Below are 56596 nucleotides of genomic sequence, written 5' to 3' on the forward strand. Positions count from 1 at the left end.
TCACCGGCGCCGACCTGAGCCGTGCCGATTTCCATATGGCCGACCTGCGCGGCAGCGACCTCAGCGAGGCCAACCTGTCGGAGGCGCGCCTGGAAACGGCGGCCCTGGGCAGCAGCCCGGAATCGGGGCTGCCGACCACCATCGACACCCGGATTCTCGACCGCGTCATGGCCCGGCGCCGGCGCCACTAGGCCGGGGCGCCCGCGCCAAGGCGCGCCGGTCAATCGCCGGGCGGCCATGCCGCAATCCATCGCATTTAAGGAAAAGGCCCGGAAACACTCCGCATCTCCGGCCTGCGCGAGAGTCCCAGGCAATTCTGGGCGGTTTCTGGCGCAGGCCGGCGCGAAGAGGCGGATCGCTGGGACAGCATCCCAAGGTCCGCTCCAGGTGCCGGATTGGTCGGGGAGAGAGGATTCGAACCTCCGGCCCCTACGTCCCGAAGGTAGGTTGTCGGAAATGTAGAACGGCGGAAAACCTAGGTTTTCCGCCATTTCTTATCCAGATTGTCGGACATTGTCGGACATTATCCGACACTTTCTGCACCCATAATGGGCCTTTCACCCACAATTTGCGCCATAGAATAAAACAAGAACATATGTCATTGTAGGCTGCACTGTCTCCGAGCGGGCGGCTTCTCCATGAGCCCTTTAGTGTCGCAAATACGACGTTCGGTCGAAGAGAGTGTCTTGGAGGCAAGATGCTCTGTCGAGCTGACTGGATTTGCTGCTCAAAGTCGCGGAATGAACAGGCTTGACAACCTGACAGCAGGCATGCGCCCATTTTCCACTCAGGGGTGTTGTAGGTGGGGGAATTATGCAAGCTCAGGACGTTCTCTATCCAGAGCCCGTAATAATCAGATACGAGGGACTGGACGCGGAGCGGCACCAAGTGGACTTAGCGTTGTTGGGTCAATCCCTGCAAGGCGCGTCCAGGCTAATCGGCATCTCCGCGCACATCACGTTAACTGGCCAATATGTCAGGCGCTCGCCAGCCTTCTCCGTGCGTGTTCTGGCTGGTCAGCCAATCGACGGATGCTATCAGGTCCCGATCTACCTGGTCGGCGCTGTACCCCTTCTACCACTGCTAAGCTCGGCAGGCCGGGAGGCCGGAAAACGAGCGGTAGAAGCCACCGTGAACTTTATTCTGTCTAAGCTCGGCGGAAACGAGAGTGAGGCGGAGATGGCTATGGAAACGGCACAACTTGCCATCCGATCCAACACTGATGTCACGCTCAAGGCAATGGAACTAGCGCAGTCGCTTGCTAAAGCAGGTGAGGATCAGCTACCAGCCGCTAGGCAGTACGCCGCACCAATTGGGACGTCTGCCAAGACCGCAACTATTGGAGAGCCCAACAAGGCTTTTGTTGTTGATGAGGATGTGCGCAAGCGGCTGGACGAGAAGCCTGATGAGGTCATTGGCCCGACACAGACCTTTACTGTCCAAGTTTCCGAGCTAGACGTTGTATCTGGCTCTTGCAAGGTAGCACTGGAGCTCGAAGGGCCAGATTCGCGGCTGGACTGCGACATCGCTGACCCCGTGGTGAGGAGCCCACATAGCCCCTACTCAGAGGCCCTGGACTCGCAGGATTGGATCAAGGTCGTGGCCAAGCCCCACATAAAGGACGGCGAAGTCGTGAAACTGACCATCTCAGATACTTTGAGCGAGTAGCAGACGGCGCCCGGTCTGCGAACCCTACGATACATACCCTCAAGTTTTCAGAAGCCATGCATCACACCGGCAACCAAGTTGCCGGACAAGCCTGCCCGTCATGAGTATGGCGCACATTGACAAGGCGGATCGCACCGGCCCCTGTGCCGATGCTGCAAACATTTTTGGATCGCAGGACTAAAAGTGCAAACCGAGCCGAATTGCGCAAGGTTGCACCCACAAATCGCTTTTTGTTCTAGTTCCGACATGGTGTCGGAAGCGAAAAAAGACAAGCGCCGTAACCACTTAAGTGGTCGGGGAGAGAGGATTCGAACCTCCGGCCCCTACGTCCCGAACGTAGTGCTCTACCAGGCTGAGCTACTCCCCGGCGCGGCGGGTTATAGCGGCTCCCCTGGCGCATTGCAATCCCGCCGAACAGCCTCCGGCCAATTCGCCGGCGCGCGGCTCCTCCTCTCCCCCAAATGGTTAATCGCGGTTAGCCAAAACACCCCCGCTGCGGCGCCTCGTCTTTTCCACGCGCCCCGCACCACTGCCCTGTTGACCTGGGGGCGATAATCGGGCGGGATGCTGGCGGCTCCGGACCGCCTTGGCGGCCACTTCCAGACCTGGGCCGCATGCGTCGGGGGAAAATCAACTTCGCGAACGAGGGTCCGGTGCCAGACCGAAAATCTGCTCGTGAGGCCAAATGAAGGTGGGTCACTGGACGGCCGCCGCCCTGCTGGTCGCGGCGGCCTGCACGGCTGGCGCCTGGGGGCTCGGCGCCTTCGGGACGGCTGCGGCGCAGGAACTGACACTGTTCCGGATCGGCACCGGCAGCATCGGCGGCACGTATTATCCTATCGCCGGACTTGTGGCCCAGGCCATCAGCAACCCCTCGGGCAACTGCGAGAGGGGCGAGACCTGCGGCGTGCCGGGCCTCGTCGCGGTCGCCCAGTCATCCAGCGGTTCCGTCACCAACGTCAAGGACATCGCCGCCGGCCGGATCGAGTCGGGCTTCGTGCAATCCGATGTCGCCTTCTGGGCCTATAGCGGAACGGAGGCCTTCCGGGACGAAGGCCGTCAGGGCAATCTGCGCGCCATCGCCAATCTCTATCCCGAGTCCTTTCACATCGTCGTGCGCCGCGACAGCGGCATCGGCTCCGTCGCCGACCTGCTCGGCAAGCGCGTGGCCTTGGACGAGGTCGGCTCCGGCACCCTCGTCGGCGCTCAACTGGTGCTCAACGCCTTCGGCCTGACGGACGACACCATCCACGTCGCCTACCTGAAGTCCGACGACGCCATAGAGCGGCTTGTCGCCGGGGACCTCGACGCCTTCTTCCTCGTCGCCGGCTATCCGGCAAAGGTCATTCAATGGGCAAACGAGAACACGGAAATCGATCTGGTGCCGATTTCCGGGCCCGAGATCAGCACCCTGGTGGAGGGCAATCCCTTCCTGCACATCGATGAGATCCCCGCCGGCGTCTACGATGGCGTCAGCGGCGTAAAGACCGTGTCGGTCGCCGCGCAGTGGATCACCCGCGACGACGTCAGCGCCGAAACCGTCTACGGCATTCTCCAATCGTTATGGCGCGGCGACGCGCGGCGCCTGCTCGACCGCGGCCACGCCAAGGGCCGGGTCATTCGTCTGGAAACGGCTTTGGAAGGCATCGGAATTCCGCTGCACGACGGCGCCTTGCGCTTCTACCGGGAAATCGGTCTCACCCGGCGCAGCGACGCGAGCCGGTAGCCTATCTGAGGCCACCGCGCCCCGGTATACGGCGCGGAATCGACCACCTCTCCGCGACCCCGAAATCCCCTTTGAGTTGCTGTGCTTTGCACTTGTTCGGCGCGAAGCCATGGGCTAGCTTCGATGAGCTTTGGTGCAACTGCGAAATCGAACCCGGTTGTCCCAAAGGGGGAAACGAACAATGCCCGTCAAACAAAAATCATGGCGGGTGCGAAATGAACGGGAGGACTTATTCGAATGCGCATCCGCAGGACGATGAAGCTCGCCGTCTCGGCGCTGACGTTGGGGGCCGTCCTGGCCTTTGGCAGCGTCGGCGACGCCACGGCCCAGGACAAGCGTGTCCGCTGGAACATGGCGAGCGCTTACGGCAGCAAACTCACTCAGCTCGGCACCCTCGGCGTGCGGCTGTCCGAGCAGATGGAGGCCGTCTCCGGCGGCTCGCTGCGTTTCAAGTTCTTCGAGCCCGGCGCCCTGGTTCCGGCCCTCGAGATGTTCGATGCCATTTCGGCCGGTTCCATCGATGCCGGCTGGTCGACCCCGGGGTACTGGACCGGCAAGAACGAGGCCTTCGCCCTCTTCGCCGCCGTCCCCTTCGGACCGAGCGCCGGCGAATACCTGGGCTGGTACTATCATGGCGGCGGCAAGGAGCTTTTTGACGAGCTCTACGCCGAGTACGGCATCAAGTCCGTCATGTGCGGCGTCATCGCGCCGGAAGCTTCCGGCTGGTTCCGCAAGGAGATCAAGAGCACCGACGACCTCAAGGGCCTGAAGATGCGCTTCTTCGGCCTGGGCGCAAAGGTCATGGAAAAGATGGGCGTCTCCACGCAGCTGCTGGCCGGCGGCGACATCTTCCCGGCGCTGGAGCGCGGTTCGATCGACGCCACCGAGTTCTCCATGCCCGCCATCGACCTGAACCTCGGCTTCTATCAGGTCGCCAAGCACTACTACTTCCCGGGCTGGCACCAGCAGTCGACCCTGTTCGACCTGATGATGAACAAGGAGAAGTACGACGCGCTCTCCGACACGCAGAAGGCGCAGATCGAAGCCGTTTGCGGCGCCAACATCACCGCCGGCCTGGCCGAGGGTGAAGCCATCCAGGGCGCGGCTCTGGCGGAATTGAAAGAGAAGGGCGTCACCATCCACCGCTGGCCGCCGGAAATCCTGGACGAACTGCGGGTCGCCTGGAACGACGTCGCGGCCGAGCTGGCCGCCTCCAACCCCACCTTCAAAAAGGTCTGGGATTCGCTCTCTGCCTATCGTGAGCAGTACAAGATCTGGGGCGACCTGGGCTATCTGTGATCCGGACGCTTCAGCGTTCCGGATCGGCGATTAGGTCTTTGACCGGATAGATCCTGAATTGGTTAGCGCCGGAGGCTCTTCCACGAGACTCCGGCGTTTTCCATTTTCGGGGCGACCCCGCAAGACCCTGAAGTCCGCAAGATTGGGGAAAATGGCATGGAACTCCTGATACGCGTCAGCGATGCGCTGGACCGCGTCATCATCAAAGTCGGCAAGATCGCCGCCTGGGCGGGACTCTTCCTCATCCTGATGACCATCTTCGACGTGGTAACGCGGCGTTTCCTCGTATTGGGATCGACGAAACTGCAGGAGGCCGAGTGGCACCTGCACGTGATCCTTTTCGTTTTCTGCCTGGGTTACGCCTATCTGAAGGACGCCCACGTGCGCATCGACCTGCTGCGCGAGAACCTGAGCGAACGCACCCAATGGTGGATCGAGGTCGCCGGCTGCCTCCTGTTCCTGCTGCCCTACTGCGGGCTGGTCATCTGGTTCGGCATCGACTTCACCGCACGCTCCTACGCCACCAATGAGATTTCGGCCTCGGCCACCGGCCTGACCCACCGTTGGCTCATCAAGGCCGTCGTGCCTATCGGCTTCGGGTTTCTCGCCCTCAGCGGCATCACCGTGCTGCTGCGCAAACTCATCGAGCTTTTCGGCCCCGAAGATCTGCGCAAGAGGGTTCATGAGATCGAAGAAGCGGAAGTCGAACACCTGGACGACATCGTCCCGCCCGAACTGCGCAAGCATGACGGCCGGCACGACGGGGAGCGGAAGTGATGGACTTCTACATCGAGGATTACCTTCCGCTGTTCATGTTCGCGGCGCTGGGCATCCTGCTGTTCAGCGGCTACCCGGTGGCCTTCATCCTGGGCGGCGTCGGCCTGACCTTCGGCTTCATCGGCATGTACTTCGAGGTCTTCAGCTTCATCCAGTTCTTCAACCTGCTGCCGAGGATCTGGGGCGGCATCGCCGAGAACCTGGTACTGACCGCGATCCCCATGTTCATCTTCATGGGCACCATGCTGGAACGCTCCGGCGTGGCCAGCGATCTGCTGCACTGCCTGCAGGTGCTGCTGCGCCGCGTGCCCGGCGGCCTGGCGCTGTCGGTCACTCTGATGGGCACCATCATGGCCGCGACCACCGGCATCATCGGCGCCTCGGTGGTGATGATGACCTTGCTGGCCTTGCCGGTGATGGTTCAGCGCAGCTACAACCTGCCCCTGGCCACCGGCACCATCGCCGCCTCAGGCACTCTGGGAATCCTGATTCCGCCGTCGATCATGCTGGTGATCATGGCCGATCTGCTGGCCCGCTCGGTCGGCAACCTCTTCGTCGCGGCAATCATCCCCGGCTTCATGCTGGCCGTCTTCTACATGATCTACATTCTGGTGCTCTGCGGCTTCAAGCCGAAGCTGGCGCCGCCTCTGCCGAAGGACGAGGGACCGGACACCACCGTCGGCATCGTGATCATGGTGCTGCGCTCCTTCATCCCACCGCTCTTCCTGGTCTTCCTGGTGCTGGGCTCCATCCTCTTCGGCTGGGCCACGCCGACCGAGGCGGCAGGCGTCGGCGGCGCCGGCGCGATCCTGCTGGCTCTCCTGAACCGGCGGCTCAGCTTTTCGGTCATGAAGGACGTGCTGGAGCGTTCGGCGCTGACCGGCGGCATGCTGTTCGGCATCTTCCTCGGCGCGACCTGCTTCTCCTACGTCTTCCGGGCTCTGGGGGGCGACGACATCGTCATCGAGCTGGTGGAGAGCATGGGCTTCGGGCCCTGGGGCCTTCTGCTGATCCTCATGGCCATCGTCTTCTTCCTCGGCTTTTTCTTCGACTGGATCGAGATCACGCTGATCGTCCTACCGGTCTTCTCGCCGATCATCGCGGCGCTGGACTTCGGCAACCATGTCGAACCGCTGGAGGTCACCTACTGGTTCGCCATCCTGCTGGCGGTGAACCTGCAGACGTCCTTCCTCACGCCGCCTTTCGGCTTTGCGCTCTTCTATATGAAGGGGGTGGCGCCGCCGCAGGTGAAGATGCAGCAGATCTACAAGGGCATCATTCCCTTCGTCCTGCTTCAGCTTATCGGGCTGGGCCTGATCATGGCCTTCCCCGACATCGCGCTCTGGCTGCCCAGGGTTCTGCTGAACTAGAAGAGCCTCCCTCACGGGCAAAAAGAAACGGCGCCGGTCCCTTGAAGACCGGCGCCGTTTCGCATTCCCCTGCGAAGAGAGTTGCCGCGCGGCCTCAGGCGGCGAGCTGGCGCAGCTTGTTCATCAGATAGTCGATGTCGTCCTGGGACATCTTGGAAGCCGGGTCCTCGAACTGCGTGAGAAGCCGCTCGATGATACGGGCCACGAAGCGTTCGCGATCGTTGCGCCCGCCGTCGTAGTCCTCCTCTTCCAGGATCTGCACCGCGGCACGCACCGCGCTGAACAGCCGTTCCGGCATCTTGGCTTTCTCGTAGATCGAGGTCAGGCCGAGATCGCCGCCGTCATGGATCAGCTTCCGGGCGTTCATCAGCGGCACGTTGGCCAGGCGCGCCAGGGCCGCCTCGAAAAAGGCCATGTCGCCGACGCAAAGCGCGCGGATGATCAGCGAGGGGGTCAAACGGCCGTTGACATGGATCTGGTAGACCAGCTCCTCCAGATCGGCGCCCGAGGCGCCGCGGCTCAGCAGGCTCACGGTGGCCCGCTCGCGCGTCTGCAGGATCAGGTTGGCCGCCGCATCGGCCGGCAGGTCGTGCTTGCTGACCAGGTAGTTCTCCAGCTTCTGGGCCATGGCCGAGACAAGCTGCTCGGAGATGGCCGGCGGCAGCACCGGCCGACGCGAGATCGACTCGGCGACCTCTTCGCTGGCGTTGTAGTCGATGAGGACGCGCCCCAGGGCTTCCTCCGTCAACTCGGCGCCTTCGTTGGCGACCAGGCGGGCCACGGCGGTCTCGTTGCCGGTGTCGATCAGGGCGTCGGCAACGGCCGTGGAGACCGTGGCGCGCTGGGCGATGGCGACCTGCTTGGCGGCGGCATTTTCACCACGCACGATCTCGATCAGGTCGTCGTCGGTCAGCACTTCGGAGTACTTCAGTACCGGCAGCGACACACTGTCGACGTCCTTGGCCAGCGACAGGGCGAGGTCGTGCGGCAGGTCCGGAGTGCTCTTCAGGTTGGCGGCCAGCGCCTCGCGCACCAGCACCTCGGCATCGTGGGCCAGCTTGCGGAAGATCTCCTCCGCCAGGCGGCGCTCGGCCTCGGTCATGCGCGGGTATTTGCGGTCGTATTGCGCCGCGATCTTCGAAGTCGTCTCCGCCCGGACATCCGGCGACGGATCCGCCATCAGGCGGGCGACGTCTTCCTGGGAAAGGCTTCCTGTCATGTCTCTCTCGGTCAAGCCTCAACGAAGGCGGCACGCGGCGGGGAGCGGGCTAGCGCCCCCGTGAAGCGCCCCAACAGGGTGATTATCGGAGACCCGCGTTAATTCATGCTTAAAGCGTCACGGCGCCGGCATGAGCGTCCCGGCGGCCTGAAAACCGGCCGGCGGCAACGCGGCACAGGGTAAAGGCGGGGTTAACGGCAGCCTATTGCCGGGCCAGCAGGGCGCGGGCAACGCCTTGGATCTGCGTGTCCAAGGAAATATCCAGGAACGACGTCACTTCCAGGTCGCGGTCCTCGAAGACATCGCCGTCCGGCAGACCTTGCTGCCAGGCCTCGACCTTGCGGTCGCGGGCCAGCAGCAGTTCGGCGATCTGCGGCTTGTAAAGCCGGATCATGGCCGAGACCCAGCGGTTGACCGGCCACGACGGCTGGGCATGGTCGATCTTGAAGACGTCCAGCAAACGGATCACGTCCGCGGCCTTGTACCAGACCTCGCCGGTGACCCAGCGGTTCACGGTGAAGAGGCGGAACGGCAGGCCAGCCGGCGTCATGGCGATGGCGATCAGGTGGCTGAGCGCGTCGTTGGGATCCTCCGGCGCCTCGTAGCCGGGCACCTTCGCCGGCTTGATGCCGGCCGGCATGCCCTTGGGACGGACGAAGGTATGGAAGTGCCCGTGCTCGCCCTCGAAGCGCTGATCGGAGGCATGGGCGTGGTAGTAGTACTGGCCGTGGGTTTCGTGGTCGTAGACGTCGCCCGGCGGGTAGTGGTCCCACTCGTAGAAGGTGCCGTGGTTCTTCAGCAGCTCGCCGACGATGTTGTCGCCGGTCTTGGAGAGGATCCGAATAACCTCCATGGCCTCCGCTCCCGCCTCGGCCATGTCCTCCAGGGCCTCGGTCGGCAGGCTGTCCAGCGCATAGTCGCAATCCAGCGCGGCGTCCCGGATGTTAGCTTCGCTTCGCATGACGTCGCTAAACTAAGGAGACTTGCCGCTCCTTGCCAGCAAACTCTCTTTCACGTCGTCGTGATTCTTACCCCGGCTCCATCACCAATCGGAAACCAATCAGGATATGCTTAAGTCCGCCCGGCCGGCCGTGCCCGGCCGCCGGGCGGCAGACGCCGCAGCCGCGGTCGTCCCAGGAGCCCCCCTTGACCAGGAAACGCCCGCTCCGGCCACCGGAGCCGGCCGGGGTCGCGGTCCACTCGAAGACCTGTCCCGCCGCGTCCAGCAGGCCGTAGGGGCTGGCTCCGCCCGGGAAACTGCCGACCGGCAGGGTGTCGAAGGCCCCCTGTTTTTCTCCAGGGCCGTCGTGGCTGTTGAGCTTGCGCGGGTCCCAGGCGTCGCCCCAGGGGAAGCGGCGCCCCTCGGTTCCGCGGGCGGCCTTCTCCCACTCCAGGGCTGTCGGCAGGCGCCAGCGCCGCCCGGTCTCGGCAGAGAACCAGGCCGCGAAGGCCTCGGCATCACCGTGGGAGACCAGGACCACCGGATGCGCCTCCCGGCCCGGCGGCGGCCGGCCGTCGCGCCAGGCGTGCCGGCGGGTCCGCTCGTAGGGGTGGATCAGACCGTAGCCCTGCCACTCCTCAGCGCTGACGTCGGGCGGGCGATGGCCGCTGGCGGCGACGAAGGCGGCGTAGAGGCGGTTGGTGACCGGCGCGCGCATGATCGAGAAGGCCGGCAGTTCGACCTCGCGCCGCGCGCCCTCCCCCTCGTACCAGCGCTGCTTCCGGGTGACGCTGTGGCCGTAGGCGGCCTCGTCCAGAAGGTAGGCGGCTTCGCGCTCGGCTCTATCGGAACCGGTGATGAACGGCCCCGCCGGCACTTCGACGGCCTCCGGCAGCAGCCCGGCGGCCAAGTCGGCGCCCGTGGCCGGAAACGGCACGGCGGCGGCGAGGAGGCAGAGCAGGCTCAGGCTGCGGCGGATCATGGCCGCAAGCTTACGCCGCAGGCCGCGCCCGGACGGATCACATTTCGGTGGGCGGCGGCCTACTCGCGCACCACGGTGACCGAGCAATCGGCATGCCGGACCACCCGCGCCGCGTTGGGACCCAGGAGATAGTCCTGAAGCTCCGGCCGGTGCGAGGCCATGACGATCATGTCGATGCGGTGTTCCTTGGCGAAACTCAGTATCTCTTCGTAGATCGTGCCGTGGCCGACGATGTGCTGGACCTGGATGCCGTCCGGCACCCGTTCCTTGACGAAGGCGTGAAGGCTCTGGTTCGCGGCCTCCATGGCCTTTTCCTGGTAATCGACCGGGAAGAAGGACGAGACGAAGCTTTCGCCGAAGTCCGGCACGATGGTCATGACGTGCAGGCGGCTGCCGAAAGCCTTGGCCATCTCGATGGCGGTGCTGACGGCCTTCTCCTGGGTCTCGGGATTGCCCAGGTCGACGGGCAAGAGGATATCCTTGAACATTTTTGCGCGTCCCCCTAAACGGTCGCCTCGGCGGGCTGCCTGGCCCGCCGACCGCGCTGCATGAAAACGATAAGCACCAGCACCAGCAGCGCCGGGATGTACATCAGCTCCTTGGGTAGCTGGTCGAGCGGCTCTTTCACCGTGACGATCTCCTGGTCGAACTCCAGACCTGCCGCCTCCGCCGGCGAGTCGAAGCCGGCATTGTCGACCAGCACTTTGTCTCCGTCGATGTAGAGATCGAGGCCGGCGGCGCTCAGGCGTTCCTCGCCGGTCGCCCCCTCGCCCAGCGGCAGCAGGGCGACGAAGCTGCGCGGTTCGCCCACGGCATCGAGGCCTTCGACCCGCAGACGCAGGATCTCACCGGCCTCCATGCGGTCGGCGACCTCGATGATATGGCTCGGCGTCACGTCGTGGTCGGGCGGCGAGATCATGTCCATCCAGAAGCCCGGACGGAACAGCGTGAAGGCGATGAGCAGCAGCAAGACCGTCTCGTAGGCGCGGTTGCGGGCGAAGAAGAAGCCCTGGGTCGCCGCCGCGAAGATCATCATGGCCGCCGTCGCGACGATAAAGACCAGAATGCCGCCCCCCCAACCGACGTTGATGAGCAGCAAGTCGGTGTTGAAGATGAAAAGGAACGGCAGCGCCGCCGTGCGCAGACTGTAGAAGAAGGCGACGAAACCGGTCCTGATCGGATCGCCCCCGGAAACCGCCGCGGCGGCGAAGGAGGCGAGGCCGACGGGCGGCGTCACATCGGCCATGATGCCGAAGTAGAAGACGAAGAGGTGCACGGCGATCAGCGGAACGATGAGGCCCGCGTCCTGGCCGAGCTGTACGATGACCGGCGCCAGCAGGGCCGAGACCACGATGTAGTTGGCCGTGGTCGGCAGGCCCATCCCGAGGATGAGGCTCAGTACCGCCGTCCAGAGCAGAATCAGCAGGATATTGCCGAGGGAGAGGATCTCCACCAGGTCGGCCAGCACCAGGCCGACGCCGGTCTGGGAGACGGAACCGACGATGATGCCGGCGGTCGCCGTGGCAATGCCGATACCGATCATGTTGCGGGCGCCGGACACCAGGCCGTCGTAGAGTTCCGCGAAGCCCTGACGCAACCAGCTGACGTAGGCGCCCTGGCCGCGAAACAGCGCGAAGAGCGGGCGCTGGGTGACGACGATGAAGATCATGAAGGCGGTCGCCCAGAAGGCCGAGAGCGCCGGAGAGAGGCGCTCGACCATAAGGCACCAGATGAGCACCACCACCGGCAGGATGAAGTGGATGCCGGACTTCACCGTCGGCCCCGGCTTGGGCAGGGAGACAATGGGCGCGTTGGGGTCGTCCAGTTCCAGGTCCGGATACCTGGCGCAGAACCAGACGATGCCGGCGTAGACGACCGCCAGCAGGACCGCGACGATATAGCTGGCCGAATCACCCGCCGCGTCGAAAATCCAGCCCATACCGTAGTAGACGACGGCGGCCAGCACGGCGGTGCCGAAAAAGCCGATCAGGATGCCCATGACGGTCACCATCCAGGGCTTCGGCTCGGTCGCGCGCGGCAGGCCTTCCATGCCGGCCTTCATGGCCTCCAGGTGCACGATGTAGACCAGCGCAATGTAGGAAATCAGCGCCGGCACGAAGGCGTGCTTGACGACCTCGAAGTAGGAGATGCCGACGTATTCGACCATCAGGAAAGCGGCGGCGCCCATCACCGGCGGCATGATCTGGCCGTTGACCGAGGAGGCCACCTCGACGGCGCCCGCCTTTTCCCGCGAGAAGCCGACCCGCTTCATCATCGGAATGGTGAAGGTACCCGTGGTCACCACATTGGCGATGGAGGAACCGGAGATGAGGCCGGTCATGGCCGAGGCGACCACCGCCGCCTTGGCCGGACCGCCGCGGTAGTGGCCGAGCAGCGAGAAGGCGACCTTGATGAAGTAGTTGCCGGCCCCGGCCTTGTCGAGCAGCGCGCCGAAGAGCACGAAGAGAAAGACGAAGTCCGTCGACACGCCGAGTGCGACGCCGAACACGCCCTCGGTCGTGATCCACTGGTGGTTGACGACGCCGGCCAGGGAAACGCCCTTGTGGGCGATGAGATCCGGCATGTACTGGCCGAAGAAGGTGTAGATCAGGAAGATCGAGGCAATGATGGTCAACGGCGGGCCGAGAGCGCGGCGCGTCGCCTCCAGCAGGATCACCATGCCGATGCAAGCGACCACGATGTCCTGGGTGTTGGGGTTGGCCGGGCGCAGCGCGATGGCATCGTAGAACCAGAAGAGATAGCTCGCACAAAAGGCGCCGACCACAGCCACCACCCAGTCCTGGGCCGGGATATAGTGGCGCGGCGAACGCTTCAGCGCCGGGTAGGCGAGGAAAGCGAGGAAAATCGCGAAGCCCAAGTGGATCGAGCGTGACTCGGTGTTGTTGAGCACCACGGGCAGGCCGGTGATCTCCGCCACCACGAAAGGCAGCGGCGAGGCGATCCAGACCTGGAACAGCGACCAGGCGGCGGCAACCCAGAGGATCACCTGAAGGGAAATGCCCGTCGGTGCGCGGCCGCCGGTGTCGGAGGAAGCGACGAGATCCTGCAGATCCTCATCGGACAGAGGGCCGCCCGAACCCTCCGTTGCGCTCGCGCCGGTCTTCGGATCATCTGCCATGCTTAGTCCCCGCTCTTAGAGGCGGCCTCCCGGCCGGGCGCCCCTCGTCCCCAAGAAATCACGCCGCCCGGTTTGCCCGGCTTCGACATCGGCGCGCAAATTTTCTAAGTGAAAGCCTCAAACGAAAAAGCGGTGGGCGGGACTGGTCCCGCCCACCTGGCCTGAGCAATGGGCGGAAACTACATCCAGCCCTTTTCCTTGTAGTACTTCACGGCGCCCGGGTGCAGCGGCGCCGAGAGGTTGTTGGTGATCATGTTCGACTCTTTGAGGTTCGAGAAAGCCGGGTGCAGCTTCTTGAAGCGGTCGAAGTTGTCGAACACGGCCTTGACCACCTTGTAGACGGTGTCCTCGTCGGTCTTGGTGGACGACACGAAGGTCGCGCCGACGCCGAAGGTTTCGACGTCCACGTCGGTGCCGTCATAGGTGCCGCCGGGGATGACCGCCTTGGCGTAATAGGCGTTGTCCGAGACCAGCTTGTCGATGGCCGCTCCCGTCACCGGAATCAGCACGGACTCGCAGGACGTGGTGGCTTCCTTGATGGTGCCGCTCGGATGGCCGACGGTGAAGACGATGGCGTCGACCTTGTTGTCGCAGAGCGCGGCGGCCTGTTCCGCCGACTTCAGCTCGGCAGCGAGCTTGAAATCGCTCATCTGCCAGCCAAGAGCACCCATCAGAACCTCCATGGTGCCGCGCGCGCCGGAGCCGGGATTGCCGACGTTGACGCGCTTGCCCTTCAGGTCGTCGAAGGTCTTGATGCCGGAATCCTTCCGCGCCACGACGGTGAAGGGCTCGGGGTGCACGGAGAAGACCGCGCGCAGGTCCTTGTTGGCGCCGTTGGGGAACTTGTCCGGCGTATCGCCGTTGTAGGCGTGATACTGCCAGTCCGACTGGGCGACGCCCATGTCCTGCTCGCCGTTGGCGATCGCGTTCAGATTGGCCACGGAACCGCCGGTCGACGGCGCCGTGCACTTGATGTCCTTGTTGCCGCGATTGACCAGTTTGCACACCGACTGGCCGACCACGTAGTAGACGCCGGTCTGGCCGCCGGTGCCGATGGTGATGAACTTCTCCTCCGCTTGCGCCGAGGCCGCAGCGCCCGCCAGCAGGGCAGCCACCGACAAGCCGGCGACAGTGGATTTCAAAGGCATGAATTTCATGGGTTGTTTACTCCCGGTTCCAACACTTTGGATTGAAAATGTTACGACAGCCACCGCCATGACGGCCGATCGTTGTCCTCCAGAAGACGACTAGTAGTGCGACCTAGAAAATCCCGCCGACGGCCTGGCGACGAAGCAGCGGTGACGAAGCCCCAAACCCGGGGGTTCGTCATGCCATTCCGGCCTGGCGTGGAAAGCAGAGCTAGTCAGAACGCGATTCCCTGTGTCTTTGGTTCGGTGTTCAGACCACCGTTATTTTGCTATTGAACACTTACCCTTAGCGGAATGTCCACCCCGTTCTGGCCCGATAGCGCAAACAAACGATCAGGAAGCGACATGGCGGCGCTCTGGCGCAACCGCGGCACTAGATCATTCGCCTGGCGTGATTTAAGGTCCGCCATCATGCGTCGCCCCGGCAAAGCCATACGTTTCCTGCGCCCCGCGGCCAGCCTGCTGGCGCTGGCGCTCGCGGTCGTGGGATTGCTTGGCCACGGCCTGGCGATGCTTCTGGTCGGCCAACTGGCGCAGGCCCCGCAGGCCTCCGTTGCGGCGCAGCAAACATTCGCAGCTTCCGTCGAAATCTGCACCACAGAGGGACTGCGCAAGCTGGCCCGCGCCGACGGGCCCGGCAGAGGCGACGACCCGCCGGCCGGCCCGGGGCACGGCAAGGTCGACGCCTGCCCGGTCTGCACCGCTTTCGCGCAGAATGGCCCGGCGGACCTGCCGGCCGCGGCGGCGCCGGAGCGCCGCACCCTCCGCCCGGCCGTCCCGCGCCCGCCGCTGCAAGCTGCCGCCGCCACACCGGAATGGCTGCCGGCGCAGTCGCGCGGACCGCCCGCCGCGGCTTGAGCGGCCACCGCCGCTCCCCTCACCCTGCCAGAACCAGAGGCGCCCCACGCCCCGCCCTTCGCGGTGGCCGGACGCGGCGCCGTGACAGACCGACAAAGGAAGATTTCAAATGCAACGTGTTCTTTCCGCTGCCTTCGGCGCGGCCCTCCTCCTCTCCACCGGTGTCCTCGCGACCGGCCCCTTTGCCGTGACCCCGGCGGCGGCGCACGACGTCAAGTTCGCCGACTTCACCATCGAGCATCCCTGGGCCCGGGCTTCCGCCGGTCCGGCGCGCAACAGCGCCGCCTTCATGATCATCCACAACGGCGGCGGCGCCGACCGGCTGATCGCGGCCTCGGGCGACGTCGCCGAGCGGGTCGAACTGCATACGCACAAGATGGAAGGCAACGTCATGAAGATGCGCCAAGTCGAGGCCGTCGACATCCCGGCCGGCGGCATGGCGGCGCTGCAGCCCGGCAGCTTCCACGTCATGCTGATCGGTCTGCGCGAAGCCTTGAAGGAAGGCGACAGATTCCCCCTCACCCTGAGCTTCGAGAAGGCCGGATCCGTCACCGTCGAGGTCGCCGTCGAGGCGATCAGCAGCATGGGCCAGCAGGGCGGTCAGGACGGCATGGGCCAGGGCGGTATGGGCCAGGGCAACATGAACCACGGCAATATGCCGAAATCGAACTAGCCGCCCGCCCCCATCAGCCGGCGCGCGGTGGCGGCATCGGCCAGCGGACGGCCGAAGGCCGCCGCCGCCGCCGCGCTGGCGGCCACGAGTTCCGCGTTGTCGCGGGCCTGGCGCCCGGACGGCAGCAAGAGATTGTTCTCGAAACCGACCCGGGCGTGGCCGCCCAGCGTCGCCGCCGCGGTCACGCAGGCGGTTTCCTTCGGCCCGAAGGCGCAGATCGCCCAGGGCAGTTTCGCCGCCTCCGGCCAGGCCTCGATCTCGCCGAGGAACGGCAACAGGTCGTTGGGCACCGAGCGCTGGCCCGGCGCGTAGCGCCCCAGCACGAACAGCAGAAAGGCCGGGCCCGGCGGAACCACGCCCTCGGCCTGCAGTCTGCCGAAGCGCTCGACGTCCTCGGCCGCGTAGAGAATGTACTGCGGCAGGATGCCGGCGCCGACCAGCCAGGCGAGAAACTCGCGGGCTTCGTCTTCGCCGCCCTCCGGCACGAGTTCGCGAATCGCCAGGCTCACCGCCTCGGGCCGCAGGTCGCGCACCATGGCCATCTGCTGCTGCGCGGTGAAGATACCCACCGCCTCGCTGGTCACCTGGATGACCATCCTGTCGCCCACCGCCTCGCGCACCGCCGCGGTGGCTTCGCGGTAGGCGCCGACGTCCAGGCTGTGCTTCTGCTCGGCGTCGCGCACGTGCAGATGGATCATCGAGGCCCCGGCGGCCTGGGCCGCCAGCGCGGTCTCGGCCAGTTCCGCCGGGGTGATCGGCACGGCCGGATGGTCGGCCCGGGTCTTGCGCGCGCCGTTGGGCGCCACCGCCAGGATCAGCGGCGCCCAGTCGACCGAGGGGATGTCGCTCACGCCGCCGACCCCACCTCGGCCAGCACGCTGTCGACCGCGCGGCCCAGCTTGTCGACGATCTCGTCGAGGTGCGGCCGCTGCACGATGAAGGAGGGCGCCAGCAGCACGTGGTCGCCGCGCCGGCCGTCGACGGTGCCGCCGGCGGGATAGCAGACCATGCCCTCGGCCATCGCCTGCTTCTTGATCAGGGCATTGACCTTGAGGGCCGGGTCGAAGGGCTCCTTGGTGGTACGGTCCGCCACCAGCTCCAGCCCGATAAATAGGCCGCGCCCGCGGATGTCGCCGACGTGGTGGTGGTTGCCGAAGCGCGCTTCCAAGGCCTCGCGCAGGGCCGCGCCCTGGCGCTGCACGTTGTCCAGCAGGTTCTCGGCCTCGATGGTCTGCTGCACGGCCAGTGCGGCGGCGCAGGCGGTCGCATGGCCGATATAGGTGAAGCCGTGCTCGAAGGCGCCGGAGCCCTGAGCGATGGTGTCGTAGATCCGCCCCGAGCAGAGCACCGCGCCGATCGGCTGGTAGCCGCCGCCCAGGCCCTTGGCGCAGGTCAGGATGTCGGGGGCGATGCCGTCCTGCTCGCAGGCATAGAGACTGCCGGTGCGCCCCATGCCGCACATCACCTCGTCGAGAATCAGCAGCACGCCGTACTGGTCGCAGATTTCGCGGATGCGCTTGAAATAGCCGGACACGGCGGGCACCGCGCCCAGGGTGGCGCCGACCACCGGCTCGGCGATGAAGGCGGCGACCTTCTCCGGCCCGACCCGCAGGATCTCCGCCTCCAGGCTGTCGGCGACGCGGCGGCCATAGGCTTCCTCGCTCTCGTCATGCGCCTGATGGCGGTAGGCGTAGCAGGGCTCGATGTGGCTGGCCGGGCTAAGCAGCGGCTGGTAGGGCGCGCGCCGGGCCGCGTTGCCGCCGACCGAGAGCGCGCCCAGCGTGTTGCCGTGGTAGCTCTGCTGGCGGGCAATGAAGTGGTAGCGGTCGGGCTCTCCGTTCTCCAGGTGGAACTGGCGGGCCAGCTTTAGCGCCGTCTCGTTGGCTTCCGAGCCGCCGGAGACGAAATAGACCCGGGCCAGGTCTCCGGGCGCGCGCTCGATCAGGTACTCGGCCAGGGCCTCCGAGGCCTCGGTGGTGAAGAAGGCGCTGTGGGCGTAGGCGATCTTGTCGACCTGGTCCTTGATGGCCTGGATCACCGCCGGGTGCCCATGGCCCAGGCAGGACACCGCCGCCCCGCCGGAGGCGTCGATATAGCGCTTGCCCGCGCTGTCGAAGAGATAGGGACCCTCGCCGCCGACGGCGACGGGATAGCTGGCCTTGCTATGACGCGGAAAGACGAAGCTCACGGTGGTTGCTCTCAAAGCTCGATGAAGGGGCGAATTACGACTGGAACGGCAGTTTAGGACGATATTGAACGGGCTGTCACGGCGCCCGCCGTGCTGATCGCGAAGGCCACCCCTGCGCCGCACGCAGGCCCCCTCACGGCGGCGTGCGGTCAGGCTGCGCATTGTCCTCGCCCCAAGGGGCCAGTAGGATGCGCCCGGCCGCCGGCATCGCCGCCGGGGCGCGGTGAAGGGCAACGGCAAGGGGGCCGATAGTTCTATGAATCTGAAAGAGCACATCCGCGGCATTCCGGATTTCCCGAGCCCCGGCATCCTGTTCTACGACATCTCGCCGCTGCTGGCCCATGCCGATGCCTGGCAGGCCACCGTGGACCGGCTGGCCGAGATCGTCCACGAGCATGAGCCCGACGTTCTGGCGGGGATCGAATCCCGCGGCTTCCTGGTCGCCGCGCCGCTGGCGCTGAAGCTCAACAAGGGCTTCGTCATGGTGCGCAAAAAGGGCAAGCTGCCCGGCGCCACCCTGCCCTACACCTATGACCTGGAGTACGGCAGCGACACCATCGAGATCCAGGCCGACGCCCTGCAACCGGGCCAGAAGGTCTTCCTGGTGGACGACCTGCTTGCCACCGGCGGCACCATGAACGCCGCCGCTCAGCTGCTGCGCTCGGCCGGGGCGGAAGTGACCGGCGCCGCCTGCATCATCGAGCTGACCTTCCTCAAGGGCCGCGCCAACCTGGACATCCCGGTCTCCACGCTGCTGGCCTACGACAGCTAGCAGCGCTGGAAGAGGGCCCGGGCGGCCCCGGCCGCCCCCGGCCGCCCCCCTGGGCCGGAAGGCCGCGGAGGGAATGCCGCTCAACCGCGGCGTTCTCTTTAGGATCACTTAACTCTACTAGTCTATCAGTGCTTGCTTGCACGTCTTGACGGACAAGCAGACCTTCCGGCCTGCCCGAATCACCGGCAGGTTGTGGCGCCTTGCCCGTCAGATGTCCGGCCCCTCAGGGGGCAAGCGTCTATGGATTCGCCGGGGCAATGGTAGAAGAGACCACCACCTTTTCCTTCGCAGCGGTCATGTTGGTCGCGGCCATGGCGCCGGCGATGCTGGCGGTCATGGCCCTGACCACCGCCCGGCAGGTGGAGGAGCGCCCGGCCCAGATGTGGTGGGCGGCCGGCCTGGGCTGCGAGGCCCTGCGGCTCAGCGCTCTCAGCGCCGCCTCAACCTTCGGCCCGGAGTATTTCCAGGCCGTCCATGAAGGCGGCCAAGCCCTCATCTCCCTGCTGCTTCTGGGCGGCGCGCTGCGCTTCCTCGGCTACAACGATCACCTGCGCGCCCTGCTGGTCGCCGTCGGGGTGATCTTCATCGGCACCGCGAGCTGCCTGATCTATCCAACGGTGCCGCGGATCGTCATCGTCGCGCTGAACCTCTGCGCCGCCGGCGGCGTCGGCGTTGCCGGCATTCTGTTCTGGCGCCACTACCGCAAGCAGGGACGCTTCGTCTTCATTCTCTGTGCCGGGACCCTGTTGATCTTCGGCACCTATCTGCTGACCCAGCTCGGCCGGGGCATCCTCGACCCCCGCCTGCTGGCCATCGACCCGAACGGCGACTGGCGGGTGGTCCTGCACACCGGCCTGGTGCTGTCCTGCATGATCTGCATGATCTTCGCGGCGCTGAACGCCGCCCAGCAGGCCAAGGCCACGGCGGAGAGAAAGGCGGAGGGCCAGGCCCGTCTGATGAACGCCATCGTCGAGAACATCCCGGTCGGCGTCTGCCTCTTCGACCAGGATCTCAAGCTGGTCGCCTTCAACAGCGAGTTCTCGAAGCTGCTCAACATTCCACGCGACCTGCTGGAAAGCGGCGCCACCTTCCAGGATCTGGTGCGCTACAACGCCGCGCGCGGCGAGTACGGACCCGCCCTGACCGAGGAAGAGGTCGAGCGCCGCACCGAGATCATGATGACCAGCCTGCAGGCGCGCATGGAGCGCATTCGCCCCGACGGCACGGTTCTGGAGAACCGCAACCGCAGACTGGCCAACGGCGGCTACGTGATGGTCTACACCGACATCACCGAGACCAAGCGGATCGAAGCCGCCCTGCGGCAAAGCGAGCAGCGCTACGCCCTGGCGCTGAGTGGAGCGAACGAGGGCATCTGGGAATGGGGCGACGCCGTGCAGGGCGTCTATGTATCACGGCGCCTTCGCGAGATCGTCGACATCAAGGGCAGCGACCCGGTGATCCCGGTCGACACCTGGCTGGGCCGCATCCATCCGGAAGACCTGGAGGAAATGCAGGAGCGGATGCGCGAGCACCTGCGGGGCCACAGCGAGTACTACGATCACGAATACCGCATGCGCGGCGACGACGGAGGGTACCGCTGGGTGCACTCCCGTGGCCTGGGCGTGCGAGACGAAAGTGGGCACGTCTACCGCATGGCGGGCTCGCTCAGCGACGTCACCGAACGCAAGCGGGCGGAGCACGAGCTGCTGCGGGCCAAGGAAACGGCCGAGATGGCCAACCGCACCAAGGGCGAATTCCTGGCGACCATGAGCCACGAACTGCGCACGCCGCTGAACGCAATCATCGGCTTCTCCGAGTTGATCATCCAGGAGGTCTTCGGCGCCATCGGCCACGAGAACTACCGCGACTACATCCAGAACATCCACGAGAGCGGCAATCACCTGCTCACCATCATCAACGACATCCTGGACGTCTCGAAAGCCGAAGCCGGCATGATCGATCTCTACGAAGAGAACGTCGACCTGCGCGAGGTCATCGCCTCGGGCCTACGCCTGATCGGGCCGCGCGCGAGAGAGAACCACATCGCGCTGACCACCGACTACGACGAGCCGCTGTCCATGGTGAGCGCCGACGCCCGGCGCCTGAAGCAGATCCTGATCAACCTGCTGTCCAACGCCGTGAAATTCACGCCCGCCGGCGGCCACATCACCGTTCGCGCCTGGGCCACGCCCGGCCTCGGCGCCGGGTTCCAGGTCACCGACACCGGCATCGGCATCGCCGAGAACGACTTGGAACGCATGCTGGAGCCTTTCACCCAGGTCGAATCCGGCCTCAGCCGCAAGCACGAGGGCACCGGCCTGGGCCTGCCGCTGTGCCGCGCCCTCATCGAGGTGCACGGCGGCGAATTGAAGCTGGAAAGCACGCTGGGCGAAGGCACCTGCATCACCGTGACCCTGCCGCTCACGCGCATCAGCGAGAAGACCGTCGACGCCGCTTGAGGCGGCCTCTTGCTCACAGATCCTGGCGCTCCTCCGCCGCGCAGAGGACCTCGGCGAAAGCCAGCAGATCCTCGTCGGCGCCGGCCGGGGCAATCAGCGAGAGGGCCAGGGGACAGCCCTCGACCCGCGCCAGCGGCAGCGAGACCTGCGGCAGGCGGGCGAGGCCGGCAATGGCGGTCAGGCTCAGTACGGCGCCGCGGTGCGACTGCAGTTCCGCCGCCGTGCTCTCGCAACGCGGCGCGACACCCGGCGCCGCCGGCAGGCAGAGCAGGGCATCCTCCCCCAGCATCTCGGCCAGCCGCGCGGCCAAGGTCTCGCGCGCCACGCGCGCCGGGGCGGCCTGCGCCTCGGTGACCGAAGCCGCCCAGTCGAAGCGCTCACGCGATTCCGGCCCGAAAACGGGGTGCGTCCCGGCGATCCAGGCGCCATGCGAGTCGATGACCTCGCGCGCCTGAATATGGCGGAAGCGCAGCATCCAGCTCTCGGGGTCATTGTCGATCACCGCGACCTTCTCGGCGCGGCTGAGACGCTGCTCCAGGCGCTCGACCAGCGGCGCCAGGGCTGCCGCCGCCGCGGGGGTGGCCAGGGCAAAGGCGTCCTCGGCGACCAGCAGGCGGCGCCAGCGCCCCGCCTCACCTTGCCGCGCGCCGCCGAGCAGCACCTGCCCAACGCGGCGCAGCAGGCCGGCCTCGCGCGCGAACCAGCCGACGGTGTCGAAGCTGGGCGCCAGCGGCATGACTCCGGCCAGCGAGACGCGTCCATGGGTGGGGCGCAGGCCGAAGATGCCGCAGTAGCTGGCAGGAACGCGCACCGAACCGCCGGTATCGCTGCCCAGCGCGAAGTCGACCAGGCCGCCGGCCACCGCGGCGGCGGAGCCGGAGGAGGAGCCGCCGGGGATGCGGCCGGGCGCGTTCACGTTGGTGGGTGTGCCGTAGTGGAAGTTCTGACCGTTGAGGCTGTAGGCCAGCTCGTCGGTGACGGTCTTGCCGGCCAGTTCGGCCCCGGCGTCCAGCAGCGCCTGCACCGCCGCCGCGTGAGCGGCCGCGGGGGCGTGGCTGCGCGCCCAGTCCGGATTGCCGCAGCCGGTGACGTAGCCGGCCACGTCGAAGATGTCCTTGGCCGCAAAACGCAGGCCGCTCAGCGGGCCTCCGTCACGGCCGGCGATGTGCGGCTGCGGCGCCGGCACGAAGGCGCCCAGCGCATCCCATGGCGGCCGCCCCGCGTCCAAAGCTGCAAAGGGATTGCCAGCACCTTCGTCGCCGGCCGCTTCATGCCGATCGGTCATCGTCTCCCCCACTCCCGGCGCCCCGCGGCCCCGGCCATGAACGGCCCCGGCTAGGTCGCCGTCTCGTCGAACTCCGGTTCCTGGCTCTCCGGCTTCGGATGCTTGCGCCGGATGATGATATCGCCGTTTTCCAGCACTTCGGGCAATTCGTACTGCGGAATGCTCTCCACCAGCAAGCGCAAGGCCTGCATCATCTGCTCAAGGCCCTCGCGCGCCATTTCGCCGGGAGTGTCCTTCGGCGACTCCTCCTGCCGCAGGTCTTCCGCCTGTGCCAGCGGCGGCGTCACCAGCAGGGCGGCGCCCAACACTGCCGCAGGCATCGGCGATTTCCATAAGCTTCGCATTGTCTTGCTCCTCGCTATCCCCCGAAGATGGGGAGTGGCAGGCCCTGAACCAAGCTATCACAGCATTATGGCGGAGAAAGTGGCTGCATTGCGGCGGCGCTCGACAGCAGCCGGCCGCCGTGCGAGGAATGACTCCCCCTCCCTTTTCGAGTCCACCCTCCTTCCTTCGATCCGCGAGGCGCCTTTCCCGATGAATGACGACATTGCCCTGATGACCGCGACGCAACTGGTAAAGCTCTACCGCGCCGGGGAGCTGTCGCCGGTGGACGCGACGCAGGCGGCCCTTGACCGTATCCAGCGCTACGACGGCAAGCTCAACGCCTTCAACCTGGTCGCCGCCGAGAGCGCCCTGGCCGCCGCCGCGGAATCCGAGGAACGCTGGCGGCTGGGCGCGCCGCGCGGGCCGCTGGACGGCGTCCCTACCTCCATCAAGGATGTATTGCTGACCAAGGGCTGGCCGACGCTGCGCGGTTCCAAGGCGGTTTCCCGCGACCAGGCCTGGGAGGAAGACGCGCCCTCGGTGGCGCGGCTGCGCGAGCACGGCGCCGTCTTCCTGGGCAAGACCACGACGCCGGAGTTCGGCTGGAAAGGCATCACCGATTCGCCGCTGGACGGCATCACCCGCAATCCCTGGAACCCGGCGACCACGCCCGGCGGATCCAGCGGCGGCGCCTCGGCGGCGCTGGCCGCCGGCATGGGCGCCCTGGCGCTGGGCAGCGACGCCGGCGGCTCCGTGCGCATCCCCGCCGGCTTCACCGGGGTCTTCGCGCTGAAAGCCACCTTCGGTCGGGTGCCGGCCTGGCCGCTCAGCCCCTTCGGCACCCTGGCCAACATCGGCCCCATGACCCGCAGCGTCGCCGACACCGCGCTGCTGTTGAACGTGATGAGCGAGCCGGACCCGCGCGACCCCTACGGCCTGCCCTACCACGGCACCGACTACACCAACGGCCTGGGCGACGGCATCGCCGGCCTGAAAATCGCCTACAGCCCGACGCTGGGAGGGCACGAGGTGGACCCGGAGATCGCCGACCTGGTCGCCGGGGCCGTGCAGGTGCTGGCCGGCCTCGGCGCCGAGATCGTCGAGGCCGAGCCCGATTTCACCGGCGCCGACGAGGTCTTCCGCATCCACTGGTACGCCGGCGCGGCCAAGCTGCTGCAGCGCTTCGACGCCGCGGCCATCGCCGGGATGGACCCGGGCCTGCAGGAAGTGGCCGAGGAGGGCCGCAGCTACGGCCTGCTGGACTACATGGGCGCGGTAGCGCGGCGCGAGGCCCTGACGGCGGCGGCCAACCGCTTCCACGAGGATTACGACCTGCTGGTGACGCCCTGCCTGCCGATCCCCGCCTTCGAGGCCGGCGAGGAAGTGCCGCTGGGCAGCGGCATGACGCGCTGGCCCGAATGGACGCCCTTCACCTACCCCTTCAACCTGACCATGCAGCCGGCCGCCAGCGTGCCCTGCGGCCTCACCGCCGCCGGGCTGCCCGCCGGGCTGCAGATCGTCGGACCGCGCTTCGCCGACGGCCTGGTGCTGCGCGCGGCGCGCGCCTACGAGCAGGCCGCGCCCTGGCCCTTCCCCGATCTGGAAGAAACGCTGAAAGATTGACGGCGCAAGCAGGCGCTTCGGGCAGGCGCTTCAGGCAGGCGCTTCAGGGGGTCAATAGGAGAGGATCAAGGTGTCGCCGCGCACCTGGTAGCTTTCCAGGCGCTTCAGGAAGGACATGCCGAGCAGCGAGATGCCCGACGACTGCTCGCCGACCGAGGCGGGCAGGTCGTAGAGCTCCAACTGGCCGATGCGCAGAGAGCGCAGCGTCACCGGCGCGGCGCGCACTTCGCCCGCCGCGGTGCCATAGCGCTCCGAGAAGGTGAGGCGCTGCGCCGGCCAGCCGAGCCGCTCGGCGTCTTCCGGGGTCAGGTAGATGGAACTGGCCCCGGTATCGACCATGAAGCGCAACAATTCGCCGTTGACTGCGGCATCGACCATGAAGTGACCGTGCGCCCCGGCGTGCAGCACCAGCTCCGAATAGGCCCCCGCAGTGGTGCCGCCGAATTCCATGCCGCCACCGCCGGGGGTCACGTCCTCGACCGCGATGACCCGCGCGCCGGGCTCTTCCTCCTCGACGACGAACATCACCACCAGGCCCGTAACGACCACCGCCACCGCCAGCCGCAGGCTGTGGGTCAGCAGGCCGCTGGCCGCGCCACCGTCTTCGTGCAAGCTGCTCATGGTCCTGATCCCTGATCGCTCCGCCGGGTCGCCCTGGCTTGGCCATGGTGAGCCCAAGCCCTTAACGCTTTTCTTAGCTTCTTGGTTAACGGGGGAGTCCCTTGAAGGAGCCTGAAGCGTTGCAAGAGCCGCGGAAAATCGCCACCCTCTGGCCTCACTTCGCGGGAAAATGCGGAATTTCATGGGCAAAGAAGGGCAAAGGCAGCGGCGCGGCGCCGTGGCCTGCGGCCATCCGGCGACGGCGGCGGCGGCCGACGAGATCCTGGCCGAAGGCGGCAACGCCTTCGATGCGGTGCTGGCCGCCTTCTGCGCCGCCTGCGCGGCCGAGCCGGTGCTGGCGTCGCTGGGCGGCGGCGGCTTCCTGCTGGCCCAACCCGCAAACCGCGAGCCCCTGCTCTACGACTTCTTCGTGCAGACTCCCAAGCAGCGGCCGGACCCGGCTGCGCTGGATTTCTATCCGATCCTCGCCGACTTCGGCACGGCGACCCAGGAGTTCCAAATCGGCGTCGGCGCCGTGGCCGTGCCCGGCGCCGTCGGGGGCCTTTTCGCCATCCACGACGATCTCGCCAGCCTGCCGATGACGCGGATCGTCGAACCGGCGGCGCGCCTGGCGCGCGAGGGCGTCGAACTGCGCCCCATCGACGGCTATCTCTTCGACGTGGTCTCGCCGATCCTGAAGGCCACGCCGGAAGCGCGCGGCCTGTTCCTGAACGACGAGGGCCGGCTGCTCGCCCCCGGCGAACGCCTGCGCCAGCCGCGGCTGGCCGACAGCCTGGAGGCCCTGGCCGGTGAGGGTGCGCGCCTGTTCTACGAAGGCGACTTCGCCCGGCGTCTGGTGCGGCTGTGCCGGGAGTCCGGCGGCCTGCTGGACGAGGCCGACCTGGCGGAATACCGGGTCGAGCGACGCAAGCCCTTCGTCTGCGACTACCGCGGCCACCGGGTGACGACCAACCCGCCGCCCTCGTGCGGCGGCATCCTCATCGCCTTCGCCTTGGCGCTGCTGTCGAAAGCGGAGCCGGCGCGCCTCGGTGCCGGCACGCTGGAGGGACTGGACCTGCTGGCGCGGGTCATGAGCCAGACCAACAAAGCGCGCATCGAGGCCCACCTGGCCGAGGGGGCCGAGATCGCCGCCGGGCGGCTGTTCGAACCCGCCTTGCTGAAACGCTATCAGGACGAGGTCGGCGGGCACCCCGGCTTCAGCCGCGGCACCACCCACATCAGCGTCGTCGACGGCGACGGCAACCTGGCGGCCATGAGCCTCTCCAACGGCGAGGGCTGCGGCACCCTGCTGCCCGGCTGCGGCATCATGCTGAACAACATGCTGGGCGAGGAGGACCTGAACCACGGCGGCTTCCACCGCTGGCCTGAGGACTGCCGCCTCTCCTCCATGATGGCGCCCAGCCTCGCGACCAGCGACGAGGGCGCGCTCTACGCCATCGGCTCCGGCGGCTCGAACCGCATCCGTACCGCCGTGCTGCAGGTGCTGGTGAACCTGCTGGACCACCGTATGGACATGGCCGCGGCGACCGAGGCGCCGCGCCTCCATGTGGAAGGGGAGAGCGCCAACCTGGAAGGCGGCCTGCCGGAGGCCGCAGCCGCAGCCCTTTCCGGGCAGGGCTACCGCACCATCGCCTGGCCGCGCCATAACCTCTTCTTCGGCGGCGTGCACGGAGTGGCCCTCAGCGCCGACGGCGCGCTGTCCGCTGCCGGCGATCCGCGCCGCGGCGGCGCCGCCCTGGTCAGGGCAGCGTGAAATTCAGAGATGGCGCCCCGCCTGGACGGCCCGAGGCCGGAGTACCGCGCCGGTGGCGAGATCGATCCTCGATCAGGGAGACACGCCTGATCGAGGACAATGCGATCCCTCGCCAAAGGCCGGAGCGGTGTGTCCGCGTCCGCCCGAACGCGGGTTGTCCAAGAGCAGATCAGGGTCGGCTGGAATCGCCGAAGGCGATCCACCGGCCCTGTGGATCTGCTCTATACTTTTGAAATAGATCGCATTCACACGCAAAGGCGGAACCACAGGGTGGTTCCGCCTCATCGCGATCCGATCTAGGCCGCTTCCGAGTCGCTGCGGTTGCGCACGATATAGGCCCGCGCGCAGTGCTCGTCGCAGTAGGGCTTGCCGGGAACCGCGGGCTCTCCGCAGAAATGGAAGTCCTGGTCGCCGGGATCGCCGATCGGCCAAAGGCAGCTCGGCCCCTTGCCGCCGGACCGCGCCACCGGACGGGCCGGACGCCGTGCCGGCGCAGGCGCCACCGGGCGCTCCTGCACCTGCCTGGGCGCCACGGACACCTGCGCTGCCGGCTTCGGCATGGCCGCCGCCACACTGCGGCGCACTGGCGGTGTGGCGCCGCGCTTGATCGGCGAGGGACGCGCTTTCAGCTTCATCCGGTGCGCTTTGCCGACGACGGAATTCTTGGATACCCCCAGCAGGCGGCCGATCTCCGACGCACTCCGCCCTGCTTCCCAGAGCCGCATGAGTTCCGCAACGCGTTCTTCTGTCCAAGTCATGCGATTGCCTCTATGCTAATGGCTACATCTTGCGGCACATACTATATATCGTCGCTATGACGATGGTACGCACAATATAGCGGTGCGGCATGACTGTCCAGGCTGAAATCTGTGGAAAACTGCGGTTTTCTGTGGGCCGCGGCGCTGCCCCCTTGTTCCCCAATTGCTTACTGCAACCGCTAACAGCGGACCCGGGCTCAGTCGAATTCGATGGCCTGCCAGCGTTCGCCGGCACCCTTGTTGTTATACCCCTCGAACTTCACCACCCATCCCAGATCCGGGGCGAACCAGGTCCGTTGTTCGGCCCGCCAGTCCTTACCCACCAGTTCGGAGCGGCGCAGCAGGACATAGGTGTCGAAGGTGCCCGCGGGCACGGAGACGCGCTCGGCCCCCAGCACCTCGATACGATCGCGCCAGGCCTCGCCGCCCCAGCGCCGGGTGAAGCTCACCGCCTTGCCCTTCTGCAGCGGAAAGATCTGACCCAGGACACCGCCGTCGGGCGGGATGCCGGCGGCCACGCAGTCCATGCAGATGTGGGCGAAGCTGGCGAAGGAGCGGCCTTCCCAGATCCAGGAAACGATCAGGCCGTTGGTGCGCCCGACGACCCCTTCGACCCGCTTGCCGTCGTCCATGTTCTCCCAGACCATACGGGTGCCTTCCGGCAGGGCCTTGAAGGGCGCCGGAGGAAGCTCGAGGCTCTGGGCCCGCAGAGGGGTCGGCCCGGCGACGGCCAGGACCGCCAGAACCAGCAGCAGAAGGCCGCGGAGGGCCGGGAGACGGGCCGGAAAACGGAACAAGCGCAAGGGAACTCCCCGAAGAAACGGCCGCCGCCGGGACTGCCGGCCGCGGCGGCTGGAGACTAGCCTATCGGACACCGGGGATGAAAGCCTCGCAAAGGGCGTAACCTCCGCTCAGCCGCCGGGTCGACGGCGCGTTCGCCGCCCCGGCACGCAGCCCTTCGGCCGCGGGAGCGGGACCCGCAGGAATCCTTGCCGCTGGCCTTGACGGGCCGCATCTGATAGGAAACCGCCGCTGCGGGCGCGGCTGCGTGCATAAGGGCGCCGCCACCCCAGACTTGCAGGGAACCAGCGACATGACCGAACCGCGCTTTGCCTCTTCGCCCCTCGGGATCGCCATCGGCGTCGCCGCCATGGTGTTCATCGTCGGCCTGTCGAACTATGCGGTGCAGTTCCCCATCAACGACTGGCTGACCTGGGGGGCGCTCACCTATCCCGTCGCCTTCCTGGTGACCGACCTGACCAACCGCAGCCTGGGGCCCAAGGCCGCCCGCCAGGTGATCTATGCGGGCTTCGCCCTGGCCGTGGTGCTGTCGATCTGGCTCGCCACGCCGCGCATCGCCATTGCCTCGGGCAGCGCCTTCCTGGTCGCCCAACTTCTGGATGTCGCGGTGTTCAACCGCCTGCGCGCGGGCGTGTGGTGGCGGGCGCCGGTCGTGTCCTCCACGCTCGGCTCCATCGTCGATACGACGCTGTTCTTCTCCGTCGCCTTCGCCGGCACCGGCCTGCCCTGGGTCACCTGGGCGCTGGGCGATTTCGGCGCCAAGATGGCGATGGCCGGCTGCCTGCTGATCCCCTTCCGCCTGCTGATGCCGGCACTGCGTCCGCACTTCGCCTCCGGCGAGGCTCCGACCGCGTCCAACTGAACGGCGACCGACGAAACGTCCGGCCGCAACGGATGCGTCAGCACACCCGGTTGTCCGGGTTCTCGCAGGGGTGAATTTCGAAGGGCCCGAAGGCGCTGTCGCGGTAGGCGTCGAAGGTGCGCTTGTCGAGGCAATGCACCTTGGCGAGGATGACCAAGTCGCCGTTCACCGAACGCTCGGCGACCTGGCTCAGGAAAGCCACCTCGCAATCGTACTCGCGCTGCATCTGCTCGGTCAGTTCGCTCTGCCAGCCGTCCTGCTGCGCCCCGGCCGGCTGCGCGGCCAGCGGCAGCGCCAGACAAAGCGCCCAAGCCGCAACCGTGGAACTCAATCTCGCTGCCATGACCGCAGCTCCTCCTTCCCAAAGCCGCCGAACCAAGTGATCCGGGGGCAGCATCGGCCGCCGCCGCAACGCGGTCATTGACCTGCCTCAAACCCGCCGGCCTTGGGAGCAAGCTCCGTCAGGCAGAGCGGAGACGCGGATAAAGGCGCCTGGCACCGCGATAGCTCCAGGCCGCGACGATCGCGATGGCGATGGCCGAGAACGGCTGGGCCAGCGGCATCAGCCAGTTCTCATGCGCCAGCATGACCACCGCCAGGTAGCTCCAGGCCGCCAGCAAGACCGGGATCGCCGGCAGCGCCAGGACCGCGCTGACCCGCAGCACGGCTAAGGCCGCCGCCATCGCGAGCAGGCCGGACACCAGGGCTGCGGCGTAGAGCGGCAGCGTCTTCACCGCGTCGCGCTGCAGCAGGTTGCGCACCGCCGTCGCGGTCACCACCACTTCCGGCGTGGTGGCGCCGTCGTCCGCCCGGACAAGGCTCTGCATCGCCGGCAGGCGGCAGCGCGCGGCGGCGCGGTCGGCGTTGTGCACGTTCAGGAAGCGGGCGGCCGTCACCTTGCGGATACGCGGCACGTCGCTGCGCCCGAACAACACCACCCGGTTGTCGAAATGCTTGCGGAAGAAGGTCTCGTCGCCGTCCTCCGCACAGGCATGGAGATCGCCCAGGGAGAACATCGGAATGCCGCCATCGCCGCCCTGGAAGTTCAGCAGCATGGCGTTGTCGTCCGAACCCGGCACCGCATAGCGCCCGAGCATGAGGGAGTCGCCGTTGAGCAGATGCGGCCGCTCGCCGATGACGCGGGCCGCCAGTTCAAGCGCCAGCGAGGGGTTGAGGCTGACGGTCCCGGTGCTGTCGCGGCTGCTCTCGTAGAGCGCCGCGCGGCGCAGCACGCCGTCGCCGTCGGCATGGAGCGCGATGCGGCGCAGGTTGCGGTCGCCGCCGACGGCCTCGACATAGCCGGGCAGCGGGCCAAGCCGCTCTGGGGCCGGAGCGCGGCGGCCGAGCACGATGCGGCCCTCTTTGCCGGCGCTTGCGAGCACGGCCAGATAGTCGGCGTCATAACCTTCGCGCAGGAGCGCGCCGGAAGTGGCGAAGGTTTCGTGCTGGGCGACGATCAGCGCGCCGCCGGCCAGGACGCGGTCCATCACCGCAGCGATCTGCGGCGTCCACAGTTCCTGCGGCAGGCGGTCGAAAGGCGGACGCAGCGCGGTTTCCCGGTCCAGCGCCACCACGACCACGGGCGATCCTCCCGGCGGACGCGGATGGGTGCTCTGTCCATAAACCTCCTGCCGCGCGCGCAGCAACAGGTCGTAGGCGGCGCCTTCCAGATCGCGCGGCAGCGGCTGAACGGCCAGATAGGCCGCCAGGCAGGCAATCACCAGTGCCACAAGCGCGTCAGTCCAACGCATCGCCTCTCGGGCCCTTCTCGATCGGCGCCGCGGCGGAGCCACCCCCGCCGCCGGCCGCACAACATAACCCTGAATTAAATCAGGCCGCCGGAACAAAACAAATATGGGGCGAATCTCTAAATGCCCCAGGGACGCTTACCGGAGCGTTAACCGCGCCGATGTCCGGCAGCGTAAGGCAAGGAACTTCAAATGCTTGGGCGTGGCGCCGGGCATGGCAGCAGGGTGCGGCGGCGCGGGAAACCGCGCAACCGGGAATAAATCCGCCAGGCGTGGGTCTATCGGGAAAATGCTTGCCTACTTCCGGGGCGATGTTCTTGCGGGCGTGCCCTTCCCTCACAGCCCGTAGCGGCGGCCGGCGCAGCTCTCTCCCCTAGCGCCGGCCGCCTCCCCGCCCCGGAGGAATTCCTTATCCCAACCGGAGAATTGTCAGATGACCAAGTCGCTTCTTCTCTCGTCCTTCACCGCCGCCAGCCTGGCCCTCGGACTCGCCGCCTGCGACGAGCAGCAGACCTCGGACAGCGGCAGCGCCGTGCCGATGCAGCAGCAAGGCGCCATGCCCAGCGGAGAGGGCGCCGATCCGCAGACGCAGCAGCCCCAGACGCAGCAGCCCCAGGCCAGCGGGACCCTGCCGATGGAGCCGGAGACGACGGCGCCGGAGACCGAAGGCTCCGCCAGCGGTCAATAGCCGCCCGCTCCGCCGGAACGGACATGGTGATCTCGCCGGGCGCAGCAGCCGCCGGCCCGCTGGCGACCGCACAGGGGCCGGCGCCGCGCCGCCGACGACAGCCGCAGGATGCGCGGAAGGGTCTTGCCATGATTGCGGCAGAGACCGACATAATTCGCCACAAATCGACCCCGTTAAGGTTCCACGACAGCCCCCGGCGGCCTGCCTACCTTGAAGCGATGCGGGGCGGCGCGATGCCGTCCGCACGAAGCGACAAGGTGGCAACAACGGAGGCAAGAAGCGTGGCAAGAGCGGACGAGACGGTTCTGGAACATATCCCCGCCCTGCGCCGCTATGCGCGCTCCCTGGCCGGCGATGCCGCGGAAGCGGACGACCTGGTGCAGGAGAGTCTGAGCCGCGCCCTGGCGCGGCGTCAGAAGGCGGGCGCACAGGCAGGCGAAATCCGCAATCTGCGGGCCTACCTCTTCACCATCCTGCACAACGCCCACGTCGATCGCCTGAACGACCGGCGGCGCTGGAGCTACAGCGTTCCCGAGGAGGTGCTGGAAAACCGGCTCGCGCGCCCGGCGCCGCAGCACGGGCAGCTGGAACTGAACGATCTGGCGATGGCGCTGCAACGCCTGCCCGAGGAGCAGCGCCAGGCGGTTCTCCTGGTCGGCTACGAAGGCATGGCCTACAAGGACGCGGCCCAGGTTCTGGACGTGCCCATCGGCACGGTGATGTCGCGCCTGTCGCGCGGCCGTGAAGCGCTGCGCCGCATGATGGCCGGCGCGCCCCTGGCCAATCTGCGGCCGGTCGGCGACCCGGGCAAGGGATCCAAGAAGGCGCCTCTCCCCTGCGCCAAGCTGCGGAAGGCCAGATGACGCCCAGATGGCACGATAACGACAACGGCATTCCCGAGGAGGAACTGCAAGCCTACGTCGACGGCGAACTCGACGGCCGGCGGCGCGCGGCCATCGAGGCCTATCTGGCCACCAACGCCGCCGAGGCGGTGCGGATCGCCGCCTACCGCGCTCAGAACGTCGCGATGCATGCGCTTTTCGATCCGGCACAAGGCGGCGGCGCGGTGCCGCCGCGGATCACGGAACTCGCCCGACAATTGGACAAGGAGCTTGGCGGAGCTGCGAAAGCGCGGCGGCGCGGCCGCCTCCTGCGCAACCGGCCCGCCGTTGCGGCGGCGGCGGTGCTGCTGTTCTGCGCCTCGGCGGCGGGCGGCTTGGCGCTGCACGGCAGCCGCTGGCAGGGCGATCCCCTGGTCGCCTTGGCACGCCAGGCCGGCGGCGGACAAGCCGGCGCCGCCTCGCCGCTCCAGCTCGCCAGCTCCGTGCCGCAAACCGGCGCCGAAGCCCAGGCCGGCGCCGAGAGCGCGCTCCAAGTCACCGCCTGGCTGGCCGCCCTGCCCGGCAGGGCGCCGGCCCGCCTGCCGGACCTGCAGGCGCTCGGCTTCGAGCTGGCCGCAGAGCGGGTCATCGCCACCAACAGCGGCCAACCGGCCGCGCAGTTGCTCTACCAGAACGGCGAAGGCCAGCGCGTGACGCTCTACATGCGCGCCGGCGGCAAGGCGGGCCGGACCGGCTTCACCGTCTTCCGCGAGGGCGCGTCCACCCGCTACGTCTGGCAGGATAGCCACATGGCCTATTCCCTGGTCGGCAAGATGGCGCAGGACCGGCTGCTGCGCATCGCCGAAGCGGTGAGCCGCAGCCTGCAGCAAGCCGCCGAGAAGCCCTTAGTGCCGGAAACGGCCACGCCGCCGGCGGGCCTCGAATCAGCCGTGCAGTCCGAAGGCGACATGCCCGCCACACCCCTGGAAGAAGACGGCCTGACACCCGACGGGCCGCTGCCTGAGCCGAGCGAAGAAGCCGCGAAGGAAACCTGAGGCCTTCAAGCGGCCTTCGACGAGGTCCACGCCGAGCAGGGAAAACCGGTCACGTCTTCATGAAGGACCGGAAGCGTTCCTCCAATTCGCCGAAGCCGATCGCGCCGGAAAGAGCGTCAAACGATCCCCGTTCCGCAATCTCCCCCGCCGCCGCGAGAAGGCTGCCATAGGCCAGGCGCGCAAAGGCGCTGCCGACGCTGATGCGCTTCACGCCGGCTGCGGCGAGGTCCTGTACGGTGAAGGCCGCGCCCGGCAGTCCCATCACGACGTTGACCGGCTTTTGAAGCGCCGCGCAGACGCTGCGAATGTCGTCGAGGCTCCGTAGACCCGGCGCATAGAGCACGTCGGCGCCGGCGGCCTCGAACGCCTGCAGGCGCCGGATGGTGTCGTCCAGATCGGGACGGCCCCAGAGGAAGTTCTCGCTGCGCGCCGTCAGCACGAAATCCCGCGGCAGGCCGCGGGCGGCCTCGGCCGCCGCCGCGATCCGCTCCACCGCGAGCGGAAAATCGAAAATGGGATCGTCGCGGCGATTGGTATAATCCTCGATGGAGCAGCCGGCGAGCCCGGTCGCCGCGGCGGCGCGGATCGTCTCGGCCGCGCTTTCGGGCGAGTCGCCGAAGCCCTTCTCCAAATCGGCGGAGACCGGCAAAGCCGTGGCTTCGGTCATGGCGCGGCAATGGGCCAGAACCTCCTCACGGGCCAACAGGCCTTCCGGGCGCCCCAGCGAAAAGGCAAGTCCGGCACTGGTGGTTGCGAGAGCCTCGAACCCGAGAGACGCCAGCAACCGCGCGCTGCCGACATCCCAGGGGTTCGGAATTACGAAGGCGCCGGCGCGCTGGTGCAGCGCCCGAAAAACACCCGACTCGGTCGTTTGCGGTGCAGTCATGATCCCAGCCTAGCGCGAACCTCCTGACAGCGCCCTGTCAGCAGTCTCGCCGCAGAAGTAAGCGCCGCAACGGGCCGCCGCCGCGGCCGGTTGCGGGTCAAGCCTGCCACGGCATCTTGCGGCTCTCAGCCACGGCTTCGTCAAAATCCAGCCCGATATCGGCGATCATATGCGGCCCGACCTTCAGCAGTCTCCGCATTTCGCCGCGTACTCCCTGCCGGTGCCGCAAGGCCCCCAACCTTGCATTAACTTTCCTGAACCATTCCGTGAGAGACCGGCACTCCCCAAGGGGCGCGCGACGCAGGTGCAAGGTTCCACTCATTTTCTCCTCCTGCGGCTGCTAAAAGCGTATCGGCAGCGTCCATTGAGCACCTCCCGGGATCCGGCTTCAACTCAAGCTATCTGACTGTTAGGATCAGAAAAACTAACTCAAGAGACAACCATGCAACTGCCCCCGCTGAACGCCCTGCGCGCCTTCGAGGCGGCCGCCCGCCATGGCAGCTTCGCCGAAGCGGCGGACGAGCTCTGCGTGACCCGCGGCGCCATCAGCCGCCACGTGAAGCTGCTGGAAGAGCACCTCGGGGTCCGCCTGTTTCGCCGGCTGCCCAAAGGCATCGAACTGACCGAAGCCGGCCGCCGCTTCCTGCCGGCGCTGACCGGGGCCTTCGAGACCATCCGGCACGGCGCCCAGCGCGCCGCGGCCGAGCGCACCGACCTGCACATCATCTGTCCGCCCACCACCTCGATCCGCTGGCTCATCCCCCGGCTGCCGAAGTTCCGGGCCCAGTGCCCGGACATCCGTGTCCGGCTGACGACGGAGTTCTTCGAGCCGGAAAGTTTCCGCAACGGCGACTTCGATCTCGGTTTCGGTCTCTCGACCTATCGGACGCAGCGGCCCGGCATGGAGGTGCTGCCCTTCCTGCCCATGTCCATCGTACCGGCCTGCGCGCCGCAGTTGCTCGAGGGCGACATCCCCCTCAAGCAGCCGAGCGACCTCGCCAACTTCACCCTGCTGCACGAAACGGCGAGCCGCCACGATTGGAAATGCTGGTTGAAGACCTTCGCCGTCGAGGGCGTCGATCCGGAAACCGGCGATGTCTTTCCGAACCTGGACATGGCGGTGACCGCCGCCCTCATGGGCGCCGGCGTGGTCATGGGCGACCTGCTGCTCACCCACCACGAATTCCAGACCGGCCAGTTGGTGATGCCCTTCCCGGATCTGCGCTGCAAGACCGACTGGGGCGACTTCTGCCTGATCGGTGCCGCGGCGAGATGGCACGACCCCAAGGTCGAGGCCTTCAAGGCCTGGGTCCTGGAAGTCGCCGCGGAGGACCGCCGGGCGCTGTCGCTCTAGGCGGCCGCCGGGCGCGGCGCCTTGGCGCCCAAGCCGTCGTAGAGCTTCAGCAGCCGGTCGAACCAGGCGGCGACGGGATCGTCCGCGGGCAACAGGTCCTGCGGCGAGGAACAGCGCGCCCACTGCAGGGCGCCGAAGACGATGTAGTCGCTGTAGGACGGCGCAGCGCCGCCCAGGAAAGCCAGATCCTTCACGCTGAGACGCAGCGGCAGCAGCGCGGCGTGGAGGTTCTTCATGTTCTCCTCCTTCGCCGCCGCGTAGTCCTCCAAGCTGACGCCGAGCGCCTTCTCGCGGGTCTCGCGGAAATAGCCGGCGTCCTTCGGATCGACGATCTTCACGATGTCGGCAATGATCAACCGCACCAGCGCCGGATGCACCACTGCCTCGGTCCAGCGCTTGATGAAGAAGGCGGCACCCTTGGCGTCGCCACTGCCGAACAGCGCCGGGCGGTCGGCATAGGCCTCGTCCAGATAGCAGGCGATCTCCCAGGAGTCGGAAATGACCTTGTCGCCGTCCAGCAGCACCGGCACCCGGCCCTGCCCGGAGGACGCGATGACGTCCTTCTCGGTGAAACGCCAGGGAACGGTCTCCACCGCCAGGCCCTTGTGCGCCAGGGCCATCTTGGTACGCCAGCAGTAGGGACTGAACCGCAGCGACGGGTCGGCGCCCGCCAGGTCGTACATCTTCACGTTCCAACTCCCCGCGGACAGCCGCCCGCCGCAATCTTCGGCGCCGCCGGCCTTCCGCTGCCGGCGGCGGAAGGCCACAGCCTCCGGTCGTTTATCTTCTCGCGACTACATACTTCCGCTCGCAGCCGGTCGGACGAAAGCGGCAAGCGAAGGACGGCCTGCGAAAGTAGAGAACCTCGCCACGCCCCACAACCTGGTTGTGCAACGGCGGTTGAACGGCGGAAAACGAATGCCCTGCTGATTGTAATTCGTCGAAAAACACGCCGTTTCAGATCGCTGTTCACAGATTGTTAGAATTATCCATGACAGTGATGTGGATATCGAATTGATGGCAACCGCAAATCGATTTCAGTAGCCCGAACCGTTGAGGTACTTTCATATGGCCGTACGAAACCTTCTCAGCAAGCTTCAGCAGTTTCGCATCTCCGCGCGCATCGGGCTGCTTTCGGCGATCAGCGCTCTCAGCGTCATCGTCCTCGGCGGCGCCTACCTGTTCGGCGACATCAGCCTGGGAAGCGCCTTTCACGCCCAAGGCGACAGTTCGCACCTCGCGCAGTATGCGCAGGAGGTGGAGTCCGGCGCCCTGCAGATGCGCCGCGCTGAAAAGGATTTCCTGATCCGCAAGGACATGAAGTACCTGGAGAGGTACGAAGAGGCGACGACGGAAGTGCTGAGCGATCTGGATCGCATGGCCGCACTGGAAGTCGCGGCCTCGATCCGCGCGGAAATCGGCCGCCTGCGCGAAGGCATCATCGCGCACGCGGAGCAGTTCCGCAAAGTCGCGGCGCTGCAGGAGCGCATCGGCCTCGACGAGAAAAGCGGCCTGAAAGGCAGCCTGCGCGCCGCCGTTCACGCTGTCGAGACCAAGCTGCAGGAAGCGCGCCTCGATGCTCTGACCGTCAAGATGCTGATGATGCGCCGGCACGAGAAGGACTTCATGCTGCGTGGCGCGGAGAAATACATCGGCAGTATCGACGAGCGCCGCCAGGAGTTCGACCGCCTGCTGACCGGCACGCCCCTGTCCCAGAGCTTCAAGGACGAGGTTTCCGGCCTGATGGACAAATATCAGGCGGACTTCCATGCCTTTGCCGAGGGGTCCCTCGAACTGGAGGCGGAGATCTCGCTGCTCAGCGATATCTTCGGGCGGATGAACGACGACTTCGACCGGGCATTCTCAGCCGCGGCCGAAGGCCTCGTCGCCGCCGAGCAGTCGCTGGAAGCCTCGCGGGTCCTGACCCGGAGCATCTTCCTTGTCATCGGCGTCACCGTGCTCGTCCTGGCCATCGGCCTGGGCGTAATTATCGGCAGAAGCGTCAGCGGGCCGCTGTTGAAAATGACGGAGACGCTGAAAGCCCTGGCCGCCGGCGACACCTCGCTGGAAGTGCCTTCCCTGGAGAACAAGGACGAAATCGGCGACATCGCCCGCGCCGTGGTGGTCTTCAAGGAAAACGCCATCGAGCGCGAACGGCTGGAGGCCGAGCAGGCCGCTCAGCGCGCCGCCAACGAGAAACGGGCCAAGGCCGTCGAACAACTGATCGCGGACTTCGACACCATGGTCGGCGAGGCCCTGGGCGTCGTATCCGCAGCCTCGGCCGAGATGAACGAGTCCGCCGATTCCATGGCGAAGATCGCCGCGACCACGAAGGAACGCTCCGGCGCCGCCACCAAGGCCGCCGACTCGGCCTCCTCCAACGTTCAGATGGTCGCCGCGGCCGCCGAGGAGCTGCACGGCGCCATCGGCGAGATCGGCCGCCAGGTCAGCCGCTCGACCGACATCTCCAGCCAGGCCAAGCAGGAATCCGACCGTACCAGCGAGACCATGTCCGAGCTGGCCACCGCCGCGGAAAAGATCGGTGCGGTGGTGAACCTGATCCAGGATATCGCCGAACAGACCAACCTGCTGGCCCTGAACGCCACCATCGAGGCGGCGCGCGCCGGGGAAGCCGGCAAGGGCTTCGCGGTGGTCGCCAGCGAGGTGAAGACCCTGGCCAATCAGACCGCCAAGGCGACCGAGGAAATCTCACAGCAGATCTCCGCCATGCAGACCTCCACGGGCCAGGCCGTCACGGCGATCAAGCAGGTCAACGGCACCATCGACCAAATCGCCGAGATCGCGACGACGATCTCCAGCGCCGTCGAGGAACAGGGCGCGGCGACCCAGGAGATCGCCAAGAACGTCCAGGAGGCCGCCGCCGGCACCGAGGACGTGACCCGCAACATCACGGAGGTCGATGCCGCCACCGGACAGACCACCGACACCGCCGGCCGGGTTTCGGCTCTCTCCGCCGATCTCACCACTCAGGCCGAACGTCTGCGCCGCGAGATCGAGACCTTCCTGTCTTCGGTGAAGGCGGCCTAGGCCGACCCCGCTCCATCCTGCGTTTTCGCCTTGCCGCAGACCAGCAGGGCGAAGGCGTAGGACAGGGCCACCTCGTGCAGTTTGTCGAAGCGGCCCGAGGAGCCGCCGTGGCCGCCGGTCATGATGGTGTTGAGCAGCAGCAGGTTGCCGTCGGTCTTGGCGGCGCGCAGCCTGGCCACCCACTTGGCCGGTTCCCAGTAGGTGACGCGGGGATCGGTGAGGCCCGCGGTGGCGAGGATCGCCGGGTAGTCCTTGGCCTCGACGTTGTCGTAGGGCGAATAGGCGGCGATGCTCTCGTAGGCCTCGGCGCTCTCCAGCGGATTGCCCCATTCCGGCCACTCCGGCGGCGTCAGCGGCAGATCCTTGTCGCACATGGTGTTCAGCACATCGACGAAGGGCACCTCCGCGACGATGCCGCGGAACAGATCCGGGCGCATGTTGGCGACGGCGCCCATCAGCATGCCGCCGGCCGAACCGCCGTGGCCGACGATCTGCCCCGCTGTGGTAAAACCGGCGTCGATCAGCCCCTCGGCGGCGGCGATGAAGTCGTGGAAGGTGTTGACCTTCTTCTCCCGCTTGCCGTGCAGGTACCAGCCGTAACCCTTGTCGGTGCCGCCCCGGATGTGAGCGATGGCATAGACGAAGCCACGGTCGATGAGGCTGAAGCGGTTGGTCGAGAAGCCCGCCGGGGTGCTCATGCCGTAGGAGCCGTAGCCGTACAGCAGCAGCGGCGCCGAGCCGTCCAGCGGCGTCGTCTTGCGGTAGACGATGGACACCGGCACCTCCTCGCCGTCGTGACCGCGCGCCAGGATGCGCCGCGCCTCGTAGTCGGCCGGGTCGTGGCCGCTGGGCACCTCCTGCTCCTTCAGCAGCTCGCGCGCCCGCGCGGCCATGTCGTAGTCGAAGACCTGCTGCGGCGTGGTCAGCGAAGAATAAGCGAAACGCAGGGTCGCCGTATCGTAGAGGTAGCCCGGCACCAGGCCCAGGGCATAGGCCTCCTCGTCGAAGGCGATGGCGTGCTCCCCACCAGTGGTCGCGCCGGACGGCAGGGCGGTGACGATGATCCGCGGCAGGCCGTTCTCGCGCTCCAGGCGGACCATATAGTCCTTGAAGACCAGCAGGCTGAGGATCAGGCGCCCTTCCCGGTGCGGCACCAGGTCGCGCCAGTTCTCCCGCCCCGGCGCGTCGAGGGGCGCCTCGGCGATCTTGAAGTCGATGGCGCCGCCGGCGTTGGTGAGGATCAGGAAGCGTTCGCCGTGGTCGCTGACCTCGTACTCGATGTCCCGCTCGCGCGGCGCGATGAGCAGGGGGGCGCTTTCCGGCCGTGCCGCGTCGATCACCCGCACCTCAGATGTGGTGTGATCGTGCGCCGAGATGACGACGAAGCGATCGCTTTCGGTCTTGTGCAGGCCGACGAAGAAGCCGGGATCGGGTTCCTCGTAGACCAGCTCGTCGGCCGCCGGATCGCCGCCCAGGCGGTGGCGGTAGACCTTGGAGGGCCGGTGCTCGGCATCCAGGGTGACGTAGAACAGGGTCTGCCCGTCGTTGGCCCAGACCAGGCTGCCCTGCGCCTCTTCGATGGCGTCGGGCAGCAGCTCGCCCGAGGCCAGGTCTTTCACGGTGATGCGGTAGCGCTCGGAGCCGTTGCGGTCGACGGCATAGGCCAGCAGGCGGTGGTCGGGGCTGTGCTCGCAGCTCGCCACACGGAAATAGGGTTCACCCTCGGCCTCGCGGTTGCCGTCCAGCAGCACCTCTTCCCCTTCCCGCTTCCCGCCATGGGCCGCGGAGGCCGGGGCGCCGGCCGGGCAGCGGCAGAACACCGGATGCTGGCCGCCGGTCTCGAAACGCTGATAGTAGGCGTAGGCCCCGTCGGGGCTGGGCACCGAGCTGTCGTCTTCCTTTATGCGCCCCTTCATCTCCGCGAAGAGCTGCTTCTGCAGCGCGTCGGTGGGCGCCATGGCCGCCTTGGTGTAGGCGTTCTCCGCCTCCAGGTAGGCACGGATCTCCGGATCCAGGACGGCGGGGTCGCGCATCACCTCCCGCCAGTTGTCGTCGCGCAGCCAGGCGTAAGGATCCTCGCGAAGGATGCCGTGCAGCTCGATTCGCTTGGGCCGGCGGGGGGCGACGGGCGGTTCGGCGGAGGGAGAGGGGGCAAATCTATCGGACGGCACGGAATGGGCCCTCGTTTTCTATTAGCACGCACTTGAATACGGCCCCGGCCCCGGGCCGGCCCTGAGCCGGTCCCGGTAGGCCAAGACGCCGCGCGGCTTTCTGTCGCAGCGGTCATTTCCGATGTAGCATTCTATGGTCGCGCCGGGCAAAGCGTGGTTTTCCTCGGTGCCGGGGCCAGCGGAGCGAAAAGCATGGAAAATGGCCTCCCCGGGCATTTGACCTGGATCAATGGCAGTCACCTGGGGGGCTGCCATGAGAAGACCCGCTTGGGGACACTTGCAGGACGGACGCGGCCACTCGGCCCACCGCCGGCCCACCGCCGGGCCGCGCCGACAGGACCACGTTTTCTTGCTAGTTTGCTATACTGTTATCCATACCGGGAACCTTAACTGGGGCATCTGATGAGCAATTCAACCGAGGCAGCCGGCACGTCGGCCATGACCCTCCTTATGGGGTTGGTCCTGGCGATCGCCGGAATCATGGGGCTGTTCCTCGTCGCCAATGCGCACGACGGGGCCATGGCGTTCCACGGCTATCTCTTCGTCGCGTTCTGCGCGCTGGGCATCTTCTGGATGATCAAGCGCCACTACGACGAGGCGGCGGGGCTGGCCGAGATCGAAGGCGACGTCCGCTACAACAACGCCGTGGTTCAGGCAGGCGTCATCGCCTCGCTGTTCTGGGGCGTGGTCGGCTTCGCCGCCGGCCTCACCGTGGCGCTGCAGCTCGCCTTTCCGGAGCTGAACTTCCATCTGCCCTGGACCAACTTCGGGCGCCTGCGGCCGGTGCACACCTCGGCGGTGATCTTCGCCTTCGGCGGCAACGTGCTGATCGCCACCTCCTTCCACGTGGTGCAGCGGACCTGCCGCGCACGCCTGGCCGGCGAATGGGCGCCCTGGTTCATCTTCTGGGGTTATCAGCTGTTCATCGTGCTGGCGGCCAGCGGCTACGTCCTGGGCGTCACCCAGTCCAAGGAATACGCCGAGCCGGAATGGTACGTCGATCTCTGGCTGACCATCGTCTGGGTCGTCTACCTGCTGGTCTTCCTGGGCACCCTGATGAAGCGCCGCGAGCCGCACATCTACGTGGCCAACTGGTTCTACCTGGCCTTCATCGTGACCATCGCGATGCTGCACATCGTCAACAACCTGGCCGTCCCGGTGTCGCTGACCGGCTCCAAGAGCTACGTGCTCTTTTCCGGCGTTCAGGACGCCCTGACCCAGTGGTGGTACGGCCACAACGCGGTGGGCTTCTTCCTCACTGCGGGCTTCCTCGGCATCATGTACTACTTCGTGCCGAAGCAGGCCAACCGGCCGGTCTATTCCTACCGGCTGTCGATCGTGCACTTCTGGTCGCTGATCTTCCTCTACATCTGGGCCGGTCCGCACCATCTGCACTACACGGCGCTGCCGGACTGGGCGCAGACCCTGGGCATGACCTTCTCGATCATGCTGTGGATGCCGTCCTGGGGCGGCATGATCAACGGCCTGATGACGCTCTCCGGGGCCTGGGACAAGCTGCGCACCGACCCGATCCTGCGCATGCTGGCGGTTTCCGTTGCCTTCTACGGCATGAGCACCTTCGAAGGGCCGGTGATGTCGATCAAGGCGGTGAACTCGCTCAGCCACTACACCGACTGGACCGTCGGCCACGTGCACTCCGGCGCGCTGGGCTGGGTCGGCTTCGTCAGCTTCGGCGCCCTCTACTACCTGGTGCCCAAGCTGTGGAACCGCGAGCGGCTCTACTCCCTGGCCCTGGTCAGCCTGCACTTCTGGGTCGCGACCATCGGCATCGTGCTGTACATCACCGCGATGTGGGTCTCGGGCATCCTGCAGGGCCTGATGTGGCGGGCCTACGACAGCCTCGGCTTCCTGGAATACTCCTTCGTCGAGACCGTGGAGGCGATGCATCCCTTCTACGTGATCCGCGCCCTTGGCGGCCTGCTTTACGTGCTGGGAGCGGTGATCATGGTCTACAACTGCTGGCGGACGATCCGCGGCGACATTCGCGAGGAGCGTCGCATCGGCGCCCCGGCGGCCGATCCGGCCGTCAGTGCGGCCGAGTAAGGGGGAGCACATCATGGCGTTCAAACACGAGATCATCGAGAAGAACTCGATCCTCCTCCTGGTCCTGACGCTGGTCGTGGTTTCGATCGGCGGCCTGGTGGAGATCGCACCGCTGTTCTACCTGGAGAGCACCATCGAGAAGGTGAAGGGAATGCGCCCCTACACCCCGCTGGAGCTGGCCGGGCGGAACATCTATGTCCGCGAAGGCTGCTACAACTGCCACAGCCAGATGGTGCGTCCGCTGCGCGACGAAGAGGAGCGTTACGGCCACTATTCCCTGGCGGCGGAAAGCATGTACGACCATCCCTTCCAGTGGGGCTCCAAGCGCACCGGGCCGGACCTGGCCCGTGTCGGCGGGCGCTACTCGGACAACTGGCACGTCGCCCACATGGCCGATCCGCGCAGCGTGGTGCCCGAATCGATCATGCCGGGCTACCCCTTCCTGGCGGAGACGCCGCTGGTGGTGCACGACGTCGCCGCGCACCTCGCCACCAACCGGACCATCGGCGTCCCCTATTCGGACGAGATGATCGAGATGGCCGAGCAGGATCTGGTCGCCCAGGCCAACCCCGACGCCGACGGCGCCGACGCGGTGCTTGAGCGCTACCCGGGGGCCGTGGTCTCCAACTTCGACGGCAAGGCCGAGGAGTTGACCGAGCTGGACGCGATGATCGCCTACCTGCAGGTGCTGGGCACCCTGGTCGACTTCGAGGCCTACCAGCCCGAAGCAAACTACCGCTAGGAGGCAGGCGAGATGCAATACGAGCAAGTCGCGCACTTCGCGTCCACCTATGGCCTGATCTATTTCATCATCCTGTTCGCCGGCGTGCTGGCCTACGCCTTCTGGCCGAAGAACAAGGAGAAATTTGAGGAAGCGGCCCGCCGGCCGCTCGAGGAGGACTGATCGTGGCACACAACAAGGAAGTCGATCAGGTTTCGGGCACCGAAACCACGGGCCACGAATGGGACGGCATCAAAGAGCTGAACACCCCGCTGCCCCGCTGGTGGCTGTGGACCTTCTACGCCTCCTGCCTCTGGGCCCTGGCCTACTGGATCGTCATGCCGGCCTGGCCGCTGGTGAGCAGCTACACCAAGGGCGTCATCGGCTACTCCTCGCGCGAGCAGTTTGCCCAGTCCCTGGCCGATGCCCGCGCCGCCCAAGCCGTCTATCTGGACCGCATCGAACAGGCCTCCCTGGAAGAGATCGTCAACGACCGTGAGCTGCTGGACTTCGCCCAGGCGGGCGGCGGCTCGGCCTTCGCGGTCAACTGCTCCCAGTGCCACGGGCTCGGCGCCGCCGGCTCCGCCGGTTTCCCGAACCTGAACGACGACGAATGGATCTGGGGCGGCACCCTGGAAGCGGTGCACCAGACGATCCAGTACGGCATCCGCTCCGATCACGACGAGACCCGCTTCAACGAGATGCCGGCCTTCGGCAGGGATGAGATCCTGGACCGGGAACAGATCGACGATGTGGCCGAATACGTGCTGTCGCTGTCGGGATCGGAGACCGACCCCGCCGCGGCCCAGCGCGGCTCGGACATTTTCGCCGAACAGTGCGCCGCCTGCCACGGCGACGACGGCACCGGCCTGCAGGAGCTGGGCGCGCCAAACCTGACGGATGCCATCTGGCTCTATGGCGGCGACAAGGCCGCCGTGGTGCAGAGCATCACCAACAGCCGCTCGGGGATGATGCCGGCCTGGACCGGCCGCCTCGACGACACGACCATCAAGCAACTGGCCGTCTACGTCCACTCCCTGGGCGGCGGCGAGTAGGTCTCTGGAAAGGGTAGGGACAGCATATGGCTGATCATGCGGTTGTGCAGGAAGCCACCGCGAAACCGGCAGACAGAAGAGAAGGCGTAGAACGCTCAGACGCTGAACCGGTCAACAAGAAAGAGCGGCGCTCCCTCTACCAGAAGCGGATAAAAATCTATCCGCGGCTGGCCAGGGGGAGCTTCCGCCGCCTCAAGTGGGGCGTCATGGCGGTGACGCTCGCCATCTATTACCTGACACCCTGGATTCGCTGGGACCGCGGGCCGAACGCGCCCGATCAGGCGGTACTGATCGATTTCCCGGGACGGCGGTTCTATTTCTTCTTCATCGAGATCTGGCCTCAGGAGGTCTACTACCTCACCGGCCTGCTGATCCTGGCCGCCATCGGGCTGTTCCTCATCACCTCCCTGGCCGGGCGGGTATGGTGCGGCTACACCTGTCCGCAGACGGTCTGGACCGACCTCTTCATCGCCGTGGAGCGCATCTTCCAGGGCGATCGCGCCTCGCGCATCCGCATGGACAAGTCGCCGTGGAGCGGCGGCAAGATCTGGCGCAAGGCGGCGACCCACGTCGCCTGGGTAGCGATCGCCGCCGGCACCGGCGGCGCCTGGGTCTTTTACTTCGCCGACGCGCCGACCCTGGCGCAGCAACTGGTGACCTTCGACGCCCCGGCGGTGGCCTACGTCACCATCGCCACGCTGACCGCAACCACCTACCTTCTGGGCGGCCTGGCCCGCGAGCAGGTCTGCACCTACATGTGCCCCTGGCCGCGCATTCAAGGCGGCCTCTTGGACGAAGAGTCCCTGGTCATCACCTATCACGAGGACCGCGGCGAACCGCGCGGCGCGCGCAAGAAGGGCACCCATCCGACCGACCTGGGCGACTGTATCGACTGCAACCAGTGCGTCGCCGTCTGCCCCATGGGCATCGACATCCGCGACGGCCAGCAACTGGAGTGCATCACCTGCGCGCTCTGCATCGACGCCTGCAACGACGTGATGGACAAGGTCGGCTTGCCGCGCAACCTCATCTCCTACGACACCTTGGCCAACGTGGAGCGGGTGCGTGCCGGCGAGAAGCCGCGCCTGCACCTCATCCGGCCGCGCACCCTGATCTACAGCGGCATCATCGCGGTGGTCGCCCTGATCATGCTGTTCACCCTGGTGACGCGCAGCGACCTGGACGTGAACATCCTGCGCGACCGCAATCCGCTCTTCGTCACGCTGTCGGACGGCTCCATCCGCAACGGCTACACCGTGAAGATCATCAACAAGCAGCACGCCGAGCGTCACTTCACCCTGGCGGTGGAAGGCCTGCCCGGCGCCAGCATCGATGTCGTCGGCAACGACGTCACGGCCGCCGACCTGCAGGTCAGTCCCGACGACCTGGAAAGCTACCGGGTCTTCGTCTCCGCGCCGCGCGACAGCCTGGAGGACGGCTCCGCCGACTTGCGGTTCCTCATCACCGACAAGGCCGACGGCGCCCAGGTGACCTACGACTCCGTCTTCAGAGGACCGAAATGATGGCGCAGAACAGCGACTTCGTTCTGACCGGCAGACATGTCTTCTTCGGCGTGGTGGCGATGTTCGGCGCGATCATCGCGGTGAACCTCGTCTTCGTCTATCTGGCGCTCGACACCTTCACCGGCGTGACGCGGGAGAACCCCTACCAGGACGGCCTCGCCTACAACAAGGTGCTGGAGGCGCGCGAAACCCTGCACGAACTGGGCTGGCAGGGCAGCGTCACTTTCTCCAAAGCCGGCTCCAAGGCCGGCGGCGGCACCGACAGCGTGACCGTTACGCTGACCGACGGCGCCGGCGAACCGCTCAGCGGCCTGATCCTGTCAGGCAGGCTGCGCCGGCCGACCCATGAAGGGATGGACCAGACGCTGGCCTGGCGCGAGGACTCCCCCGGCACCTACGGCACCACGGTGGCCTTGCCGGGGCGCGGCAACTGGGACCTGGAGGTCACCGCCAGCGACGGCCGCAACCCGCCCTTCGAAATGAAGACAAGGCTATGGTTCGAGTAAGCCCGCAGGCAGCCCCCGCAAGCGACGGCGGCGTCAACGCGGCGGCCCGCCCCAAGCCGGACGCAGGCGGAACCGCCGCCCTGCTGGGGTGCTGCCCCGGCGGCGGCATCGCCGCGGCCGCCGAGGAAGCGGCGCCGGGCCTGCGCCTGGAGGATTTCGCCGGCCACATCGTCGCCCAACCCGACGGCAGCGAGGAACTCACCCTCGTCGTGCAGAACCTGCACTGCCCGAGCTGCATCCGCGCCATCGAAAACGCGGTCGAGGGCGCGGCGGGCCTGAAGAAGGCGCGCGTCAACCTCAGCACCCGGCGCCTGAAACTGCAGTGGGACCCGGCGGAGACCGGCGCCGAGCCGCTGCTGGCCGCCGTCGCCGCCAGGGGCTACCGGCTGATTCCCCTGGACGCCGGCCAGATCGAAAGCGCCGAAGCGGGGGAAACCCGCGAACTGCTGCGCGCCCTGGCGGTCGCCGGCTTCGCCGCCGGCAATGTCATGCTGCTCTCGGTTTCGGTATGGAGCGGCCTGGCCGAGGACATGGGCCCGGCGACGCGCGCGCTGATGCACTGGGTCTCGGCCCTCATCGCCCTGCCCGCCATCGCCTATGCAGGCCGGCCCTTCTTCCGCTCCGCGCTGCTGGTGCTGCGCAGCGGCAGCACCAACATGGACGTGCCGATCTCGCTCGGCGTCATCCTGGCCGCCGGCATGAGCCTTTCGGAAACCCTGCGCCACGGCGACCACGTCTACTTCGACGCCGCGGTGATGCTGCTGTTCTTCCTGCTGGTCGGCCGTTTCCTGGACCTGCGGCTGCGCGGACGCGCCCGCTCGGCGGCGGAGAACCTCACGGCTCTCCGCGCCACGGCCGCCATGGTGGTCGACGCGGAAGGGCGGCTCGTCAGCCTGCCTCTCAACCGCCTGCAGCCCGGCATGACCGTGGCCGTGGCTCCGGGCGAGCGCATCCCCGTCGACGGCCTGGTCAGCCTTGGCCGCTCCGAGGTCGATACTTCGCTGCTGACCGGCGAGAGCCTGCCGCGCCCGGCCGTGCCCGGCAGCGAGGTCTTCGCCGGCACCGTGAACGGCGACGGCGCCCTGCGCGTCACCGTCACCAAGACCGCCGATGCGAGCCTGCTGGCCGAGATCGTGCGCCTGATGGAGACCGCCGAGCAAAGCCGCGACCGCTACGTGCGCCTGGCCGACCGGGTGGCGCGGGTCTACGCCCCGGCGGTGCACATCCTGGCCGGCGCCACCCTGGCCGGTTGGCTGGTCTTCTCCGAGATTCCCTGGCAAGGCGCTCTGCTGCACGCCATCGCCGTTTTGATCATCACCTGCCCCTGCGCCCTGGGCCTCGCCGTGCCCGCCGTGCAGGTCGCCGCCGTGGGGCGCCTCTTGAAGCGCGGCGTGCTGGTGAAATCCGCCGATGCCCTGGAGCGCCTGGCCGCCGTCGACACCCTGGTCTTCGACAAGACCGGCACCCTCACCAGCGGCCGGCCGGAACTGCAGAACCGCCAGGACATCCCGGCCGAGGACCTGGCACTGGCCGCCGCCATCGCCGCCGAGAGCCGCCACCCCCTGGCCCGCGCCCTCTGCCGGGCGGCGGGCGAGATCGCGCCGCGGCGGGTCAGCGTCACCGAACACCCCGGCGACGGACTGGAGGCGGAGGTCGAGGGCCAGACCCTGCGTTTGGGCCGCCGCGGCTGGTGCGGCGTCGCCGAGGACGCCGGCGACAACGGCCTGGAGAGCGCCGCCATGGAGTTGTGGCTCGCGGGGCCGGGCCGGACGCCGCGGCGCATCGCCTTCCGCGACGCCCCGCGCAGCGATGCAGCCCAGGTGATCGCTCACCTGCAGGCGCACGGCTTTCAAGTGGAGCTTCTGTCCGGCGACCGCAGCGCGGTGGTCGCCGAACTGGCCGGGCAGCTCGGCATCGCCGCCTGGCAGGGCGACTGCCGCCCGGCCGACAAGATCGCCCGCCTGCACGAACTGGCCGCCGAGGGCCGCAAGACCGCGATGATCGGTGACGGCCTCAACGACGCCCCGGCGCTGGCCGCCGCCTTCGCCTCGCTGTCCCCGGCCGAGGCCGCCGACGTCAGCCAGATCGCCGCCGACATCATCTTCCAGGGCGAGCGCCTGGCGCCCATCGCAGAGGCGCTGGATACCGCGCGCCGCGCGCGCCGCTTGGTGCTGCAGAACTTCGGCCTCGCCTTCTCCTACAACGTCATCGCCGTGCCCATCGCCGTGGCCGGGCTGGTCACGCCGCTGATCGCCGCGGTGGCCATGTCGGCCTCCTCCATCGTGGTGACCGCCAACGCCATGCGCCTCAACCTCGGCAGCTTGAAGATCGCGGCGCCGCGCGCCGCAACCGGCGCCGGCACGGAGAACTGCGCCCCGGAGGCGGCGGAATGAGCGCCCTCTTCTATCTCATCCCGGCGGCGCTGCTGCTGGGCCTGCTCGGCCTCGGGGCCTTCCTCTGGTCGCTGAAGAGCGGCCAGTTCGACGACCTGGACGGCGCCGCCCACCGCATCCTGCTGGACGACGAAGACGACACGCCGCTGCCGCCCGAGGGCGGCGACTCCAAGACATCGTCGGAAAACCCGGCCGCCTAACGCCCCACCGTGTCGCGGTAGGCGTGCCAGGTGGCGTGGCCGACCAGCGGGAAGGTGATGATCAGACCCAAGTAGAGCGTCACCAGACCGCCCGCGGTCAGGAAGGCGATCAGCCAGGCCCAGATCAGCATCGGCTTGATGTTGCGCCACACGGCGATGAGGCTGGTCATGATCGCGGTCATGAAGTCGACGTTGCGGTCCATGAGCATGGGCACCGAGACGACGCTGATAGCAAAGACCGCCGCCGCCAGGATCGCGCCGGCGCCGGTGCCGACCACCAGCAGCGCCACGCCCTGCGAGGTCAACAACAGCGTCGGGATGGCCTCGGCCAGCGGCGGAAACTCGGTCGAACCCAGGAAAAGCGCCAGCAGGAGCATCGCGGCCCGCATCCAGATGAGCAGCAGCGCCATGAGCACGATGCCGAGAAAGGCCAGGCGCATGGGCGAGCGGGTGGCGACGAAGAGCGCAGACATCAGGGAAATCGGCTCGCCGGTCTCCAGCCGGCGGCTGGTCTCGTAGAGGCCGACGGCCAGCATGGGGCCGACCAGCATGAAGCCCGCCATCAGCGGAAACAGCAGGTACTCCAGTTCTACGAAAAAGACGCCCGCGGTGATCGCAAAGCTGATAGCCGTAAAGATCGCGCCGTAGGACAGACTGACGCCCGGCGCGCGCTTGATGTCCTCCCAGCCCGCCGCCAGCCAGGCCCAGGGCCGGTCCAGCGGCACCCGATTCACCGGCGGACACATTTGATGAAACTCTTTACCCGTCGCTACCATGAGTTCCCTCCGGACACCTGTTCTGTTTTCTGCGCGCGGGTTTTCTCCCGCGTCGCTCTTCCCCCGCCGGGCGGTCCATACCCGGGCAGGAGGCCGCGCCCCACCGGCGGCGGACAGGCCCCCGACCGGGCCCTGGAACATGATAACGCGCGAGGGGAACGACCGGAAGTCCCGCCTGGAGGGGCGCCGCCGGCCCGGAATTCCCTAGATTCGCTGTCCGGGAGACTGGCGCCTTCCCAGCAGGGAGAAGGTACCCTCGGATTCATAAGGGGCGCTGCGCCGGACCAGGCTGTCGAAGTAGGCGGTCCCGGAGATGCGGTAGTCGAGATCGCCGCGCTCGGCCAGCAACTGCATCTGGCGGACCAACTCCACCAAAGTGGTCGAGGCGACCACGGAGAGCCGCCCCTCGCCGAGGCGCGGCACCGTGATCTTCTCGTTGGAGAAGCCGCGGGCGAAGTCCTCGCCGTTGACCTCGAGATCGAAGGTCAGGCCGTCCAGCGGCAGGTCGAAATCGTTGGGGTTGCCGACCCGCAGGTCGATCTCGAAGCGCTGCTCGAAGACGCTGCTCTCCAAGAGGCGCAGATCGACGACGCGCACCTCAGGGGCGACCGGCGCGGCACCGCTGCAGGCGGCGAGCGCCAGCAGCAGCGCCGCCGCCGCCCAGCCGCCGAGACCGGGCACCGCTGCCCGCAGCCCCCTGGTCAGGACCCGCTTCAATTCCCGAAGAGACCCTTCTTCAGATCCAGCGGCGAGCTGGAGCCGCTGTCGCCGTCGCCCGAGCCGCCCGGCACCAGGCCTTCCAGCAGTCCCTTGGCACCTTCCTCGTTCTGCAGCTTCTCCATGACGGCGCCCGGGTCCTTGATCTGCTCCTTCAGGGCACCGGCAAGGTCGGGCTTGTAGGAGAGGTCGCTCCACGGGCCGGAAACCTTGATCGGCACCGCCACACCCGCCAGGTCCGACTGGCCGCCCTGGCCTTCCAAGGAACCGACGAGCTTCGGCTTGACCGTGTAGTCGACGGTGCGCGGCGGCAGCGGCACCGTGCCGGCACCGGTCATGCGCACCAGCGGCGCAACCATCGTGAGGTCGTCGTTGGTGACGATGCCCTTGGCGATCTTGAAGGTGCCGGAGAGTTCCGCGAAGTCGGTGGCCTGGGCCTCATCGAAAGAACTCTCGATGGCGGCCACCGAGATGTTGCGCATCATCGCCGCCAGGTTGATCCCCTTGATCGCGCCATCGCGGAAAACCACCGCGCCGTTGCCGTTCAGGTTGGAGACCAGCTCGCGCTGTGTGCCGCCGCTCGACTTCACCGAGACTTTGCTCTCGGTAGTGCCGAGGATGCGGTCGAACTTGGCGAGGTCGTTGAGAAAGGGACCGGCCTGGAAGTTCGCCAGATCGAAGTCGGCGGCCAAAGACGGCTTGCCGCTGCTGCCGTCGACGGTGATCTTCCCTTTGCCGGCACCGTCGTAGAGCTGCATTTCCGCCAGATCCGCGGTCAGCTTGCTGTCCTTCAGGATCACGGCGAGGCTGCTTTTTCCGATCTTCACGTCCTTGAAAAGGATGCCGCCGGCGTTGAAGGCCAGGTCAGCGTTCAGCAGGCCCAGGGCCGAAACGTCGATGGGATCGTCGCTCCAGTCGCCGCCGCCAGCCGTCCCGCCGCCGCTGCCGCCGCTCGCGCCGCCGCCCGAACCGCCGGCCGCCGCGCCTTCCTGCTCCGGCGGCAGGTAGGGATTGACGTTCAGTTCCTCGACGTTCAACTCGGCCTTGATGAAGGGCTTGGCCCCCGTCGCGTCGACGGAAAAGAGGCCGTCGCCGTTGATCTCATCCAGCCGTATCTTGGCATTGGTCAGGGCGACCTTGGCCCCCACCATCTCCAGTTCGCCGGCGATGTTGAAGGGCCCCAGTCCGTCGCCCGGGAAGTCCAGCGGCTGGCCGGCCCAGGCCGCGAGCTCGCGGATCGAAGGCACGTCCAGCGCCAGGGCGCCCTGCAGCCCCAGGGCGCCGGCGTTGCGCGCCGCGCCGTCGAAGGAGAAGGTCACCGGGGCCGAGTCCACCTTCATGGCCAGCTTGCTGGTCTCGCCGGACATCAGCGCCTGCGGGCTCTCCGCATCGATCTCCAAGGACACTTTCTGGCTGTTCCAGACGGCCGAGCCCTCGGCCGCGAAGGGCGACGTCAGGCTGGGCAGCGACAGCTCCATGTTCACATCGCTGACCTTGAACTCCTGGCCGCCCTGGTGGTCGATGTAGGTCAGGGTGCCGTCCACCAGGCGCACGTCGCCCAAGCGCAGCTCCTTCAGGCTGCCGCCGGCGTCAGCCGCCCCGCCGGTGCCGGAGCTGCCACCGCCGTCGCCCGAGGGCGCCGCGGCCGCGGTGTCGAGCTGCCAGTTGGGGCGACCGTTCTTGTCGACCTCAAGCGTGATGACCGGCTTATCGAGGATGAAACGGTCGATGGCCACCTCGCCGCTGAGCAGCGGCAGGATCTGCAGGGCGACGTCGAGACGGTCGATGGTCGCCATCTCCGGCGTGGAGGCGCCGGGCGCGTTGGCGAAACCGACGTTCTCCACGGAAACCGCGAGCGAAGGCAGCAGCGACAGCGAGATGCCGCCGTCGATACGCAGGTCGCGCCCGGTCTGTTCCTTCACCCGAGCCTGGATCTCGCCCTTGTAGCTCTCGAGCGGGACGAGCATGGGGACGACGATGACCGCGACGATCAGCAGCAGCACGATCACGCCGAGACCGATGAGCAGCTTCTTCATACCTGTATGACCTCCTATCGCGGCGCGGCGCCCGTGGCGGCCGCACCATTGTCCCCCGGGAACGGAATACGCTTAATCATCTGTTTTGCAAGCAGTTTTGGGAAAGCGCGCCGATCCCCCGCGCGCCTTCCCCACCTGCACAATGTCACTGCGCCGCCTGCGGCGCGTTCATGTGAACCGTACGCTGCGGATAGGGGATAGAGATGTTCTCCGCGTCCATGCGGTTCTTCAGGTTCTTCGTCAAATCGAATTTCAGGCCCCAATAGTCGGCGGCATTGCACCAGACCCGCACGGTGAAGTTCACCGAGCTGTCGCCCAGGTCGGTCACCGCCGCCATGGGCGCCGGCTCGGCCTGCACGCGCGAGTCCTTCTTGCACTCGTCGACGATGGCCGCCAGCGCCCGGTCGATGTCGTCTTCGTAGGCAATGCCGATGACGATGTCGACGCGGCGTGTCGGGTGGAACGAATAGTTCCTGATGGCCGAGCCCCAGAGCTGGGAATTCGGCGCGATGATCTGCACGTTGTCCGGAGTGGCCAGCTCGGTGACGAAAAGGGTGATGCCCTTCACCGTCCCGGCCAGGCCGCCGCCTTCGATGTAGTCGCCGATCTTGAAGGGACGGAACAGCAGCAGCATGACCCCGGCGGCGACATTGCTCAGCGTGCCCTGCAGGGCCAGGCCGATCGCCAGGCCGGCGGCGCCAACGACCGCTATGAAGCTGGTGGTCTGCACCCCGAACTGGGCCAGCACCGCAATGATGGTGAAGACCACCACGGCGTAGTAGGCGAGGCTGGAGAAGAACCCCCGGAGCGTTTCGTCGACCTTCTGCACCCGCGCGAGGGCCGATCTGACGCTGCTCCTCACCCGCCCGGCGATAATGAAGCCGATAACAAGTATCACTATGGCGCCGACCACGCTCAGCCCATAGGTGGTGATCAGCCCAACGACCAGGCCCCAAACCTCTTCTGCGGATTGTTCCATCTAATGTCCCCTAACTGGCATGGCCTCCGCCATGCTGAAGTTGCGATCCGGACGCGCGAACCAGCGCCCCGGAACCACGCATCGACCGTGCCGCGGCCCCCACGGCACCCTACCCAACCGCCGCCCGCCAGCCATGAAGCCAGTCAATACACGCCGCAGTTATCCTGGCGCCATTCTAAACAAAGAAATGGGGGAGTTTGAATAGCACGCTTAGAGCTAAGCCGAAAATCCACCCAACTACCGCAGAGTCTTGCGGCAGCACTAGAGCCCGGACCGGCACGCCGATCCAAAAACAATTCTGTGACGAATCACAACCTTAAGGGGCAGCCTTAAGAAGCGGCCGCGCCGTCGATCAGGTGCAGAAAAGAGCCGAAAATCGGCCCCCGGCGCTGCCCGACCCGCACCGCGCCGCCGCCCTCCGCCGTACGCACCTCGAAAAGCGCCGTCTCCGCGGGCCCTTCGGCGCCCAGGACCCGGGCGTAGTGAAACTCGTGGGCGCGGAAGGCCGCGTCGGCGCGTCCCAGCGGTCCCGCCGCCAGCAGCGTCGCGCGGCGGTAGCCCAGATGGCGCTCGGGCACCATGAAGGAGCTCTCCAGAGGCAGCAATCCGGCCATGGCGTGGCGCTGCCCGTCAGTGTCCTCAAGCCCCTGGCCCAGGACCATGTAGCCGCCACACTCCCCATAGACCGCCGCGGCGCGGGCCGCCGCGGCGCGCAAGCCAGCCAGGAAGCCGTCATTGCCCGCCAGCCGCCCGGCGTGAAGCTCCGGATAGCCGCCCGGCAGATAGACGGCGTCGGCCGCCGCCGGCGGCGCTTCGTCGGCCAACGGCGAAAAGAAGGAGACCTCGGCCCCGGCATGGCGCCAGGCATCGAGCAGCAACGGATAGGCGAAGGAAAACGCCAGGTCCCGCGCCACCGCGATGCGCTGGCCCAGCGGCGGAACCGGCGGCACGAAACCATCCCTTGCGGCAGCGGCAATCTTCGCCGGCCGCGCCGCCGCGCCCAGCGCCGCCACATCGACACCCGCCGCCACCGCCGCCGCTGCCGCCTCCAGGAAGTCCTCCAGAGCCTTGTCCTCCCCGGCCTGCACCAGACCCAGGTGGCGCGACGGCCGCGCCAGCGCCGCGTCGCGGCCCAGGGCCCCGAAGACCTTGATCCCGGCGCCCTCGCAAGCCGCGCGCAGCAGGGTCTCATGGCGCGCACCGGCCACGTTGTTGAGAATCACCCCGGCCAGCGGCACGGCGGGGTGAAAGCCGGCGAAGCCCGCCACCAAGGCGGCAACCGAGGCGCCCATGCCCTTGCAGTCGACCGCCAGCACCACCGGCCAGCCGGTCAGCGCCGCCACCTCCGCGGTGGACCCGGCGGCCAGGCCCAGCGGCCCGGACAGCGGCGCCCCGTCGAAAAGGCCCATGACCCCTTCGCCGATCAGCAGTTCCGCCCCCGCCCCCGCCCGCGCCACCGCAGCCGCCAGGGTTTCCGGGCGCATGGCCCAGGAATCCAGGTTGATGCAGGGCCGCCCGCTGGCGGCCTGGTGGAAGGCGGGGTCGATGTAGTCCGGGCCGGCCTTCACCGAGGCAACGGCCCGGCCCCGATTGCGCAAGCAGCGCAGCAGCGCCAGGGTCAGCGTGGTCTTGCCGCTGCCCGAGGCCGGGGCCGCGACGAGCAGGCCCGCAGCTCCGTCAGACATCGGGCGTCATCCCGTCTCCTGGCGCCGGCCGAGGCCGAAGGGGTTGGGGTTGAGCACGCGGCCCTGCGCGGCGCCCTGCCAGTCGAGCCCGGCGCGCAGGCGCACCACATCGCCGACGACCACGATGCAGGGCGGCTCGATGCCCGCCGCGGCGATGTCCTGGGCGCAGGCGCCGAGATTGGTCTCCAGAATCGTCTGCTCCGGCAGCGTCGCCTGGCTGACCACGGCGACAGGCTCCGAGGGCGCGCGGCCGTGTTCCATCAGCGCGCCGGCGATGGCGGCGATGTGCTTCAGCGCCATGTAGAGGACGATCACCGGCGAGCCCTTGGCCAACCCCGCCCAGTCGAGGCCGTCGGGCACCGAGCCGCCGACGCCGTGGCCGGTGACGAAGGTGACGGCGGAATTGGTGTCGCGGTGGGTCAGCGGAATGCCGGCGTAGGCCAGGCCGCCCAGGCCCGCGGAAATGCCGGGAACGACGCGGAAGGGCACGCCCGCGGCGACCAGGGCCAGGGCCTCCTCCCCGCCGCGCCCGAAGACGAAGGGGTCGCCGCCTTTCAGGCGCAGCACCCGCTTGCCCTCCTGGGCCAGGCGTACCAGCCGCTGGGAGATGTCGGCCTGCACCGGCGAGGGCTTGCCGCCGCGCTTGCCGGCATAGATCCTCTCGCAGTCGGGGCGCGCCATGCCAAGGATGGCCGGCCCCACCAGGGCGTCGTAGACCAGGGCGTCGGCCTGCTTCAGGCCGTTGACGGCGTGCAGGGTCAGCAGCCCCGGGTCTCCGGGACCGGCGCCGACCAGCCACACGCTCCCGGCTTCGAAGGCCGGCAGGGAAAGTTCGTCCGAATCCATGGAAACTACCCTAGACGCCGCGGTGCGGCTGTCCTAGTCAATGAAAAGCCTCTGCTTGTAAAATAACGACATGACACGC

51 protein-coding genes and 1 tRNA gene (2 of these 52 cut by a window edge) are annotated in these 56596 nt (G+C 67.3%); 27 read left to right on the plus strand and 25 right to left on the minus strand.

The window, feature by feature from the left end; translation table 11 throughout:
- Both AAFN88_RS19195 and AAFN88_RS19200 read left to right on the plus strand, forming a co-directional pair.
- Positions 1–191 carry the 3' portion of a pentapeptide repeat-containing protein gene (locus AAFN88_RS19195; protein WP_347522238.1) on the plus strand. The gene continues 313 nt to the left of window position 1, outside the view, so only the last 191 of its 504 coding nucleotides appear in the window; its start codon lies beyond the left edge, outside the window; its stop codon occupies positions 189–191.
- Positions 192–1131: 940 nt separating this feature from the next.
- A complete protein-coding gene (locus AAFN88_RS19200; RefSeq protein ID WP_347522239.1) occupies positions 1132–1668 on the plus strand; it encodes a hypothetical protein in 537 nt (178 codons plus the stop codon).
- A 290-nt stretch (positions 1669–1958) separates the two neighbouring features.
- Here AAFN88_RS19200 and AAFN88_RS19205 read toward each other — a convergent pair.
- Positions 1959–2035: transfer RNA gene (locus tag AAFN88_RS19205), tRNA-Pro, on the minus strand.
- A gap of 318 nt (positions 2036–2353) precedes the next feature.
- Between AAFN88_RS19205 and AAFN88_RS19210 the strand changes: the two genes are divergently transcribed.
- The 4 genes from AAFN88_RS19210 to AAFN88_RS19225 all read left to right on the plus strand — a co-directional run bounded on the left by AAFN88_RS19210 (position 2354) and on the right by AAFN88_RS19225 (position 6840).
- On the plus strand, positions 2354–3394 hold the full coding sequence (locus AAFN88_RS19210; protein ID WP_347522240.1) for a TAXI family TRAP transporter solute-binding subunit: 1041 nt from the start codon (positions 2354–2356) through the stop codon (positions 3392–3394).
- Positions 3395–3631: 237 nt separating this feature from the next.
- Entirely contained in the window at positions 3632–4693 is a 1062-nt protein-coding gene (locus AAFN88_RS19215; RefSeq protein WP_347522242.1) for a TRAP transporter substrate-binding protein, read from the plus strand.
- A 156-nt stretch (positions 4694–4849) separates the two neighbouring features.
- A complete protein-coding gene (locus AAFN88_RS19220; protein WP_347522243.1) occupies positions 4850–5470 on the plus strand; it encodes a TRAP transporter small permease subunit in 621 nt (206 codons plus the stop codon).
- Positions 5470–6840 carry a TRAP transporter large permease subunit gene (locus AAFN88_RS19225; RefSeq protein WP_347522245.1) on the plus strand — a complete coding sequence of 457 codons (1371 nt, stop codon included), beginning with the start codon at positions 5470–5472 and terminating at the stop codon, positions 6838–6840. The genes AAFN88_RS19220 and AAFN88_RS19225 overlap by 1 nt, the downstream gene beginning before the upstream one ends.
- Positions 6841–6934: 94 nt before the next feature.
- On the opposite strand, the gene AAFN88_RS19230 is transcribed toward AAFN88_RS19225, so the two are convergent.
- From AAFN88_RS19230 to AAFN88_RS19255, 6 genes are all read right to left on the minus strand, one after another.
- On the minus strand, positions 6935–8059 hold the full coding sequence (locus AAFN88_RS19230) for a DUF2336 domain-containing protein (protein ID WP_347522247.1): 1125 nt from the start codon (positions 8057–8059) through the stop codon (positions 6935–6937).
- Between the two features lie 202 nt (positions 8060–8261).
- Entirely contained in the window at positions 8262–9020 is a 759-nt protein-coding gene (locus AAFN88_RS19235) for a hypothetical protein (protein WP_347522249.1), read from the minus strand.
- 67 nt (positions 9021–9087) lie between these two features.
- Positions 9088–9981: an SUMF1/EgtB/PvdO family nonheme iron enzyme gene (locus tag AAFN88_RS19240; protein ID WP_347522250.1), complete on the minus strand. Its 894-nt coding sequence runs from the start codon at positions 9979–9981 to the stop codon at positions 9088–9090.
- Positions 9982–10040: 59 nt separating this feature from the next.
- The gene (locus AAFN88_RS19245; protein ID WP_347522251.1) at positions 10041–10469 is read right to left on the minus strand and encodes a universal stress protein; all 429 of its coding nucleotides are present in this window, start codon (positions 10467–10469) and stop codon (positions 10041–10043) included.
- A 14-nt stretch (positions 10470–10483) separates the two neighbouring features.
- Positions 10484–13120, minus strand: a complete 2637-nt coding sequence (locus tag AAFN88_RS19250; RefSeq protein ID WP_347522252.1) for a TRAP transporter permease — start codon at positions 13118–13120, stop codon at positions 10484–10486.
- 179 nt (positions 13121–13299) lie between these two features.
- Entirely contained in the window at positions 13300–14277 is a 978-nt protein-coding gene (locus tag AAFN88_RS19255; RefSeq protein WP_347522254.1) for a TAXI family TRAP transporter solute-binding subunit, read from the minus strand.
- Between the two features lie 336 nt (positions 14278–14613).
- Here AAFN88_RS19255 and AAFN88_RS19260 point away from each other — a divergent pair, with 336 nt between their 5' ends.
- Both AAFN88_RS19260 and AAFN88_RS19265 read left to right on the plus strand, forming a co-directional pair.
- Positions 14614–15126, plus strand: a complete 513-nt coding sequence (locus AAFN88_RS19260) for a DUF2946 domain-containing protein (protein ID WP_347522255.1) — start codon at positions 14614–14616, stop codon at positions 15124–15126.
- Positions 15127–15235: 109 nt separating this feature from the next.
- Entirely contained in the window at positions 15236–15799 is a 564-nt protein-coding gene (locus tag AAFN88_RS19265; RefSeq protein ID WP_347522257.1) for a copper chaperone PCu(A)C, read from the plus strand.
- Here the strand turns inward: AAFN88_RS19265 and AAFN88_RS19270 are convergent.
- Both AAFN88_RS19270 and AAFN88_RS19275 read right to left on the minus strand, forming a co-directional pair.
- Positions 15796–16650: a 3-keto-5-aminohexanoate cleavage protein gene (locus tag AAFN88_RS19270; RefSeq protein WP_347522258.1), complete on the minus strand. Its 855-nt coding sequence runs from the start codon at positions 16648–16650 to the stop codon at positions 15796–15798. The genes AAFN88_RS19265 and AAFN88_RS19270 overlap by 4 nt on opposite strands.
- Positions 16647–17987, minus strand: coding sequence for an aspartate aminotransferase family protein (locus AAFN88_RS19275; protein ID WP_347522259.1), 1341 nt, complete (start codon positions 17985–17987; stop codon positions 16647–16649). The genes AAFN88_RS19270 and AAFN88_RS19275 overlap by 4 nt, the downstream gene beginning before the upstream one ends.
- Before the next feature lie 256 nt (positions 17988–18243).
- On the opposite strand from AAFN88_RS19275, the gene AAFN88_RS19280 reads away from it, so the two are divergent.
- Both AAFN88_RS19280 and AAFN88_RS19285 read left to right on the plus strand, forming a co-directional pair.
- The gene (locus AAFN88_RS19280) at positions 18244–18759 is read left to right on the plus strand and encodes an adenine phosphoribosyltransferase (protein ID WP_347522260.1); all 516 of its coding nucleotides are present in this window, start codon (positions 18244–18246) and stop codon (positions 18757–18759) included.
- Between the two features lie 257 nt (positions 18760–19016).
- A complete protein-coding gene (locus AAFN88_RS19285) occupies positions 19017–21218 on the plus strand; it encodes a PAS-domain containing protein (RefSeq protein WP_347522261.1) in 2202 nt (733 codons plus the stop codon).
- A gap of 13 nt (positions 21219–21231) precedes the next feature.
- Here the strand turns inward: AAFN88_RS19285 and AAFN88_RS19290 are convergent, their stop codons facing one another.
- Both AAFN88_RS19290 and AAFN88_RS19295 read right to left on the minus strand, forming a co-directional pair.
- Positions 21232–22503, minus strand: a complete 1272-nt coding sequence (locus AAFN88_RS19290; RefSeq protein WP_347522263.1) for an amidase — start codon at positions 22501–22503, stop codon at positions 21232–21234.
- A gap of 50 nt (positions 22504–22553) precedes the next feature.
- Entirely contained in the window at positions 22554–22823 is a 270-nt protein-coding gene (locus AAFN88_RS19295; protein WP_347522264.1) for a hypothetical protein, read from the minus strand.
- Between the two features lie 214 nt (positions 22824–23037).
- Here AAFN88_RS19295 and AAFN88_RS19300 point away from each other — a divergent pair, with 214 nt between their 5' ends.
- Positions 23038–24450 (plus strand): amidase, encoded by a 1413-nt coding sequence (locus tag AAFN88_RS19300; protein WP_347522265.1) that lies wholly within the window; start codon positions 23038–23040, stop codon positions 24448–24450.
- A 51-nt stretch (positions 24451–24501) separates the two neighbouring features.
- Here AAFN88_RS19300 and AAFN88_RS19305 read toward each other — a convergent pair whose 3' ends face one another.
- Positions 24502–25071 carry a TIGR02281 family clan AA aspartic protease gene (locus AAFN88_RS19305; RefSeq protein WP_347522266.1) on the minus strand — a complete coding sequence of 190 codons (570 nt, stop codon included), beginning with the start codon at positions 25069–25071 and terminating at the stop codon, positions 24502–24504.
- A gap of 181 nt (positions 25072–25252) precedes the next feature.
- On the opposite strand from AAFN88_RS19305, the gene ggt reads away from it, so the two are divergent.
- Positions 25253–26824, plus strand: a complete 1572-nt coding sequence (gene ggt / locus AAFN88_RS19310; RefSeq protein WP_347522267.1) for a gamma-glutamyltransferase — start codon at positions 25253–25255, stop codon at positions 26822–26824.
- Positions 26825–27120: 296 nt separating this feature from the next.
- On the opposite strand, the gene AAFN88_RS19315 is transcribed toward ggt, so the two are convergent.
- Positions 27121–27582: a GcrA family cell cycle regulator gene (locus AAFN88_RS19315; protein ID WP_347522268.1), complete on the minus strand. Its 462-nt coding sequence runs from the start codon at positions 27580–27582 to the stop codon at positions 27121–27123.
- A gap of 197 nt (positions 27583–27779) precedes the next feature.
- A complete protein-coding gene (locus AAFN88_RS19320) occupies positions 27780–28379 on the minus strand; it encodes a hypothetical protein (protein ID WP_347522269.1) in 600 nt (199 codons plus the stop codon).
- Between the two features lie 296 nt (positions 28380–28675).
- Between AAFN88_RS19320 and AAFN88_RS19325 the strand changes: the two genes are divergently transcribed.
- Positions 28676–29245: a queuosine precursor transporter gene (locus AAFN88_RS19325; RefSeq protein ID WP_347522270.1), complete on the plus strand. Its 570-nt coding sequence runs from the start codon at positions 28676–28678 to the stop codon at positions 29243–29245.
- Between the two features lie 37 nt (positions 29246–29282).
- Here the strand turns inward: AAFN88_RS19325 and AAFN88_RS19330 are convergent, their stop codons facing one another.
- Together AAFN88_RS19330 and AAFN88_RS19335 are read right to left on the minus strand one after the other, a co-directional pair.
- Positions 29283–29588: a hypothetical protein gene (locus AAFN88_RS19330; protein WP_347522271.1), complete on the minus strand. Its 306-nt coding sequence runs from the start codon at positions 29586–29588 to the stop codon at positions 29283–29285.
- A gap of 118 nt (positions 29589–29706) precedes the next feature.
- Positions 29707–30996 carry a CHASE2 domain-containing protein gene (locus AAFN88_RS19335; protein WP_347522272.1) on the minus strand — a complete coding sequence of 430 codons (1290 nt, stop codon included), beginning with the start codon at positions 30994–30996 and terminating at the stop codon, positions 29707–29709.
- A gap of 430 nt (positions 30997–31426) precedes the next feature.
- Here AAFN88_RS19335 and AAFN88_RS19340 point away from each other — a divergent pair, with 430 nt between their 5' ends.
- The 3 genes from AAFN88_RS19340 (at position 31427) to AAFN88_RS19350 (ending at position 33557) form a co-directional block, all read left to right on the plus strand.
- Positions 31427–31681, plus strand: coding sequence for a hypothetical protein (locus AAFN88_RS19340; protein ID WP_347522273.1), 255 nt, complete (start codon positions 31427–31429; stop codon positions 31679–31681).
- Between the two features lie 281 nt (positions 31682–31962).
- A complete protein-coding gene (locus AAFN88_RS19345; protein WP_347522274.1) occupies positions 31963–32544 on the plus strand; it encodes a sigma-70 family RNA polymerase sigma factor in 582 nt (193 codons plus the stop codon).
- Positions 32541–33557: a hypothetical protein gene (locus AAFN88_RS19350; RefSeq protein WP_347522276.1), complete on the plus strand. Its 1017-nt coding sequence runs from the start codon at positions 32541–32543 to the stop codon at positions 33555–33557. Before AAFN88_RS19345 ends, AAFN88_RS19350 begins: the two co-directional genes overlap by 4 nt.
- 49 nt (positions 33558–33606) lie before the next feature.
- On the opposite strand, the gene AAFN88_RS19355 is transcribed toward AAFN88_RS19350, so the two are convergent.
- Positions 33607–34443: an isocitrate lyase/phosphoenolpyruvate mutase family protein gene (locus AAFN88_RS19355; protein WP_347522278.1), complete on the minus strand. Its 837-nt coding sequence runs from the start codon at positions 34441–34443 to the stop codon at positions 33607–33609.
- A gap of 442 nt (positions 34444–34885) precedes the next feature.
- Here AAFN88_RS19355 and AAFN88_RS19360 point away from each other — a divergent pair, with 442 nt between their 5' ends.
- Entirely contained in the window at positions 34886–35797 is a 912-nt protein-coding gene (locus tag AAFN88_RS19360; RefSeq protein WP_347522279.1) for a LysR substrate-binding domain-containing protein, read from the plus strand.
- On the opposite strand, the gene AAFN88_RS19365 is transcribed toward AAFN88_RS19360, so the two are convergent.
- The gene (locus AAFN88_RS19365) at positions 35794–36480 is read right to left on the minus strand and encodes a glutathione S-transferase N-terminal domain-containing protein (protein WP_347522779.1); all 687 of its coding nucleotides are present in this window, start codon (positions 36478–36480) and stop codon (positions 35794–35796) included. The two genes, AAFN88_RS19360 and AAFN88_RS19365, sit on opposite strands and share 4 nt — an antisense overlap.
- Positions 36481–36865: 385 nt before the next feature.
- Between AAFN88_RS19365 and AAFN88_RS19370 the strand changes: the two genes are divergently transcribed.
- Positions 36866–38845 carry a methyl-accepting chemotaxis protein gene (locus AAFN88_RS19370; protein ID WP_347522281.1) on the plus strand — a complete coding sequence of 660 codons (1980 nt, stop codon included), beginning with the start codon at positions 36866–36868 and terminating at the stop codon, positions 38843–38845.
- On the opposite strand, the gene AAFN88_RS19375 is transcribed toward AAFN88_RS19370, so the two are convergent.
- On the minus strand, positions 38842–41016 hold the full coding sequence (locus AAFN88_RS19375) for a S9 family peptidase (RefSeq protein WP_347522283.1): 2175 nt from the start codon (positions 41014–41016) through the stop codon (positions 38842–38844). The genes AAFN88_RS19370 and AAFN88_RS19375 overlap by 4 nt on opposite strands.
- 573 nt (positions 41017–41589) lie before the next feature.
- On the opposite strand from AAFN88_RS19375, the gene ccoN reads away from it, so the two are divergent.
- Genes ccoN through ccoS form a run of 8 tightly spaced genes read left to right on the plus strand, consistent with a single transcriptional unit; the run spans position 41590 to position 49478 of the window.
- Entirely contained in the window at positions 41590–43080 is a 1491-nt protein-coding gene (gene ccoN / locus AAFN88_RS19380; protein ID WP_347522780.1) for a cytochrome-c oxidase, cbb3-type subunit I, read from the plus strand.
- A gap of 13 nt (positions 43081–43093) precedes the next feature.
- Complete coding sequence (ccoO, locus tag AAFN88_RS19385) at positions 43094–43822, plus strand: cytochrome-c oxidase, cbb3-type subunit II (RefSeq protein ID WP_347522284.1); 729 nt, start codon at positions 43094–43096, stop codon at positions 43820–43822.
- Positions 43823–43834: 12 nt separating this feature from the next.
- On the plus strand, positions 43835–43984 hold the full coding sequence (locus tag AAFN88_RS19390; protein WP_347522285.1) for a cbb3-type cytochrome c oxidase subunit 3: 150 nt from the start codon (positions 43835–43837) through the stop codon (positions 43982–43984).
- A gap of 2 nt (positions 43985–43986) precedes the next feature.
- Positions 43987–44856 (plus strand): cytochrome-c oxidase, cbb3-type subunit III, encoded by an 870-nt coding sequence (ccoP, locus tag AAFN88_RS19395; RefSeq protein ID WP_347522286.1) that lies wholly within the window; start codon positions 43987–43989, stop codon positions 44854–44856.
- Positions 44857–44882: 26 nt separating this feature from the next.
- Positions 44883–46379 (plus strand): cytochrome c oxidase accessory protein CcoG, encoded by a 1497-nt coding sequence (gene ccoG / locus AAFN88_RS19400; protein WP_347522287.1) that lies wholly within the window; start codon positions 44883–44885, stop codon positions 46377–46379.
- Positions 46376–46885: a FixH family protein gene (locus AAFN88_RS19405; protein ID WP_347522288.1), complete on the plus strand. Its 510-nt coding sequence runs from the start codon at positions 46376–46378 to the stop codon at positions 46883–46885. Before ccoG ends, AAFN88_RS19405 begins: the two co-directional genes overlap by 4 nt.
- Positions 46873–49278, plus strand: a complete 2406-nt coding sequence (locus tag AAFN88_RS19410) for a heavy metal translocating P-type ATPase (RefSeq protein WP_347522289.1) — start codon at positions 46873–46875, stop codon at positions 49276–49278. The genes AAFN88_RS19405 and AAFN88_RS19410 overlap by 13 nt, the downstream gene beginning before the upstream one ends.
- Positions 49275–49478 (plus strand): cbb3-type cytochrome oxidase assembly protein CcoS, encoded by a 204-nt coding sequence (gene ccoS, locus AAFN88_RS19415; RefSeq protein ID WP_347522290.1) that lies wholly within the window; start codon positions 49275–49277, stop codon positions 49476–49478. The genes AAFN88_RS19410 and ccoS overlap by 4 nt, the downstream gene beginning before the upstream one ends.
- Here ccoS and AAFN88_RS19420 read toward each other — a convergent pair.
- The 6 genes from AAFN88_RS19420 to cobA all read right to left on the minus strand — a co-directional run bounded on the left by AAFN88_RS19420 (position 49475) and on the right by cobA (position 56517).
- Positions 49475–50224 (minus strand): DUF2189 domain-containing protein, encoded by a 750-nt coding sequence (locus tag AAFN88_RS19420; protein WP_347522291.1) that lies wholly within the window; start codon positions 50222–50224, stop codon positions 49475–49477. The two genes, ccoS and AAFN88_RS19420, sit on opposite strands and share 4 nt — an antisense overlap.
- Positions 50225–50458: 234 nt before the next feature.
- Positions 50459–50971, minus strand: a complete 513-nt coding sequence (locus tag AAFN88_RS19425; RefSeq protein WP_347522294.1) for an LEA type 2 family protein — start codon at positions 50969–50971, stop codon at positions 50459–50461.
- The gene (locus AAFN88_RS19430) at positions 50968–53007 is read right to left on the minus strand and encodes an AsmA family protein (protein ID WP_347522296.1); all 2040 of its coding nucleotides are present in this window, start codon (positions 53005–53007) and stop codon (positions 50968–50970) included. The genes AAFN88_RS19425 and AAFN88_RS19430 overlap by 4 nt, the downstream gene beginning before the upstream one ends.
- Before the next feature lie 145 nt (positions 53008–53152).
- Positions 53153–53986 carry a mechanosensitive ion channel domain-containing protein gene (locus AAFN88_RS19435; protein ID WP_347522299.1) on the minus strand — a complete coding sequence of 278 codons (834 nt, stop codon included), beginning with the start codon at positions 53984–53986 and terminating at the stop codon, positions 53153–53155.
- Between the two features lie 329 nt (positions 53987–54315).
- Complete coding sequence (locus tag AAFN88_RS19440; RefSeq protein ID WP_347522301.1) at positions 54316–55671, minus strand: cobyrinate a,c-diamide synthase; 1356 nt, start codon at positions 55669–55671, stop codon at positions 54316–54318.
- A 6-nt stretch (positions 55672–55677) separates the two neighbouring features.
- Positions 55678–56517: a uroporphyrinogen-III C-methyltransferase gene (cobA, locus tag AAFN88_RS19445; protein ID WP_347522302.1), complete on the minus strand. Its 840-nt coding sequence runs from the start codon at positions 56515–56517 to the stop codon at positions 55678–55680.
- A gap of 70 nt (positions 56518–56587) precedes the next feature.
- On the opposite strand from cobA, the gene AAFN88_RS19450 reads away from it, so the two are divergent.
- Positions 56588–56596 carry the beginning of a cobalt-precorrin-5B (C(1))-methyltransferase gene (locus AAFN88_RS19450; protein WP_347522303.1) on the plus strand. It continues 1119 nt past the right edge of the window, so 9 of the gene's 1128 nt are visible here — the first part of the coding sequence; the start codon lies at positions 56588–56590; its stop codon lies beyond the right edge, outside the window.

The sequence above is a fragment of the Pelagibius sp. CAU 1746 genome, assembly GCF_039839785.1.
Classification (GTDB): Bacteria; Pseudomonadota; Alphaproteobacteria; order Kiloniellales; family Kiloniellaceae; genus Pelagibius.

Bases quoted from the DNA above. Each gene is read 5' to 3' on its own strand.
- AAFN88_RS19210 (WP_347522240.1), top strand. From the start codon at position 2,354: ATGAAGGTGGGTCACTGGACGGCCGCCGCCCTGCTGGTCGCGGCGGCC.
- AAFN88_RS19215 (WP_347522242.1), top strand. From the start codon at position 3,632: ATGCGCATCCGCAGGACGATGAAGCTCGCCGTCTCGGCGCTGACGTTG.
- AAFN88_RS19220 (WP_347522243.1), top strand. From the start codon at position 4,850: ATGGAACTCCTGATACGCGTCAGCGATGCGCTGGACCGCGTCATCATC.
- AAFN88_RS19225 (WP_347522245.1), top strand. From the start codon at position 5,470: ATGGACTTCTACATCGAGGATTACCTTCCGCTGTTCATGTTCGCGGCG.
- AAFN88_RS19230 (WP_347522247.1), bottom strand. From the start codon at position 8,059: ATGACAGGAAGCCTTTCCCAGGAAGACGTCGCCCGCCTGATGGCGGAT.
- AAFN88_RS19235 (WP_347522249.1), bottom strand. From the start codon at position 9,020: ATGCGAAGCGAAGCTAACATCCGGGACGCCGCGCTGGATTGCGACTAT.
- AAFN88_RS19240 (WP_347522250.1), bottom strand. From the start codon at position 9,981: ATGATCCGCCGCAGCCTGAGCCTGCTCTGCCTCCTCGCCGCCGCCGTG.
- AAFN88_RS19245 (WP_347522251.1), bottom strand. From the start codon at position 10,469: ATGTTCAAGGATATCCTCTTGCCCGTCGACCTGGGCAATCCCGAGACC.
- AAFN88_RS19250 (WP_347522252.1), bottom strand. From the start codon at position 13,120: ATGGCAGATGATCCGAAGACCGGCGCGAGCGCAACGGAGGGTTCGGGC.
- AAFN88_RS19255 (WP_347522254.1), bottom strand. From the start codon at position 14,277: ATGAAATTCATGCCTTTGAAATCCACTGTCGCCGGCTTGTCGGTGGCT.
- AAFN88_RS19260 (WP_347522255.1), top strand. From the start codon at position 14,614: ATGGCGGCGCTCTGGCGCAACCGCGGCACTAGATCATTCGCCTGGCGT.
- AAFN88_RS19265 (WP_347522257.1), top strand. From the start codon at position 15,236: ATGCAACGTGTTCTTTCCGCTGCCTTCGGCGCGGCCCTCCTCCTCTCC.
- AAFN88_RS19280 (WP_347522260.1), top strand. From the start codon at position 18,244: ATGAATCTGAAAGAGCACATCCGCGGCATTCCGGATTTCCCGAGCCCC.
- AAFN88_RS19285 (WP_347522261.1), top strand. From the start codon at position 19,017: ATGGTAGAAGAGACCACCACCTTTTCCTTCGCAGCGGTCATGTTGGTC.
- AAFN88_RS19290 (WP_347522263.1), bottom strand. From the start codon at position 22,503: ATGACCGATCGGCATGAAGCGGCCGGCGACGAAGGTGCTGGCAATCCC.
- AAFN88_RS19295 (WP_347522264.1), bottom strand. From the start codon at position 22,823: ATGCCTGCGGCAGTGTTGGGCGCCGCCCTGCTGGTGACGCCGCCGCTG.
- AAFN88_RS19300 (WP_347522265.1), top strand. From the start codon at position 23,038: ATGAATGACGACATTGCCCTGATGACCGCGACGCAACTGGTAAAGCTC.
- AAFN88_RS19305 (WP_347522266.1), bottom strand. From the start codon at position 25,071: ATGAGCAGCTTGCACGAAGACGGTGGCGCGGCCAGCGGCCTGCTGACC.
- ggt (WP_347522267.1), top strand. From the start codon at position 25,253: ATGGGCAAAGAAGGGCAAAGGCAGCGGCGCGGCGCCGTGGCCTGCGGC.
- AAFN88_RS19315 (WP_347522268.1), bottom strand. From the start codon at position 27,582: ATGACTTGGACAGAAGAACGCGTTGCGGAACTCATGCGGCTCTGGGAA.
- AAFN88_RS19325 (WP_347522270.1), top strand. From the start codon at position 28,676: ATGACCGAACCGCGCTTTGCCTCTTCGCCCCTCGGGATCGCCATCGGC.
- AAFN88_RS19330 (WP_347522271.1), bottom strand. From the start codon at position 29,588: ATGGCAGCGAGATTGAGTTCCACGGTTGCGGCTTGGGCGCTTTGTCTG.
- AAFN88_RS19335 (WP_347522272.1), bottom strand. From the start codon at position 30,996: ATGCGTTGGACTGACGCGCTTGTGGCACTGGTGATTGCCTGCCTGGCG.
- AAFN88_RS19340 (WP_347522273.1), top strand. From the start codon at position 31,427: ATGACCAAGTCGCTTCTTCTCTCGTCCTTCACCGCCGCCAGCCTGGCC.
- AAFN88_RS19350 (WP_347522276.1), top strand. From the start codon at position 32,541: ATGACGCCCAGATGGCACGATAACGACAACGGCATTCCCGAGGAGGAA.
- AAFN88_RS19355 (WP_347522278.1), bottom strand. From the start codon at position 34,443: ATGACTGCACCGCAAACGACCGAGTCGGGTGTTTTTCGGGCGCTGCAC.
- AAFN88_RS19360 (WP_347522279.1), top strand. From the start codon at position 34,886: ATGCAACTGCCCCCGCTGAACGCCCTGCGCGCCTTCGAGGCGGCCGCC.
- AAFN88_RS19365 (WP_347522779.1), bottom strand. From the start codon at position 36,480: ATGTACGACCTGGCGGGCGCCGACCCGTCGCTGCGGTTCAGTCCCTAC.
- AAFN88_RS19370 (WP_347522281.1), top strand. From the start codon at position 36,866: ATGGCCGTACGAAACCTTCTCAGCAAGCTTCAGCAGTTTCGCATCTCC.
- ccoN (WP_347522780.1), top strand. From the start codon at position 41,590: ATGATCAAGCGCCACTACGACGAGGCGGCGGGGCTGGCCGAGATCGAA.
- ccoO (WP_347522284.1), top strand. From the start codon at position 43,094: ATGGCGTTCAAACACGAGATCATCGAGAAGAACTCGATCCTCCTCCTG.
- AAFN88_RS19390 (WP_347522285.1), top strand. From the start codon at position 43,835: ATGCAATACGAGCAAGTCGCGCACTTCGCGTCCACCTATGGCCTGATC.
- ccoG (WP_347522287.1), top strand. From the start codon at position 44,883: ATGGCTGATCATGCGGTTGTGCAGGAAGCCACCGCGAAACCGGCAGAC.
- AAFN88_RS19405 (WP_347522288.1), top strand. From the start codon at position 46,376: ATGATGGCGCAGAACAGCGACTTCGTTCTGACCGGCAGACATGTCTTC.
- AAFN88_RS19410 (WP_347522289.1), top strand. From the start codon at position 46,873: ATGGTTCGAGTAAGCCCGCAGGCAGCCCCCGCAAGCGACGGCGGCGTC.
- ccoS (WP_347522290.1), top strand. From the start codon at position 49,275: ATGAGCGCCCTCTTCTATCTCATCCCGGCGGCGCTGCTGCTGGGCCTG.
- AAFN88_RS19420 (WP_347522291.1), bottom strand. From the start codon at position 50,224: ATGTGTCCGCCGGTGAATCGGGTGCCGCTGGACCGGCCCTGGGCCTGG.
- AAFN88_RS19430 (WP_347522296.1), bottom strand. From the start codon at position 53,007: ATGAAGAAGCTGCTCATCGGTCTCGGCGTGATCGTGCTGCTGCTGATC.
- AAFN88_RS19435 (WP_347522299.1), bottom strand. From the start codon at position 53,986: ATGGAACAATCCGCAGAAGAGGTTTGGGGCCTGGTCGTTGGGCTGATC.
- AAFN88_RS19440 (WP_347522301.1), bottom strand. From the start codon at position 55,671: ATGTCTGACGGAGCTGCGGGCCTGCTCGTCGCGGCCCCGGCCTCGGGC.
- cobA (WP_347522302.1), bottom strand. From the start codon at position 56,517: ATGGATTCGGACGAACTTTCCCTGCCGGCCTTCGAAGCCGGGAGCGTG.